The organism is Streptomyces tibetensis (assembly GCF_040647715.1).
GTDB classification, from domain to species: domain Bacteria; phylum Actinomycetota; class Actinomycetes; order Streptomycetales; family Streptomycetaceae; genus Streptomyces; species Streptomyces tibetensis_A.
In genome coordinates this window covers 223,867-279,486 of sequence record NZ_JBEZCR010000010.1, presented here as the reverse complement: position 1 = coordinate 279,486, position 55,620 = coordinate 223,867, and the positions used below count along the sequence as shown (strand labels likewise).

51 protein-coding genes and 1 pseudogene (2 of these 52 cut by a window edge) are annotated in these 55,620 nt (G+C 71.9%); 21 read left to right on the top strand and 31 right to left on the bottom strand.

Translation table 11 applies throughout. The features are described 5' to 3' along the window. A protein-coding gene (gene mgrA, locus AB0B29_RS26760) for an L-glyceraldehyde 3-phosphate reductase (RefSeq protein WP_362244011.1) crosses the window boundary here: on the bottom strand, positions 1-310 show its beginning. 683 nt of this gene lie to the left of the window's left edge; only the first 310 of its 993 coding nucleotides appear in the window; the start codon lies at positions 308-310; its stop codon lies beyond the left edge, outside the window. Between the two features lie 118 nt (positions 311-428). Between mgrA and AB0B29_RS26755 the strand changes: the two genes are divergently transcribed. The 3 genes from AB0B29_RS26755 to AB0B29_RS26745 all read left to right on the top strand — a co-directional run bounded on the left by AB0B29_RS26755 (position 429) and on the right by AB0B29_RS26745 (position 3,601). After that, positions 429-1,346 (top strand): LysR substrate-binding domain-containing protein, encoded by a 918-nt coding sequence (locus AB0B29_RS26755; RefSeq protein ID WP_362244010.1) that lies wholly within the window; start codon positions 429-431, stop codon positions 1,344-1,346. 67 nt (positions 1,347-1,413) lie between these two features. Next, complete coding sequence (locus AB0B29_RS26750) at positions 1,414-2,919, top strand: carotenoid oxygenase family protein (RefSeq protein ID WP_362244009.1); 1,506 nt, start codon at positions 1,414-1,416, stop codon at positions 2,917-2,919. Positions 2,920-3,085: 166 nt separating this feature from the next. Beyond that, the gene (locus tag AB0B29_RS26745) at positions 3,086-3,601 is read left to right on the top strand and encodes a mycothiol transferase (protein ID WP_362244008.1); all 516 of its coding nucleotides are present in this window, start codon (positions 3,086-3,088) and stop codon (positions 3,599-3,601) included. On the opposite strand, the gene AB0B29_RS26740 is transcribed toward AB0B29_RS26745, so the two are convergent. Beyond that, complete coding sequence (locus AB0B29_RS26740) at positions 3,583-4,662, bottom strand: adenosine deaminase (RefSeq protein ID WP_362244007.1); 1,080 nt, start codon at positions 4,660-4,662, stop codon at positions 3,583-3,585. The genes AB0B29_RS26745 and AB0B29_RS26740 overlap by 19 nt on opposite strands. 42 nt (positions 4,663-4,704) lie before the next feature. Next, positions 4,705-5,097 (bottom strand): VOC family protein, encoded by a 393-nt coding sequence (locus AB0B29_RS26735; RefSeq protein WP_362244006.1) that lies wholly within the window; start codon positions 5,095-5,097, stop codon positions 4,705-4,707. Between the two features lie 139 nt (positions 5,098-5,236). Here AB0B29_RS26735 and AB0B29_RS26730 point away from each other — a divergent pair, with 139 nt between their 5' ends. From AB0B29_RS26730 to AB0B29_RS26720, 3 genes and pseudogenes are all read left to right on the top strand, one after another. Continuing rightward, positions 5,237-5,638 (top strand): tautomerase family protein, encoded by a 402-nt coding sequence (locus tag AB0B29_RS26730; protein ID WP_362244005.1) that lies wholly within the window; start codon positions 5,237-5,239, stop codon positions 5,636-5,638. Between the two features lie 90 nt (positions 5,639-5,728). Then, positions 5,729-6,595 (top strand): GNAT family N-acetyltransferase, encoded by an 867-nt coding sequence (locus AB0B29_RS26725; protein ID WP_362244004.1) that lies wholly within the window; start codon positions 5,729-5,731, stop codon positions 6,593-6,595. A 121-nt stretch (positions 6,596-6,716) separates the two neighbouring features. After that, a pseudogene (locus tag AB0B29_RS26720) lies at positions 6,717-6,869 on the top strand (pyridoxamine 5'-phosphate oxidase family protein); the annotation flags it as partial. Positions 6,870-6,921: 52 nt separating this feature from the next. Here the strand turns inward: AB0B29_RS26720 and AB0B29_RS26715 are convergent. The 4 genes from AB0B29_RS26715 to AB0B29_RS26700 all read right to left on the bottom strand — a co-directional run bounded on the left by AB0B29_RS26715 (position 6,922) and on the right by AB0B29_RS26700 (position 10,913). Then, complete coding sequence (locus tag AB0B29_RS26715; RefSeq protein ID WP_362244003.1) at positions 6,922-7,830, bottom strand: oxidoreductase; 909 nt, start codon at positions 7,828-7,830, stop codon at positions 6,922-6,924. Between the two features lie 42 nt (positions 7,831-7,872). Further along, positions 7,873-9,240 (bottom strand): PI-PLC domain-containing protein, encoded by a 1,368-nt coding sequence (locus AB0B29_RS26710; RefSeq protein WP_362244002.1) that lies wholly within the window; start codon positions 9,238-9,240, stop codon positions 7,873-7,875. Positions 9,241-9,310: 70 nt separating this feature from the next. Next, complete coding sequence (locus AB0B29_RS26705; RefSeq protein ID WP_362244001.1) at positions 9,311-10,201, bottom strand: glycoside hydrolase family 19 protein; 891 nt, start codon at positions 10,199-10,201, stop codon at positions 9,311-9,313. A 274-nt stretch (positions 10,202-10,475) separates the two neighbouring features. Then, positions 10,476-10,913 (bottom strand): MarR family winged helix-turn-helix transcriptional regulator, encoded by a 438-nt coding sequence (locus tag AB0B29_RS26700; protein ID WP_362244000.1) that lies wholly within the window; start codon positions 10,911-10,913, stop codon positions 10,476-10,478. Between the two features lie 79 nt (positions 10,914-10,992). On the opposite strand from AB0B29_RS26700, the gene AB0B29_RS26695 reads away from it, so the two are divergent. Both AB0B29_RS26695 and AB0B29_RS26690 read left to right on the top strand, forming a co-directional pair. Next, a complete protein-coding gene (locus AB0B29_RS26695; protein WP_362243999.1) occupies positions 10,993-12,105 on the top strand; it encodes a substrate-binding domain-containing protein in 1,113 nt (370 codons plus the stop codon). An 81-nt stretch (positions 12,106-12,186) separates the two neighbouring features. Continuing rightward, positions 12,187-13,236, top strand: coding sequence for an acyl-CoA dehydrogenase family protein (locus AB0B29_RS26690; RefSeq protein ID WP_362243998.1), 1,050 nt, complete (start codon positions 12,187-12,189; stop codon positions 13,234-13,236). Between the two features lie 85 nt (positions 13,237-13,321). Here the strand turns inward: AB0B29_RS26690 and AB0B29_RS26685 are convergent, their stop codons facing one another. From AB0B29_RS26685 to AB0B29_RS26665, 5 genes are all read right to left on the bottom strand, one after another. Next, complete coding sequence (locus AB0B29_RS26685; protein ID WP_362243997.1) at positions 13,322-14,524, bottom strand: serine hydrolase domain-containing protein; 1,203 nt, start codon at positions 14,522-14,524, stop codon at positions 13,322-13,324. Between the two features lie 207 nt (positions 14,525-14,731). Further along, positions 14,732-15,883 (bottom strand): LLM class flavin-dependent oxidoreductase, encoded by a 1,152-nt coding sequence (locus AB0B29_RS26680; protein WP_362243996.1) that lies wholly within the window; start codon positions 15,881-15,883, stop codon positions 14,732-14,734. A 45-nt stretch (positions 15,884-15,928) separates the two neighbouring features. After that, a complete protein-coding gene (gene ssuE, locus AB0B29_RS26675) occupies positions 15,929-16,483 on the bottom strand; it encodes an NADPH-dependent FMN reductase (RefSeq protein ID WP_362243995.1) in 555 nt (184 codons plus the stop codon). A 185-nt stretch (positions 16,484-16,668) separates the two neighbouring features. Continuing rightward, positions 16,669-16,746, bottom strand: coding sequence for a putative leader peptide (locus tag AB0B29_RS26670; protein WP_351405193.1), 78 nt, complete (start codon positions 16,744-16,746; stop codon positions 16,669-16,671). A gap of 193 nt (positions 16,747-16,939) precedes the next feature. Next, positions 16,940-17,116: a hypothetical protein gene (locus AB0B29_RS26665; RefSeq protein WP_352099835.1), complete on the bottom strand. Its 177-nt coding sequence runs from the start codon at positions 17,114-17,116 to the stop codon at positions 16,940-16,942. A gap of 237 nt (positions 17,117-17,353) precedes the next feature. Between AB0B29_RS26665 and AB0B29_RS26660 the strand changes: the two genes are divergently transcribed. Further along, positions 17,354-17,794 (top strand): SPW repeat protein, encoded by a 441-nt coding sequence (locus AB0B29_RS26660; RefSeq protein ID WP_362243994.1) that lies wholly within the window; start codon positions 17,354-17,356, stop codon positions 17,792-17,794. A gap of 224 nt (positions 17,795-18,018) precedes the next feature. Here the strand turns inward: AB0B29_RS26660 and AB0B29_RS26655 are convergent, their stop codons facing one another. Then, entirely contained in the window at positions 18,019-18,801 is a 783-nt protein-coding gene (locus tag AB0B29_RS26655; protein WP_362243993.1) for a GNAT family N-acetyltransferase, read from the bottom strand. Positions 18,802-18,949: 148 nt separating this feature from the next. Between AB0B29_RS26655 and AB0B29_RS26650 the strand changes: the two genes are divergently transcribed. From AB0B29_RS26650 to AB0B29_RS26640, 3 genes are all read left to right on the top strand, one after another. Then, on the top strand, positions 18,950-19,435 hold the full coding sequence (locus AB0B29_RS26650; protein WP_362243992.1) for a nucleoside deaminase: 486 nt from the start codon (positions 18,950-18,952) through the stop codon (positions 19,433-19,435). 154 nt (positions 19,436-19,589) lie between these two features. Next, positions 19,590-19,808: a hypothetical protein gene (locus tag AB0B29_RS26645; RefSeq protein WP_362243991.1), complete on the top strand. Its 219-nt coding sequence runs from the start codon at positions 19,590-19,592 to the stop codon at positions 19,806-19,808. Between the two features lie 13 nt (positions 19,809-19,821). Further along, positions 19,822-20,556: a class I SAM-dependent methyltransferase gene (locus tag AB0B29_RS26640; RefSeq protein ID WP_362243990.1), complete on the top strand. Its 735-nt coding sequence runs from the start codon at positions 19,822-19,824 to the stop codon at positions 20,554-20,556. A 12-nt stretch (positions 20,557-20,568) separates the two neighbouring features. Here AB0B29_RS26640 and AB0B29_RS26635 read toward each other — a convergent pair whose 3' ends face one another. Further along, positions 20,569-21,234, bottom strand: a complete 666-nt coding sequence (locus AB0B29_RS26635; protein ID WP_362243989.1) for a chaplin — start codon at positions 21,232-21,234, stop codon at positions 20,569-20,571. A 298-nt stretch (positions 21,235-21,532) separates the two neighbouring features. On the opposite strand from AB0B29_RS26635, the gene AB0B29_RS26630 reads away from it, so the two are divergent. Beyond that, on the top strand, positions 21,533-23,104 hold the full coding sequence (locus AB0B29_RS26630; protein WP_362243988.1) for an alpha/beta hydrolase: 1,572 nt from the start codon (positions 21,533-21,535) through the stop codon (positions 23,102-23,104). Between the two features lie 50 nt (positions 23,105-23,154). Next, positions 23,155-24,249, top strand: coding sequence for a baeRF3 domain-containing protein (locus AB0B29_RS26625; protein WP_362243987.1), 1,095 nt, complete (start codon positions 23,155-23,157; stop codon positions 24,247-24,249). 38 nt (positions 24,250-24,287) lie between these two features. Here the strand turns inward: AB0B29_RS26625 and AB0B29_RS26620 are convergent, their stop codons facing one another. Next, positions 24,288-24,893 carry a dihydrofolate reductase family protein gene (locus tag AB0B29_RS26620; RefSeq protein WP_362243986.1) on the bottom strand — a complete coding sequence of 202 codons (606 nt, stop codon included), beginning with the start codon at positions 24,891-24,893 and terminating at the stop codon, positions 24,288-24,290. Between the two features lie 372 nt (positions 24,894-25,265). Here AB0B29_RS26620 and AB0B29_RS26615 point away from each other — a divergent pair, with 372 nt between their 5' ends. Then, a complete protein-coding gene (locus AB0B29_RS26615; RefSeq protein WP_362243985.1) occupies positions 25,266-26,675 on the top strand; it encodes a PP2C family protein-serine/threonine phosphatase in 1,410 nt (469 codons plus the stop codon). Positions 26,676-26,690: 15 nt separating this feature from the next. On the opposite strand, the gene AB0B29_RS26610 is transcribed toward AB0B29_RS26615, so the two are convergent. After that, positions 26,691-28,184 carry a DNA-binding protein NsdB gene (locus tag AB0B29_RS26610; protein WP_362243984.1) on the bottom strand — a complete coding sequence of 498 codons (1,494 nt, stop codon included), beginning with the start codon at positions 28,182-28,184 and terminating at the stop codon, positions 26,691-26,693. A gap of 232 nt (positions 28,185-28,416) precedes the next feature. On the opposite strand from AB0B29_RS26610, the gene AB0B29_RS26605 reads away from it, so the two are divergent. Then, on the top strand, positions 28,417-29,556 hold the full coding sequence (locus tag AB0B29_RS26605) for an aminoglycoside phosphotransferase family protein (protein ID WP_362243983.1): 1,140 nt from the start codon (positions 28,417-28,419) through the stop codon (positions 29,554-29,556). Between the two features lie 68 nt (positions 29,557-29,624). On the opposite strand, the gene AB0B29_RS26600 is transcribed toward AB0B29_RS26605, so the two are convergent. The 8 genes from AB0B29_RS26600 to AB0B29_RS26565 form a co-directional block, all read right to left on the bottom strand. Continuing rightward, entirely contained in the window at positions 29,625-30,122 is a 498-nt protein-coding gene (locus tag AB0B29_RS26600) for a hypothetical protein (protein ID WP_362243982.1), read from the bottom strand. 117 nt (positions 30,123-30,239) lie between these two features. Continuing rightward, complete coding sequence (locus AB0B29_RS26595) at positions 30,240-30,965, bottom strand: CGNR zinc finger domain-containing protein (RefSeq protein WP_362243981.1); 726 nt, start codon at positions 30,963-30,965, stop codon at positions 30,240-30,242. 102 nt (positions 30,966-31,067) lie between these two features. Beyond that, complete coding sequence (locus AB0B29_RS26590) at positions 31,068-31,325, bottom strand: universal stress protein (protein ID WP_436845884.1); 258 nt, start codon at positions 31,323-31,325, stop codon at positions 31,068-31,070. Between the two features lie 164 nt (positions 31,326-31,489). After that, positions 31,490-31,732, bottom strand: a complete 243-nt coding sequence (locus AB0B29_RS26585; protein ID WP_104786506.1) for a DUF397 domain-containing protein — start codon at positions 31,730-31,732, stop codon at positions 31,490-31,492. An 82-nt stretch (positions 31,733-31,814) separates the two neighbouring features. Then, positions 31,815-32,981, bottom strand: coding sequence for a thiolase domain-containing protein (locus AB0B29_RS26580; RefSeq protein ID WP_362243980.1), 1,167 nt, complete (start codon positions 32,979-32,981; stop codon positions 31,815-31,817). Further along, a complete protein-coding gene (locus tag AB0B29_RS26575; RefSeq protein WP_362243979.1) occupies positions 32,978-34,042 on the bottom strand; it encodes a thiolase domain-containing protein in 1,065 nt (354 codons plus the stop codon). The genes AB0B29_RS26580 and AB0B29_RS26575 overlap by 4 nt, the downstream gene beginning before the upstream one ends. After that, positions 34,039-34,980, bottom strand: coding sequence for a Zn-ribbon domain-containing OB-fold protein (locus AB0B29_RS26570; protein ID WP_362243978.1), 942 nt, complete (start codon positions 34,978-34,980; stop codon positions 34,039-34,041). Before AB0B29_RS26570 ends, AB0B29_RS26575 begins: the two co-directional genes overlap by 4 nt. 119 nt (positions 34,981-35,099) lie before the next feature. Beyond that, on the bottom strand, positions 35,100-35,900 hold the full coding sequence (locus tag AB0B29_RS26565) for a crotonase/enoyl-CoA hydratase family protein (protein WP_362243977.1): 801 nt from the start codon (positions 35,898-35,900) through the stop codon (positions 35,100-35,102). 175 nt (positions 35,901-36,075) lie between these two features. Here AB0B29_RS26565 and AB0B29_RS26560 point away from each other — a divergent pair, with 175 nt between their 5' ends. Further along, complete coding sequence (locus AB0B29_RS26560) at positions 36,076-37,695, top strand: acyl-CoA synthetase (protein ID WP_362243976.1); 1,620 nt, start codon at positions 36,076-36,078, stop codon at positions 37,693-37,695. A 116-nt stretch (positions 37,696-37,811) separates the two neighbouring features. Continuing rightward, on the top strand, positions 37,812-39,743 hold the full coding sequence (locus AB0B29_RS26555; RefSeq protein WP_362243975.1) for a sulfatase: 1,932 nt from the start codon (positions 37,812-37,814) through the stop codon (positions 39,741-39,743). Here the strand turns inward: AB0B29_RS26555 and AB0B29_RS26550 are convergent. Together AB0B29_RS26550 and AB0B29_RS26545 are read right to left on the bottom strand one after the other, a co-directional pair. After that, positions 39,715-40,437, bottom strand: coding sequence for an alpha/beta fold hydrolase (locus tag AB0B29_RS26550; protein WP_362243974.1), 723 nt, complete (start codon positions 40,435-40,437; stop codon positions 39,715-39,717). The genes AB0B29_RS26555 and AB0B29_RS26550 overlap by 29 nt on opposite strands. 91 nt (positions 40,438-40,528) lie before the next feature. Continuing rightward, on the bottom strand, positions 40,529-42,031 hold the full coding sequence (locus tag AB0B29_RS26545) for an acyl-CoA synthetase (RefSeq protein ID WP_362243973.1): 1,503 nt from the start codon (positions 42,029-42,031) through the stop codon (positions 40,529-40,531). Between the two features lie 188 nt (positions 42,032-42,219). Between AB0B29_RS26545 and AB0B29_RS26540 the strand changes: the two genes are divergently transcribed. Next, the gene (locus AB0B29_RS26540) at positions 42,220-44,658 is read left to right on the top strand and encodes a penicillin acylase family protein (RefSeq protein ID WP_362243972.1); all 2,439 of its coding nucleotides are present in this window, start codon (positions 42,220-42,222) and stop codon (positions 44,656-44,658) included. A 102-nt stretch (positions 44,659-44,760) separates the two neighbouring features. Here AB0B29_RS26540 and AB0B29_RS26535 read toward each other — a convergent pair whose 3' ends face one another. Continuing rightward, entirely contained in the window at positions 44,761-46,311 is a 1,551-nt protein-coding gene (locus tag AB0B29_RS26535; RefSeq protein ID WP_362243971.1) for an acyl-CoA synthetase, read from the bottom strand. Further along, on the bottom strand, positions 46,308-47,420 hold the full coding sequence (locus tag AB0B29_RS26530) for an NAD(P)H-dependent flavin oxidoreductase (protein WP_362243970.1): 1,113 nt from the start codon (positions 47,418-47,420) through the stop codon (positions 46,308-46,310). The genes AB0B29_RS26535 and AB0B29_RS26530 overlap by 4 nt, the downstream gene beginning before the upstream one ends. A gap of 159 nt (positions 47,421-47,579) precedes the next feature. Here AB0B29_RS26530 and AB0B29_RS26525 point away from each other — a divergent pair, with 159 nt between their 5' ends. Then, positions 47,580-49,361, top strand: coding sequence for a serine hydrolase (locus AB0B29_RS26525; RefSeq protein WP_362243969.1), 1,782 nt, complete (start codon positions 47,580-47,582; stop codon positions 49,359-49,361). A gap of 4 nt (positions 49,362-49,365) precedes the next feature. Here AB0B29_RS26525 and AB0B29_RS26520 read toward each other — a convergent pair whose 3' ends face one another. From AB0B29_RS26520 to AB0B29_RS26510, 3 genes are all read right to left on the bottom strand, one after another. Beyond that, positions 49,366-50,943, bottom strand: coding sequence for a phytoene desaturase family protein (locus tag AB0B29_RS26520; RefSeq protein ID WP_362243968.1), 1,578 nt, complete (start codon positions 50,941-50,943; stop codon positions 49,366-49,368). Between the two features lie 60 nt (positions 50,944-51,003). Next, a complete protein-coding gene (locus tag AB0B29_RS26515) occupies positions 51,004-53,235 on the bottom strand; it encodes a serine/threonine-protein kinase (protein WP_362243967.1) in 2,232 nt (743 codons plus the stop codon). A 61-nt stretch (positions 53,236-53,296) separates the two neighbouring features. After that, the gene (locus tag AB0B29_RS26510) at positions 53,297-54,145 is read right to left on the bottom strand and encodes an oxygenase MpaB family protein (RefSeq protein ID WP_362243966.1); all 849 of its coding nucleotides are present in this window, start codon (positions 54,143-54,145) and stop codon (positions 53,297-53,299) included. A gap of 171 nt (positions 54,146-54,316) precedes the next feature. On the opposite strand from AB0B29_RS26510, the gene AB0B29_RS26505 reads away from it, so the two are divergent. Beyond that, positions 54,317-55,620 carry the 5' portion of an ABC transporter substrate-binding protein gene (locus AB0B29_RS26505; RefSeq protein WP_362243965.1) on the top strand. The gene runs 208 nt beyond the window's last position, so the window shows 1,304 of its 1,512 coding nt (coding positions 1-1,304); its start codon is at positions 54,317-54,319; its stop codon lies off the right edge, out of view.

Below are 55,620 nucleotides of genomic sequence, written 5' to 3'. Positions count from 1 at the left end.
CCGGCCACATCAGGTAGCCGGCCTTGGTGGAGATCACCAGCTCGTCGCGGTACCGCGCGAAGTCCGTCTTCAGGAACTCGCCCAGCGCCGACTCGGCGGCGCCGGGCGGCGGTCCGTAGTTGTTGGCGAGGTCGAAGTGGGTGACGCCGAGGTCGAAGGCGCGGCGCAGGATGGCGCGCTGCGTCTCGACGGACCGGTCCGGACCGAAGTTGTGCCACAGGCCGAGCGACAGCGCGGGGAGCTTCAGACCACTGCGCCCGGTGCGCCGGTAGGGCATGTCCGCGTAGCGGTCGGGGTGTGCGGTGTACAACGCGACTCCAGAGGGGTTGGCACGGTAGGGGAGCAAACCGGTGTCCACTCTCGCGTGACCTGCGGCCATGCGTCCAACAGAAGAATCCGATGGAATTCAGCGGCTACGCTTCTCAGTCATGGAACTGCGTCACCTGCAGCACTTCGTCGCGGTCGCCGAGGACCAGCACTTCACCCGCGCGGCGGAACGCCTCCTGGTGTCCCAGTCGGGCCTGTCGGCGTCCATCCGGGCCCTGGAGCGGGAGCTGCAGACGCCGCTGTTCGTGCGCACCACCCGCCGGGTGACGCTCACCCCGGCCGGACGGGCGCTGCTCGGCGAGGCGGAGCGGATCCTCGCGCAGGTCCGCTCGGCACACGAGGCGGTGGCCGCGGTGCAGGGCGTGCTGCGCGGGATGCTCGCGCTCGGCTCCGAGCAGTGCATCGCCGGGGTGCACGTGGCGGGGCTGCTGGCGGCCTTCCGAAGACGCCACCCGGACGTGGAGATCTGTCTGCGGCAGGCGGGCTCGGGGGCTCTCGCCGAGGAGGTCGCGGCCGGGCGCCTGGACCTCGCGTTCGCCGTGCGCACCGCCGAGGAGGACACCGAACAGCTGCGGACCGTGCCGCTGACCGGCGAGCCGATGACCGTGCTGTGCCACCCGAGCCACCGGCTCGCGGCGGCCGGAGCCGCGGTGACGCCGGAGGATCTCGGCGGCGAGGTCTTCGTCGACTTCCATCCGGACTGGGGGCCGCGGCGCACCACCGACGCCGCGTTCGCCGCGGCGGGGGTCCGCCGGAACGTCGCCCTGGAGGTCAACGACGTGCACAGCCTCCTCGATCTCGTCGACGAGGACCTCGGCATCGCCGTCGTGCCACGTCACTTCCGGCACAAGCGCGCCTCGCTGACCGCCCTGCCGGTGAAGGGCGCCGAAGACACCGTCTACGAGACCGTGGCCCTGCTGCCGCCCGAGCAGGCGACCAGTCCTGCGGCCCGGGCGCTGATGGGCCTGCTGGAAACAGGGGGTCTGGCACCACCCCAGGAGGGTGTCCACCCCTCCTGACCCGATCCGCCCCGGGCAGCAGACTCGTGACCGTTCCCGAAGGCGACCACGGTCAGGAGCAGGGCAGATGACGGATCCCACACGACGCAACGTGCTGCGCGGCGCCGCGGCGATCACGGCGGCCGGTGCGCTCGGCGGCCCCGGCGCCGGGGCCGCCCCGGCCATGGCGGCGCCCACGGCGCCCGCGGCGCCGCGCCGCTTCCCCTTCCTCGAGGGCGCGTTCGAGCCGGTCACCGAGGAGCTGACGGCCTTCGACCTGCCGGTCACCGGCCGCGTTCCGCGTGAGCTGAACGGCCGCTACCTGCGCAACGGGCCCAACGTCCTGGGCCTGGAGGACCCGCGCGCCCACCACTGGATGCTCGGCGACGGCATGGTGCACGGCGTGCGGCTGCGCGAGGGCCGGGCCGAGTGGTACCGCAACCGCTGGGTGCGCTCCTCCCAGGTGGCGAAGAAGCTCGGGGAGCCCTACCCGGGTCCCGTGCCGCCGGACGACTTCCCGTGCAACACGCATGTGATCCCCCACCGGGGGCGGATCCTCACGCTCCAGGAGAGCGGCCCGCTGCCGTACGAACTCGACGACGAACTGAACACCGTCGGCACGTACGACTTCCGGGGCACCCTCCAGGGCCCGCTCACCGCGCACACCAAGTTCGACGTCCATGCCGACGAGCTGCACGCGATCGCCTACTACCCGACCTGGGACCACGTCCGGCACCTGGTCGTCGGCCCGGCGGGCCAGGTGGTGCGGACCACGAGGATCCCGGTGGCGGACGCGCCGATGATCCACGACTTCGCACTCACCGAGCACCACGTGGTGATCCTCGACATGCCGGTCACCTTCGACCCGGCGGGCGCCGAGCGCGGCGACCTCGTGCCGTACGTCTGGAACGACCGGCATCCGGCGCGGGTCGGTGTGATGCCCCGCAGGGGCGGCGCGGTCCGCTGGTTCGAGGTAGAGCCGGTCTACTACTCGCACACGCTCAACGCGTACGAGGAGGGGCCGCACATCGTCGTCGACATGACGAACTTCGACGCGCCGTTCCTCGTCGCCGGAAACGGCTCGGGCGGCCCCCACACGGCGGGCACCCCCCGGCTCGACCGCTGGACGATCGACCTGCGGCACGGACGGGTGCGGACCAGGACGCTCGACGACCGTCCGCAGGAGTTCCCACGGGTCAACGAGGCGCTGGTGTCCCGTCGGCACCGCTACGGCTACTCGGCCGCGGCCGCGGAGATGTCTCTCGCCTACCAGGCCGTCGACGGCATCCCGCCCGACAAGGCCTTCACCAACGCCCTCCTCAAGCACGACCTGCTGCGCGGCACCTGCGAAGTGCACCGGCTGCCCGCGGGGGCGGCGGCGAGCGAGGCCGTGTTCGTGCCGTCCGACCCGGGTGACCGGAGGACGGCGGAGGACGACGGGTACGCGATCGCGTATGTGCACAACCCCGACCGCGGGGCGTCGGACCTGGTGATCCTGGCCGCCCAGGACTTCACCGGGGAGCCGGTGGCCCGGATCCATCTTCCGGGCCGGGTGCCGCTGGGTTTCCATGGGAGCTGGATTCCCGACGCGTAGTTCCCCGGTGCGTGATGTCGTTTGATCCTCCGGTGCGTGAAGTCGTTTGATCACCCGATGCGTGATGCCGCTTGATCCCCCGGTGCGTGATGTAGCGATGCCCCGGCGCGTGATTGCGGGCGCGCCCCCCGGCGCATGATCCCCGGCGATGCGCGATGGTGGAGCTATGCATGCGAAGGACATCCTCATCGACGGCTTCAGCCGCATCCGCGAAGAAGTCCACGCCACTGTCGAGGGGCTCGGGCCCGACGAGCTGAGCGCCCGCCCCGCCCCCGACACCAACTCGATCGCCTGGTTGGTCTGGCACCTCACCCGCGTCCAGGACGACCACATGGCCGACGCCTTCGGCCTCGAACAGGTGTGGCTGTCCCAGGACTGGGAGAAACGCTTCGGGCTGGACCTGCCCCGCCGCGACACGGGCTACGGCCACAGCCCGGCCAAGGTCGCCCGGGTCCGTGTCGACTCGGGCGACCTGCTGACGGGCTACTACGACGCCGTGCACGTGCAGAGCCTGGACGCCCTGCGGGGTCTCGCGGCCAAGGACCTGGAGCGGGTCGTGGACGAGCGCTGGGACCCGCCGGTCACCCTGGGCGTCCGGCTGGTCAGCGTCCTGTCCGACGATCTCCAGCACGTCGGGCAGGCCGCCTACCTGCGGGGGCTGCTTCAGAGCGCGGCGGCGTAACCGGGCAGCACCACGTCGTGGATGAGCGCGTTGCGCTCGTCGAACGGGATGAACGCGCTCTTGAGGGCGTTGACGGTGACCGTGCGCAGATCCTCCACGCTCCAGCCCGCCTGCTCGACCAGGAGGGACATCTCGCGGGTCATCGTGGTGCCCGAGACCAGCCGGTTGTCGGTGTTGAGGGTGACGCGGAAGCCCAGGTCCTTGAGCGCGGTGATCGGGTGCTCGGCGATGGAGGTGGCGGCGCCCGTCTGGAGGTTGGACGTCGGGCACATCTCCAGGGCGATGCGCCGGTCGCGCACCCAGCCCGCGAGCCGGCCGAGCTTGCCGGCCGCGAGGTCCGGGATGTCGTCGGTGATCCGCACGCCGTGCCCGATGCGCTGGGCGCCGCACACCTGGAGGGCCTGGTGGATGCTGGGCAGCCCGTGCGCCTCCCCGGCGTGGATGGTGAAGGGCACGTTCTCGCGGCGCAGGTGCTCGAAGGCCGCGAGGTGGTCGGCGGGCGGGAAGCCGTCCTCGGCACCGGCGATGTCGAAGCCGACGACGCCGGCGTCGCGGAACGCCACGGCCAGGTCGGCCGCCTCGCGCACCCGGTCGAACATCCGCATGCCGCACAGCAGGGTGCCGACCCGCACGGGCGTCCCCGCGGCAGCGGCCTTCGCCATGCCCGCCGCGAGGCCCTCCTGGACGGTCTCCACGACCTCGGCCATGGTCAGCTCGCCGTTGGTGTTCAGCTCGGGGGCGTAGCGCACCTCGCCGTACACGACACCGTCGGCGGCCAGGTCCAGCACGTACTCCTCGGCCGTGCGCAGCAGGCCCTCACGGGTCTGCATCACGGCGAGGGTGTGCTCGAAGGTGGCTATGTAGCGCACCAGGTCGCCGGAGTTGGCGGCCTCGTAGTACCAGGCGGCGAGCTCGTCCGGGTCGGTGGTGGGCAGGGTGTGGCCGACCGCCTCGGCCAGCTCCACCACGGTGGCGGGGCGCAGACCGCCGTCGAGGTGGTCGTGCAGCACGGCCTTGGGGAGGCGGCGGATCAGGTCGGCGTCTACGCGCGTAGCAGTCATGGCGGTCTTTCCTCGGGCAGGTGGTTCGAAGGGGCGGGACGGTCAGCCGACGGGCTGCAGCAGGTCCCAGCGGTTGCCGTACAGGTCCTGGAAGACGGCGACGGTGCCGTACGGCTCGTGCCGCGGGTCCTCCAGGAAGGTCACGCCCGCCCCGGTCATACGGGCGTGGTCGCGGGTGAAGTCGTCGGTGTGCAGGAAGAAGCCGACCCGCCCGCCGGTCTGGTCGCCGACCCGGGCGGTCTGGGTCTCCCCCTTGGCGCGGGCCAGCAGCAGACCGGTGCCGGTTCCCGGGGTGCCGGGTTCGACGACGACCCAGCGGGACCCGTCGGGCCGGGGTGCGTCCTCGGCGAGCCGGAAGCCGAGGGCGTCGGTGTAGAAGCGGATCGCCTCGTCGTAGTCGTCGACGACGAGGGTGACCAGGGCGATACGTCTCATCGGGGCCTCTCGGAGCGGGCGGTTGACCGGAGAGGTTATACGTAAAACTGAACGGATGCCAACTACTCCGTCGACTTCTGCGGGCAGTGCTGTAACTACTAGTATGTACAGCTGCCGATCAGCTCTCTCCGGAGGTCCCATGCCTTTCGTCCGTATCGACACGCTCCGCGCCGGTCCCGAGCGCCTGGCCGCACTCGGCCGTGCCGTGCACGACGCCCTGACCGAGACCATCGGCATCCCGCCCGACGACCGGTTCCAGGTCCTCGTGGACCACGACGGCACGAGCGGCGCCCTGCGCTACGACGACTACCTCGGCGTACACCGCGACGAGGGCATCGCCTACATTGCGATCACCCTGCGCTCCGGTCGTACGCCCGCGCAGAAGCAGGCGCTGTACCGCCGGACCGCCGAGCTCGCCCACGCGTACGCGGGCACCGAGCCGCGGAACGTGTTCGTCGTGCTGACCGAGAACGAGTCGGCTGACTGGTCGTTGGGCGAGGGCGTGGCGCAGTATCTGGACGGCCCTGAGTCCTCTGCCTAGGGATGTCGCCGTGCCGGATGCGCCCCGGCCGGGAGGCGCACAGGATGGAAGCGTGGGGTGGGTCGCCGCGCGGGGCGTGCCGAGAAGGGGATGGCGATCGTGGATCTCATACTGCGCCCGGGCACTGCGGACGATGCCGCGCAGTGCGGAAGGATCTGCTACGAGGCCTTCGCCGGCATCGCCGGTCAGCACGCGTTCCCACCGGACATCCCGAGCCCGGAGGTGGGTGTCGCGCTGATCGAAGGTGCCCTGAAGCACCCGGGTTTCTACGGTGTCGTCGCCGAGCTCGACGGGCGGATCGTGGGCAGCAACTTCCTCGACGAACGCTCCGCCGTCGTCGGGGTCGGGCCCGTCACCGTCGACCCCGGCGTGCAGAACGCGGGTGTGGGCCGTGGCCTGATGCTGGACGTGATGCAGCGGGCCGACGAGCGGGGGGCTCCGGGCATCCGGCTGTTGCAGAGCGGGTACCACAACAGGTCGTTCTCCCTGTACGTGAGCCTGGGCTTCGCCCACCGGGCCACGGTGGCCTGCGTGCAGGGCCCGCCGATCCGGCGTGCGATGCCCGGGTACGAGGTGCGCAAGGCAACAGACGCGGACCTCGGCGCCTGCAACGACGTGTGCCGGCAGGTCCACGGCGTCGACCGCGGCGGCGAGGTGGCCGACGCGCTCGAACAGGGCACCGCCCGGGTCGTCGAGCGTGCCGGACGGGTCACGGGATATGCCACGGACCTGGCCTTCTTCGCCCACGCCGTGGGCGAGACCGCCCCGGACCTCCAGGCCCTGATCGCGGCCGCCCCGCAGTTCGGCGGTCCCGGCATCCTCGTCCCCGCGGGCGACAGCGCACTCCTCAGGTGGTGCCTGTCCAACGGCCTCAAGGTCGTGCAGCTGATGAGCCTGATGACCATCGGCCTGTACAACCGGCCCGACGGGGCTTACCTGCCGTCGATCCTCTACTAGTGCCGCAGCGGGCACGGGGACCTGCGGCCCCGGGGCGCCGGGGCGCCGGGCGGGGCCTTGCGACCGGGCCTGGGGCTGTGGCCCGATGTGCCGGGCGTCGCCGCTCGTTACCGTCGCGTTCATGACGATCACCGAGCCACCCCGCAACCCCGAGCAGCGCAAGGCCGACCTGCTGGGCCGCCTTGACCGGGAGATCGACATCTGGGTCGCGACGGCGGACGCCCAGGGGGTGCCGTGTCTGGTACCGCTGTGGTTCGTGTGGCACGACGACGCACGAGTTGCCCCGCAGGCACCTCATGCGCGCGGGCGTCTGGGCCGTGTAGAGCTCAACCGGCCTCCTGGCGCCGCGAGTCGAGCCGCTTCAGGTCCTCGTCGGTGAGGCGGATCGCGCCCGCTGCCACGTTCTCCGTGAGGTGGTCGGGGTTGCCGGTGCCGGGTATGGCGAGGACGTGGGGGCCCTGGTGGAGGGTCCAGGCGATGCGGATCTGGGCGGGGCTCGCGCCATGGGCCCGGGCCACGGCTCGCACGTCCTCGTCGTGGGCCGTCGTCGCGCCCTGCTCGGCGGCCTCGCCCGCGACGGCGTAGAACGGCACGAAGGCGATGCCCTGCTCGCCGCAGACGCGGAGCAGTTCGTCGCTGCCGGGGTCGGGGCGGTCGAGGGCGTACCGGTTCTGGACGCAGACCACGGGCGCGATGGCCCGGGCCTCGGCGAGATGGCGGGCGGTGACGTTGGAGATGCCGAGGTGGCGGATCAGGCCCGCCTCGCGCAGCTCCGCCAGGGCGCCGAAGTGCTCGGCGATGGAATCGTACTTGGGCATCCGGCGCAGGTTGACCACGTCGAGGTGGTCGCGGCCGAGCTGGCGCAGGTTCTCCTCGACGTGGCCGCGCAGGTCCTCGGGGCGGGCCGAGGTGCCCCACTCGCCGTCGTAGGTCCGGTACGGACCCACCTTGGTGACGATGACGAGGTCGTCGGGGTAGGGCGCGAGGGCGCTGTTGATGAGTTCGTTGGCGGAGCGCAGGGACGAGAAGTAGAAGGCGGCCGTGTCGATGTGGTTCACGCCGAGGTCGACCGCCCTGCGCAGGACGGCGATCGAGCGGTCTCGGTCGCTCGGTGTGCCGTGGTGGAAGGCGGCGCTGCCCGTCAGCCGCATCGCGCCGAAGCCGAGGCGGTGGACGGGCAGGTCGCCGAGTTTCCAGGTACCCGCGGCGGCCGCGGTGATCGTTTGTGAGTCCATGGCCGGAGTTTCACACACGGCGCCAAGGTCGGCGTAGCCGGTTCACGGATACGTGTAGGTGTTGAGCGTGGTGACGGCGGAGGCCGGGTTGCCCCGGTCGTAGTGGTCCACGGCGAGGAAGTTGGGCTTCTTGCGGGCGGCCGGCTGACAGAACCTCCGGGCGCGGTCGGCGAGTTTGGTGTTGTCCGTGCCTGCCGTGCCGGCGAGCGGGACGTCACGGAAGTGGTTCATGACGAACAGCGGGCGGAATCCGGGTTCGGTGCGGGTCAGCGGGATGTTGGTGTCCGGGCCGTACCAGCGGCTGTAGCAGGACCAGTCGGAGGTGCCGACGCCCGAGCCCATCGACCAGTAGTTCTCGACCGTCCATTCCCGCTGGTACATGACGCCGAAGCTGTCCCGGGTCAGCCCCACGGCCTGGTCGGCGGAGCGGCTGTGGTCGGTGAAGATCAGCAGCCGGTCGCCGGCGGCGGCCAGGTCCGTCATCGTCGGCCAGCCGCTGTGCCGTACGCCGGTGAGGTCGGGCCGGTAGAGCACGTCCGACAGGCCGTTGACACGGGCGAGTTCGGCGCGCAGCACGGCCGGGTCGACGTAGTCCTCCAGGAAGACGGTGACGAACTGGTCGGGGTGTGCCTTGAGGAAGTCGACCATGCGCTGGAGGTCGACCCACAGGGCGACGGGCCTGCTGACGAGGGTGCAGCTGTTGTGGCAGAGGATCGCACCGTCGGGAGTCTGGTGGATGTCCATCATGAACCCGCGGACGCCGTCGGCGAGTTGCTGCTGGATGCCGCGGGTCTGGTTGGGCACGAGGTTGACGAAGGGCGGGGCGAAGCCGCCGTCGACGCCGTTGGCGTATGCGTTGTGCGTGGTGAGGAACGTGACCTGGTCCAGGGTGCGACGGTCCGGGGACGGCATGGGAGCGGTGACGGGGGCCACCGGGGTGAGGTACCAGGCGGCGAGGTCGCCCGCGCCCCCGAGGGCCAGGCGCGCGGGGTAGTCGGCTCCGGAGGGCTTGGGCACCACCGTGAGGTGGCGGGCGGTTCCGGGAACCCTGAGCGTGTAGCGGTCGGCGTCGAGCGGGGTGATCTCCCAGGGGGCGTCGGCGCTCGCGCAGGCGACGGTCGCGGCCTGGTCATCGCTGCGGCCGAGGCAGGTGCCGGGCGCGTCGGTGCTCTCCAGGAGATACGCGGAGCCGTTGGGCTTCAGCTGCCACTGCTGCCGGTCCTCGTTGCCCCGGGGTCTGTGCTGCTCGACCGCGCCGCCGCTGTCGGCCGCGTTCAGCCCGGTCGTGACGCTCTGGACGAAGTAGGCACCCGCGGCAGGACCGGCGGCGGCAGCGGGCTGGGGGGCCACGACCGCGGCGGCGAGCGCCGCGGTCGTGGCGAGCAGGGCGTGGGGGGCGCGTAGGCGCATGAGGGATGCCCTCCGATCAATCGGTCAGGTTCATGACATCCCGCATGACACCACGCCGGCCGGTCCGGCGTCAGCAGTACAGGTTGCCGCCGGGCGACGTCCCGAGAATCTGAGTGAAGCGCTGGTAGTTGTTCACCCGGCTCTGCACCTGCGCCGGGTTCTTGCCGTCGCACTCCAGGGAGCCGTTGATGCTGCGGATCGTCTGGCCGAAACCGGCGCCGTTCACCATGGCGTTGTGCGGGGTCATGCTGCCCGGGCCGGTCTGGGTGTTCCAGTACCACAGGGCCGTCTTCCAGGCCACGGCCGAGTCGTTCTGCACCAGCCAGGGGTTGTTGAGGAGGTCGATGCCGAGGGCGTCGCCCGCGGCCTTGTAGTTGAAGTTCCAGCTCAGCTGGATCGGGCCGCGCCCGTAGTAGGCGGCCTGCCCGGCCGGACAGCCGTAGGGCCGGCTCCAGTCGCAGTAGTGCGGATAGTTGGCGGTGTTCTGCTCCACCACGTACACCAGACCGCCGGTCTCGTGACTGACGTTGGCGAGGAAGGCCGCGGCCTCCTGCTTCTTCACCGTGTCGCTGCCGGTGTTGGCGAAGCCGGGGTAGGCGCTGAGAGCGGCGGTGAGGCCGCCGTAGCTGTAGAACGCGTTCCGGTTCGGGAACATCTGGTTGAACTGCGCCTCGGTCACGACGAAGCGTGCGTTCGGCGTGCCGGGACCGCTGTCGCAGGCATACGGCTCCCAGTACCAGGTGCTGATGACCGGGTCGTAGCCCGGATTGGCGTGTTCGGCGATGTAGGCCTTGCCGTCGGTGTAGCGGACGATCTCACCGGCGGCGTACGACTTCCCCGCCGTCCAGTTCGGATAGCTGGAGCAGGCGGCGGCCGCGGCGGTCGGGGCGGACAGGAGCACCGGCGCGGTGCCGGCGAGGGCGAGGGTGGCCAGGACTGCGGAGATGCGGCGTCTCGACACGGGTTCAACTCCTTCGGGGGGCACGGCCGCACCCTGAAGTGGGCAGGGTGAGGCAGACCCTTGACCGCACGCGCCGGTGGTCCGGTCACGGTGTGGGGGCGGCCGTGGTGGGGGGCTGGGGAGGCACACTCAACCGCTTTGGTCTGTACCAGTCAAGGGTGTAGACCAGTCAGGTACAGACCTGTTCGCGTCCGTGCTGGTTGACGGCCCGTCATTCCCTGACCGGCTCGCGCGATCGGCGACCCGCGCGGGCCGTCCGGCGCCCCGGGAACGCTTACACCTGCGCCGGGTCCTCCAGCGTCTCCACCAGCCGGTCCAGCAGGGACCGCAGCAGATCGTCGTCGCCTTCGCCGAGCGAGGGCCGGGCGGCGCGGACCGCCTGGTCGACGCGCTGCCAGTACTCCTGACCGCGGGGGGTGAGATGGGCGAGGACACGGCGCCGGTCGAACGGATCGACCCTGCGATGCACCAGGTTCTGGTCGACGAGCTGGTCGACCAGCTTGGTCAGCGTCGGAGGCGGCAGGAAAGCGGCCTCGGCGAGCCCCGTCATGTGATGCCCCTCGCCGTCGGACAGCGCGGCCAGCACCCGCCACGCGTCGAGCGAGCAGCCCTCCGACTCCAGCACGGCCTGCAGCCGCCGCGCCGCCAGCCGTTCGGCCCGCGTCAGCAACTGCTCGAGGTCGTCGGGACGACGCGGGGTCGGGCTGTGCATCCCTGCTCCTAGGTCACGAGGGGTGTCCATCGTAGGAGACGCACTGGAGTTCGTCCGGTGGAGCCGGAATCATGACGCCATGTTCCGGCACGACCTCCCAGGACCCGAGTGGTTCACGGCCGACGACTCCGTGCTCGGCGTGGCCCTCGTGTTCCCCCTGCGGGGCCCGGCCGGGATCTTCGGGCCCACCTGCGAACTGTGCGCGCGGCTGGCCACCGAGGAGGTCAACCGGGACGGCGGCGTGCTCGGCAGGGAACTGCGGCTGGTGCCGGTCGACGGCTCGGGCCCGCCCGAGGAGATCGCGGACGAGGTCGAAGCGCTGGTGGACCTGGGTGCCGTGCAGGGCGTCACCGGCTGGCACATCTCCTCCGTACGGCAGGCGCTGGCGCCGAGGATCGCGCACCGCGTCCCGTACGTCTACACCGCGCTGTACGAGGGCGGGGAGGGTACGGCGGGGGTCTTCCTGACCAGCGAGACCCCCGGCGACCAGCTCCGGCCCGCGATGGATCTGCTGGCGCGCGAGCGCCGGGTCCGGCGTTGGTTCGTGGTGGGCAACGACTACGTGTGGCCGCGGCACACGGCCCGCTCGGCCCGCCGGTACGCCCGGGACGGCGGCGGGCGCGTCACCGGTGAGGCCTACCTCCCCCTCGGCACCCAGGACTTCGAGCCGGTGCTGCGCCGCATCGAGCACTCGGACGCCGACGCGGTGCTGATGCTGCTCGTCGGCAGTGACGCGGTGCGCTTCAACCGGGCGTTCGCGGCGTACGGCCTGCCCGCGCGCTGCCTGCGGCTGAGCACGCTGATGGACGAGAACATGCTGGTGGCGAGCGGCCCCGAGGCGACGGAGGACCTCTACAGCACCGCCGGGTTCTTCGCCTCGCTGGCCAATCGCGACACCCTCGACTTCCACGGGCAGTACGCGGCTCGGTACGGCGTCCAGGCACCCGCCCTCGGCAGCCTCGGCGAGTCCTGCTACGAGGGTGTGCTGCTGCTGGCCGCGCTGCTGAAGAGGGCCGGAACGCTGGACGTCTCGGCGATCGGCGCCACGGCGGGGGCCGGGGCGGTGTCGTACGAGGGCCCGCGCGGGCTGCTGCACCTGCGGGACGACGCCCATGTGCGCCAGCGGATCTACCTGGCACGGGCCGACGGGCTGGACTTCGACGTGCTCACGGAGCTGGACACGCGGCCGTGACGGGACGGTCAGGGGCCGACACGCCCTCGGATCGACGCACCCGCGCCGTGATCCCGGGCCGTCGACCGCGAGAATCGCCTCATGACCACCACACCCCATCCGCTCGTCACCCGCGCCCGGCACCTGGCACGTGATCTCCTCGTCCCGCAGGCCGAACGCGTCGACCAGGAGGGGGTGCCCGCCGGGCACGTCGAGGCGGTGAAGCGGGCCGGGCTGCTCGGGGTGGTCGCGCCACGGGAGTACGGCGGCGCCGACGCGCCCGTGGCCGTGGCGCGGGAGACGGCCGAGATCCTGGCCGGGGCGTGCTGCTCGACCTGGTTCGTGCAGACGCAGCACCACACACCGGTGAAGCTGCTCGCCACCTACGACTCACCGGTCCGGGAGAAACTCCTGCGTCCGCTGGCGACGGGCGAACTGATGGCCGGGATCGCCTTCGCCCATGTCCGCGCCTTCCCCCGGGTGCCGGTGCGAGCCGTTCGCCAGGAGGGAGGCTGGCGGTTCGAGGGGAGGGTGCCCTGGTACACGGGGTGGGGTCTGAACGACGTGATGCTGCTGGCCGGGGTGACGGACAGGGCCGAGGTGGTGTTCGGGTTCGCCGAGGCCCGCGAGCAGCCGGGACTGACGCCGTCGGCGCCCATGCGGCTCGCGGCCCTGGCCGCCGCCCGTACGGTGTCCCTGGAGCTGGACGGCCTGTGGCTGCCGGAGGAAGCCGTCGTGCTGCGCACCCCGCAGGAGGAGTTCGCCCAGGTCGACCTGCCCCGGGCCGCCAACACCAGTCCGGCCGTGTTCGGGGTGGCGTACGCGGCACTGGACCTGGTGGAGCAGACCCACGACGGCCAGGACACGGCCCGGTCGCTGCGCTCCCGGCTCGACGAGGTCCGCACGGAGGCCTATGCCCTGGCCGACCGGCCCGCCCCGCACGAGTGCGTCCCGGAACGCCTGGCCGTCAAGACCCGCGCCTACGACCTCCTGCGCGCGGCCACGACCGCCGCGATCGTGGCCGGGGGCGGTCGGTCCATGGACCTGGGCAGCCGGGCGCAACGGCTGGCGCGCGAGGGGATGTTCCTGCTGGTGCAGGGCCAGACGGCCGAGGCACGCAGGACGCACCTCGGCTCGTTGGCGTCCCGCTAGCCGAGGCGGAGTCGACGCACCTCGGCTCCCTGGCGTCCCGTAGCCGAGGCGGGCCCGACGCACCTCGACTCCCTGGCGTTTCCGGTCAGCCGAGGCGGGGCGCGGCCGGTGCCCGGTCCGTCCGGGACGGTGTCTTCCCACAGAACTCCGCTTCTATGACGTCCGTGTAGAGGGAGGAGTTCGGGAGCCAGTCGCCGTTGATGTTGAAGGTGAGCTGGTGTTCGCCGTCCAGGGTGCCGGCCATCGCGGACAGGGACCCGTTCGTACGGCCGCTCTTGCCCACCACCTTCACCCCGCAGGACAACCGCGCGAACTCGACCCCGAGTCCGTACCCGGTGCCGTGCCCGGCCGGGACCTCTTCGAACATCTCCTTCATCTGCCGCTGGGGCAGCAAGTGGCCCTTGACCAGGGCCCGTTGGAACCGGTTGAGGTCGCCGCTGGTGGTGATGACGTCACCCGCCGCGCCCAGCCAGGTCATGTTCTGTTCGGTGGCGTCGTGGATCTGGGCGTCGGGGCCGTCCTGGTGGAGCCGGGAGTAGCCGACGGGGTGGGGCTCCGGCATCCGGGGCGACGTGCCGGGGAACGACGTCCCGCGCAGCTTCAGCGGCCGGAGGATGCGGCGGGTGATCTCCTGGGCGTATCCGTGGCCCGTGGCCTTCTCGATGACCATGCCCGCGACGACGAAGTTGGTGTTCGAGTACGACGGTTCGCTCTCCTGGCCGGAGTGCGGTGGGCGCCGCAGAGCGATCGCCACGAGCTCCTCGGGCGTGTGGGTGTCGTACCGGTGCGCCGGGAAGCCGGGGCCCGCGCTGTCGTGGAGGAAGGCGGGGTCGTCGGTGTAGTTCGCGATGCCGCTGGTGTGGTTGAGGAGCCGGCGCAGGGTGAGCCTGCCGCCGTCGTAGCCGTTGCCGCGCAGCAGCCCGGGCAGCCATCGCTCGACCGTGTCGTCAAGGCTCAGTCTGCCTTCGGCCTCCAGCTGGAGCAGAACGGTCGCGACGAACGTCTTGGTGATGCTGGCTCCGCGGAAGTGCTCGCCGGCCGAGCGCTCGCGGCCGGTTGCGATGTCCGCGTAGCCCGACTCGCCGGACCAAATCCCCTTGCTGTCACGGACCTTGGCCGCCGCTCCGGGGAGCCCGCCCTTCTCGACCAGCGCGCGTAACGCGGTCCGGGTGGCCTCGTGGCCGTGCTGCCGATCCGCCGCCTGCGCGGCCGGGGCCAGTGCCGCCGTTCCGGCGGACAGCACCAAGGCCAGAGCGATCGAGACGGTGCGTGCGGCGCGCTGTTTCATGCGGGGGTGCCTCCTGGTCACCGAGGGGCGGTCGTGCCCACTCGGTGACCAGGACGCCCGGGCCGGGCCCCAGGGTTGATCTCGTGCCTCGTGCCTCGGGTCTCCGGTCTCCGTTTCGGGTCTCGTGCCTCCGTTCTCCGGTCTCCGGTCTCCGTCTCGGGCTTCGGGTCTCCGTCCCGGGTCTCCGGTGACGGAACCGTCGGGGTGTCAGCTCGCGACCGGCACGAAGGGGGGCGCGGCAGCGAGCGTGTCCCGACCGCCCGCGGGGTGGCGCCACAGTCCCTGCGCGGCGAGGCGCGGCAGGACTCCCTCGCCGAACCAGTACGCCTCCTCCAGATGCGGATAGCCGGAGAGGATGAACTCGTCAAGGCCCAGGGCGTGGTACTCCTTGATCCGGTCGGCGACCTCGTCGTGACTGCCGACCAGGGCGGTGCCCGCCCCGCCGCGCACCAGGCCGATTCCGGCCCACAGGTTGGGGTGGATCTCCAGGCGGTCGCGGCGGCCGCCGTGCAGGGCGAGCATGCGCTGCTGCCCCTCGGACTCGCTGCGGGAGAGACCGGCCTGCACCGACGCCACCGTCTCCGGATCGAAGCCGTCGAGCAGCCGGTCCGCCTCGGCCCAGGCCTGCTCGGCGGTGTCCCGGGTGATGACGTGCAGCCGGATGCCGAAGCGCAGGGTGCGGCCCTGGGCGGCGGCCAGCGACCTGAGCCGGGCGATCTTCTCGGCGACCTGGGCCGGGGGTTCACCCCAGGTGAGGTAGACGTCGGCGTGCCGGGCGGCGATCTCCCCCGCGATGGGCGAGGAACCGCCGAAGTACACCTCGGGCACGGGGTCGGGCACCCGGGCCAGTGCCGCCTCCTCCACCCGGACGTGCTCGCCCTGCAGGTCGACGGTGCCACCCCGCCACAATTCCCGCACGACCTGCAGGAACTCACCGGTACGGCGGTAGCGGCCGTCCTTGTCGAGGAAGTCCCCGAAGGCGCGCTGCTCCTTGTTCTCGCCGCCGGTGACGATGTTGAGCAGCAGCCGCCCGCCGGTCTGCCGCTGGAAGGTGGCCGCCATCTGCGCGGCGAGCGTGGGGGAGATCAGGCCGGGCCGAAAGGCGACGAGGAACTTCAGGCGTTCGGTGTGCTGGGCGACCATCGCGGTGGTGAGCCAGGCGTCCTCGCACCAGGCACCGGTGGGCGTGAGCGCTCCCGCGAACCCCACTTCCTCGGCGGCCCGGGCGATCTGGCTCAGGTAGGCGACCGTGGGCGGCCGGTCCCGCCCGGACGCGGTGGCCGGGGTGCCATGACCGCCGCCGACGACATGACGGCTGTCGCCGTTGGTGGGCAGGAACCAGTGGAACGTGAGGGACACGGGGAACTCCGATCGAGGGGGACGTGCGTGCGGCGGCGGGCGGCGTCAGCCCGCCACGGCGAGCAGCCGGGTGCGGCCGAGCGCCGCGGAGAACTGGTCGACCACCTGGTCCAGGGCCTCGGTGGCGTCCGGCGCGACGATCAGGGAGCCGTCGTCGTGAGCGGTGAGGTGCTTGTCGAGGGTGAACCAGCCCTGCACGATGTGGTCCGCACCCATGGAGTTGAGGACCGGGCGCAGGGCGTAGTCGATGGCCAGGACATGGGCCACGCTGCCGCCGGTGGCGAGCGGCAGCACGGTCTTGCCGGTCAGGGCGTACTGCGGGAGCAGGTCCAGCAGGGCCTTCAGGACACCGGAGTAGGACGCCTTGTAGACGGGTGTGCCGATGACGACGCCGTCGGCCCGGGCGAACAGTTCGGTGGCCTCGACGATGGCCGGGTGACGGAAGTCGGCGCCGAGCAGGGCCTCGGCGGGGATGGTGCGGACGTCGAGCGGGATCACGTCATGCCCCTGGGCCGCCAGCCGCTTGTCCAGGTGGCGCAGCAATCGGCTGGTGCGGGAGGAGGCGGAGGGACTGCCGGAGACGGACAGCACGGTGGCCATGGGCCCTCGATTCGGGGAGAAGGCGCGACTGCGCGGGGCATCGCCGGACTCGGGTACGCCACATTCGCAGGGCGTGGGAAAGTGCCGAGTTCGGGCGGGGGAAAGATCACCGCTCAGGGCGTGCCACCGGCACATGGCGGACGGCGGCGGATACGGCGGTGAGGAGAAGCGGCGAGCCGGGAGACTCAGGCTGCGGCGCGACAGGAAGCGCTGGAGACACGAGCGAGGTCGACGTGGCGTCGCCGCGTGAGGTCCAGTCGCATGGTCATGCCATGGATCGTGGCAGTGGAGGTCGAGGGCCGTCAAGGAAATCGCGGCTCATCTCGTATCCCGGACCGGCCCGTTCACGAACGGCACCCCGAACGGCCCGTTCACGAACGGCACCGCGAAAAGCCGTGCGCGCCCTCCCGGTTCGGTACGAGCCGAGGGGCGCGCTGTGTGCGGTCGGCGCGGGTCTCAGTCGCCGTCCGCCGGAACGACCACGAGGAAGGCGTCCGACTCCAGGTCCATCACGACGGTGGCCGGCTCTCCCTCGGCGCGGCGGCGTGCCGCGTACTCCTCCGCGGGCCACGATCCGCGCGGGGACCCCGCCGGGAACCGCTCCAACACCTTCGCGCCGATGGCCGTGGTCACGTCCGCTGCCCTCCCTGTCCCGCGCCGCCCGCCGGACGACGTCGCCGGTCACTGTCGTAGACATCCGGATGCCCCCGATCCGTCCGGACATGTACCGCCGGGCCTGTACCGCCGGGTGGATTCCGCCCCTCCCCCGATCTCTACACATAAAGGGAAAATAAGAGCAGAATGACGCTTACGCGGCGTTTACCGCACCCCTCCAGACGCGGTCGCCCTGCACCATGAAGGAGACGAGTCATGGCCAACGTCTCGCACACCAGAGGTGACATCACCACCCACCCCGACGCCTCCGAGATGCGGGACCGTTACGCCCGCATGCTCGGCGGCCGTGATGTGGCGCTCGTCGACGGACCGGTCTTCCTGCTCGGTCTGTACTGCGCCGCCTCCCCGTGGATAGTCCACTACACGACCAGTCAGCCGGCGCTCGTGACCCACAACCTGATCATGGGCATCGCGATCGGCCTGCTGGCGCTCGGGTTCACTCGCGCTCCGGAGCGCATGTACGGCCTGAGCTGGGCCATGTGTGCCCTCGGGGTGTGGATGATCATCTCGCCCTGGATCGTCGGCGACAGCCCGGACGCCGGTGTCGTGTGGAACAACATCGTCATCGGTGCACTGGCCGTGATCCTGGGGCTGGTGTGCGCCGGAACGGCGGCGAAGGCCTCGCCCAGGCCGTAATACGCCGGATGGGAACCGAGGGCCGGTCCGCACCCCGGACCGGCCCTTTCATACCCTGCCCACCGCTCCTCGTGACACGAGCCTCGACGGTGACCGACCGGCCACGTCGCGGCGAGCTTTCCACCGCTCGACGCGTGGCGCGGAGGGCTTGAGCAGGGCGGCTCGGTGAGCCCCTTCACCTCGAGCAGCGCCACGATGCGGGTCATCGACGGCGATCTGTGCGGCTACGGCGACGCCGTGTACTCGTACGGAGTCGTGGTCGTCAGCGCCGCGAAGCCGAGCCGTTCCAGGATCGGCCTGCTCTCGCTGGAGGCGTCGACCTGCAGGTAGCGGTAGCCGCGGGCCGCGGCGGCCCGGACGCGGTGGGCGACCAGGGAGCGGTAGATGCCCCGTCCGCGCCAGCCCCGGACCGTGCCGCCGCCCCACAGACCGGCGAAGGGGGTGCCGGGCACGAGTTCCATGCGGGCCGCGCTCACCGGCTGGTCACCGGCCATGGCCACGACGGCGACGACGGTGTCCGGGTCGGCCGACAGCCGGGCGAGGAGCTGGTGTCGCAGCCAGGAGCTGTCCGCGCCGAACGCCTTCTCGTGGACGTCGGCCACGTGATCGACGCCCGCCGGGTCGGTGACCGGCACGACGCTCACGCCCTCGGGCAGTTCGGTGTCGAGGGCGAGAGCACCGACCTCGCCGATCATCAGCGTCTCCTCGGGCCCGGGCGTGAACCCGGCCGCGCGCAGCCGCCGCTCGAGGCCGGCCGGCCGGTCGTGCCCGTACAGCTTCCACTCGAAGTCGAGGCCGAGCCGGGTGTAGTGGTCGATCTGTCCGGCGATCGCCGCGTCGGCCCCGGCCTCGTCGAGGGCGGACCACACGATGCCGTTCCAGCCCCCCGAGGAGGCGACCTGGCGCACGACACCGCCGGTCCGCTCGACCCGGGCACCGGGACCGTCCGGCCGGGCCCCCACCCGCAGGTCACGGTCGAACAGGGCAAGCAACTCGGCATGATCCATGGGCAGACTTCAGCAGCCACCGGGCCGGAAGGCAAAGGATTTACGGCGCATCAGACGCCCCTCCCGTCACGCCACCCCGTTCCTTTCCCCTGATGCGCAGGTGCCATAAGGTCCTGGCGATCACATCGTCTCGCGAGGGGTCGGTCCCATGGTCGTGAAGGACACGGAGCTGCCGTATCTGCGCCGCTGCGTGGAACTCGCGGCCCAAGCCCTGGAGGCCGGGGACGAACCGTTCGGTTCGGTACTGGTGAGCGGCGACGGCACCGTCCTCGGCGAGGACCACAACCGGGTGGCCTCGGGCGACCGCACCCGGCACCCCGAGTTCGAGCTGGCCCGCTGGTCGGCTTCGCACCTCACACCCGAGGAACGGGCGGCCGCCACGGTCTACACCTCCGGTGAACACTGCCCGATGTGTGCGGCCGCCCACGCCTGGGTCGGCCTCGGCCGGATCGTCTACGTCGCATCGTCCCGACAACTCGGCTCCTGGCTGCGGGAGTTGGGTGCCCCCGAGCCGGCGGTCCGGACACTGCCCGTGCACGAGGTGGCACCTCATGTAGCCGTGGACGGCCCTGTACCCGAACTGATCGACCAGGTCAGGGACTTGCACGTCAGGTTCCACCTCGGACGCGACTGAGGGCCCGGACGCGCCCGCCCGGGGGCCACGGGCCCGAGGGGTGGGGCGGCTGCCCGAGATGCAGAGCCCCTCGGGCGAACCTATGATCGATTTCAGTCAGAACCAGACGCAAGACGAGGCGTACGCCCCGCTCTCCCCGACGGGGGGAGGCATCATGTCTTCGCTGTCGGCCCGTCGGCTCATGGCCGTCCACCTCGCACTGGTTGCGAGGGTCATCGTCGTGCACATGACCGTGCGCGACAGGACCGGCGCAACGGCGCCGCAGGACCGGGTGGGCTTCCGGGAGCAGCTCACGGCGATCGACTCCGAAGCGGACGGCAGCCGGTTGATCACGACCCCGGCCCGGCCGCCCGCACCTTCCCCGTGCCGCTGAAGGACCACCGGTCATGACGACGCACAACGACGACGTGGACTGGGACCGCTGGCCGGTTGCCGACTACCTCGCGGAGAACTACCGCGAGGTGCACCCCTGGGACGCGGCGGTGATCGCGCACCACAGCGCCTACTACCGGCGCCTTCCGCCCGGCGGCATCGATCGCTCGGTGGAGTTCGGGGCGGGCCCCAACCTCTACCCTCTGATGCTCGCGTCCGCCGCGAGCCGCGGGATCGACGCCGTCGAGGCGGGAGCGGGCAACGTCGCCTACCTCACGGACCAGATCTGTCACCGTCCCGACGCGAGCTGGCTGCCGTTCCACGCGCTGTGCCGGGAACTCAACCCCGAGGTGCCGGCGACCCTGGCCGGTGCGCTGGCGCCGGTCAACGTCGTCCACGCCGACGTCCGGTCCCTGCCACGGGGCACGTACGAACTCGCCTCCATGCACTTCGTCGCCGAGGGCGCGACGGAGGACTTCGCCGAGTTCGCCGACTTCTGCCGCACCTTCGTCCGCACGGTCCGGCCGGGCGGCCGACTGGTCGCCGCCTTCATGGAGAACATGCCGACGTACCGCATCGGGCCGGCCTCCCGCTGGCCGGGGTGTCCGGTGAACCCGGCCGCCGTCACGGAGGTCTTCGCGCCTCTGACCCGGGAGCTGGAGGTGACCCGTCTCGACATGAACCCGGCCCTGCCGGACCACGGCGATGCGGGAATGGTGCTGCTCACGGCGGTGGCGGAGGCGGTGTAGCCCCCGTACGGGTCAGTCGTCCGCTCCCGGACGGAACCTGCGGCGCAGCACCACTCCCCCGGCGACCAGTGCCGCGCTCGCCGCCACGGCCTGGAGGGTGTGGTCCGTGCCCGTGTGGGCCAGGGCGCCCCTGGCGTGCGGGACGGTGCGCGGAGCCGGTTCGGGGGCCGGGTTCGGCCGGGGAGGCGGTGTCGGCCTCGGGACCGGCTTCGGCGGATGCTGGGGGCGGACCGGGCGGTGGTCGCCGGGGGTGTTCGAGGACTCGTTGCCGGTCGAGGCGTTGCCGATGCCGACCACGTCGACCGAGTTGCCCGTGACGTTGACGGGGACGTCGACCGGCAGCTGCACGACGTTGCCCGAGATCACTCCCGGTGAACCCTTTCCGCTGCCCTCGGCGACCGCGCCGCCGGACCCGCCCGGCCGACCGCCCCGCCCCTCGTCCCGGTTCGCGCAGCTGTTGCCGGCGGCGGGGTTCAGCAGCCCCACCACGTTCACGGTGTTCCCGCACACGTTCACCGGGACGTGCACCGGCAGCTGGACGGTGTTGCCCGAGACCACCCCCGGTGAACCGGCCGCCGAGCCGTCCGCGCCGGAACCGGCGTACGCGGGGACGGTCACGGCCATCGCGCCCGAGGCGGCGGCGACGGCGATCACTCCGTTTCGGGTCATCCTTCGCATGGACCCCTGCCTTCCAGACATCGTCGCGGGCACTCACCCGCACCCGGGAGAACGCCGCCCGCCCGGTCCGAGTTATGGCTTATCGGCCTTTCACTCCATCGAGCGGGCCGGTTGTCGAACTAGCGGTAAAACCCTTCGTCTACCGGCTCCGCGTGTGGGCTCGAACGGGGGCGGGCCTCGCGGGACACGGTTCGCCGCGCGGCCCCGCCCGCCCGGAGGCGAGGCCTTCGGGGCGCGCATATGGTGAGCGAGGGCGTCCCGGTCCACTGCGGGTCGCCCCGCGTCCCTGGAGGCATCGATGCTGGCCAAGCTGTCCACGCGCCCCTCGGTACGGCGCTGCGCGGTCACCGGCACGGCCGGGCTCGCCCTGCTGGGCACGGCACTGCCGGCCGCCGACGGCCCCCCGCCCGGCCTGGCGCGCTTCTACGATCAGAAGGTCACCTGGTCGAGGTGCGAGGGCATGGACATGCCGAAGGACCTCCAGTGCGGGAAGGTCACCGTCCCGCTCGACTACGCCAGGCCCGGCAAGGGCAGCCTCGACCTCGCCGTCGCCCGCTACCGGGCCACGGGCAGGTCCCGGGGCTCGGTGCTGCTGAACTTCGGCGGCCCCGGCGGTCAGGGCGTGGCCCAACTCGCCATGGGCGGCAAGGACTTCATGGGCCTGACGAACGGCTACGACGTGGTCTCCTTCGACCCTCGCGGCGTCGGCCGCTCCTCGCCGGTCAGCTGCGGAAACGCTTCGGACAACGCACTGGACGCGACGGACGGCAACGCCGACGTGGCCGATCCCGGGGCCGTGCTCGAAGACCTGCGCGCGGCGGCGGCCGAGTGCACCGAGCACTCGGGCCCTGTCCTGCCCCACATCGGCACGGTCAACGCCGCCCGCGACCTGGACGTCATGCGCGACGCGCTCGGCGACGACAAGCTCAACTACCTGGGCTTCTCCTACGGGAGCCGGCTCGGCGCGGTGTACGCGGCCCAGTACCCCGAGAAGGTCGGCAGGATGGTGCTGGACGGTGTCGACACACTGACCGAACCGCTGGCCGACCAGGGCGTGGCGAGCGCCCAGGGACAGCAGACCGCGCTGGAGAGTTTCCTGACCTGGTGCACCGAGGACATCGCCTGCCCGTTCGGACGGGATCCCCGAGAGGCCCGGGAGCACGTCGTACAGGTGGTCGAGTCGCTCGACAAGGACCCGCTGCCGACCGACTTCGGCGAGGCGTTCACCGGCCAGGACTTCGCGGGCGCCCTCGGGCAGGGCCTCTACAGCAGGGAGCTGTGGCCGTCGTTGCAGCGGGCCGTCGGCCAGTTGCTGGAGGACGGCGACACCCGCGGCCTGGAGGCGTTCCTGTCCGGGGGCTTCACCCTGCCTCTGCGGCGCGCCCCGCACGCCGGACTCACCGACCCGGCGGACATCCCCCTCGACAACCTGCCGGCGGCACTGATGGCGGTCAACTGCGCCGACGATCCCGACCGCCCCGCCGCCAAGCAGGTCACCGAGGACCTCGGCCGGTTGCGCGCCCGCTACGAGCAGGCGTCACCGGTGTTCGGACGGTACCGGCTCACCCAGGTACTGATGTGCTACGGCCGCCCCAAGGGCACCGACTACATCCGCGACGACGTCAAGGACGTCGAGACGCCGAGGATGCTGCTCGTCGGCACCCGGGGCGACCCGGCCACGCCGTACCGCTGGACGGTGGAGACGGCGAGGCGGCTCGGATCGTCGGCGGTGGTGCTCGACAACCGGGGCGAGGGCCACACCGGCTACGGCTCGTCGAAGTGTGTGCACAGCAAGGTCGACGCCTTCCTGCTGTACGGAACGCTGCCGCCGGACGGCAGTTCCTGCGGCTCCGACCACGACGACGAATGAGATCGACTGCCCCAAATGCCCTCTTCGTGAATTCGCTCTATCGTTCTGTCATGGAGAGCGTTCTGAGTCCCGCGACCCTTGCCGAGCTGCGGCGCCCGCGCCCCTATCCCGCGGTCTCCGTGCTGACGCCGACCCATCGGCGCGATCCCTACAACACCCAGGACCAGGTCCGGCTGCGCAACGTGGTGGCCGAGGCCAAGCGGCAGCTGGAGGCCGATCCGGCCGTCACCCGCGAACGGCGCACCGAGGTCGCCGGGCACCTCGACCGGGCCCTGACCGAGGTCGACCTGACACACACCGAGGACGGCCTGGCGATCTTCGCCGCTCCGGGCGAGCACCAGGTGTGGTCGCTGGCCAGGTCCGTACCCGAACGCGTGGTGCTCTCGGACACCTTCCTCACCCGCAACCTCGTCTCCGCCCAGACAGCCGGGCGGCCCTACTGGGTCCTGTCGCTCGCCGCGGACCGGGTCACGCTGTGGAACGGCGGCGTCGACCGGGTCGCCGCGGCCCGTCTCGGCGGCTTCCCGCTGACCCGGCGCGTGGAGAACTTCGACCCGGAGCGGCAGCAGCGAACCGGAGACACCCCGAGCGCCTTCCGGGAAGAACGCACCCGCCAGTTCCTCCGCGAGGCCGCCACCGCGATGAGCACCGTGCTGCGCGATCATCCCAGGCAGCTGTACGTCACCGGCGAGCCGGCCGCCCTCTCCCTGCTGGACGAGGTCGGCACCGCCGCCCGGAGCGCGGTGCGCATCCCGCACGGCGGGCTCGCCCACGGGACCCCCGAGGTGGTGTGGCAGGCCGTGCGGCCGGTGGTCGAGGCGGAGGCCCGCAGGAACACGGACGCCGTGACCCGCGCCCTCGAAACGGCCCGCGGGCGCCGGGAGTTCGCCGCCGGTGTCGACGAGCTGTGGCAGAGCGCCCGGGACGGCCGCGTCCGGCTGCTGGCCGTCGAGGAGAACTACCGGGTGACGGTCCGCGACGCCGGGGACCATCTGATCCTCGCCGAATCCGGCGACCTCGACTCCCGCGAGGACATCGTGGACGAGATCGTCGAACAGTGCCTGGAGACCGGTGCCGACGTCCGCTTCGTACCGGACGGCACACTCGGCGAGGCGGACGGCATGGCCGGGGTACTGCGGTACTGAGTTGAGGCGGCAGGGGACGGCAGTTCCGCCGGCAGACCCTAATAGCTGTCGTAGCCGGGCTTGCCGGTCGGCCGGTAGACGCCGACGACCGTGCCGCTCTTCGTCGTCGAGACGCTGACCGGCTCGAGAGAAGTGGGGACCGCTCCGTCGGCGAACAGCCGCTTGCCGGTGCCGATGATCACTGGATGGATGGTGAGCCGGTACTCGTCGACCAGGTCGTGTCGCATGAGCGTCTGGGCGAGGTCGCCGCTGCCGACGACGTTGATGTCGCCGCCGTCGGACGCCTTCAATTCGCGAACGGCGTCGGCGACGTCGCCTTCCAGCAGCGTGGAGTTCTCCCACTCCAGGGACGTCAGGGTCCGGGACGCCACGTACTTGCGCATGCTGTTCATACGCTCGGTGAACGGGTTGCCCGGATCGGCGGTCGGCCAGTACGCCGCGAAGATGTCGTACGTCTTACGGCCGAGCAGCATCGCGTCGCAGGGCTCGTACCAACCGGCGATGGCCGCACCGACCTCGTCGTCGGACACCGGCTTCTGCCAGCCACCGTGCTCGAAGCCGCTCTCGGCGTCCTCGTCCGGACCGCCCGGCGCCTGCATGACGCCGTCCAGCGACAGGAACGTGCAAATGATGATCTTACGCATGGTGCGCTCCCTTCATGTCGAGGGGTGGACTGCGCGATCACCGAAAACTCATCGGTGGGCGAAACGGCTCCATTCGTCAGGGGTACCAGGCGGCCGCCCGCCTCGCTCGAACACAGGACCGTCGAACAGTCGAAGCAGAACCGCACCGGCGCCCCGACCGGGCCTCAACTGCCGTGTGTAGTCTACGACTTGGATCTCCGGGTGGCGCACTCCGCGCCTACCTCGGAGTAACTCAGTGAGACTGTGGCATATGCCAGAAGCACCACCGTATCGTGTGTCGTCGAATCCCTTACAGGGCGTCGCGGGCTGTGCAACAGTCGTAACGGTCCCTCCGTCCGCCTTGGTCGTACCGTCCCCGCATCGGAGTGCGTCATGCCGTCCCACCTCTCCGCGGACCGCCCAGCCGCCCAGCCGCCCCGCCGCGGCTCGGTCGACGCGCTCATATCGCAGACGCGGCGGCTCAAGGGCGACGTGGACGCGGTGCGCCGCGACGCCGAGGGGGAAGGCGCGGATCACCCGCGCGAGCGCTGGCAGCGCGCCCTGTACGACCTGGCCCTGCACCAGCTCAACGACCTCGACGAGCACCTGGCTCAGTTAAGGGACGGCCCCCCGCCCACGGCGGCGGACCCGAACCCCACCGCATCCGCACCGGGCTCACTGCTCAGCCGGGTCGGCAGCGCCGAGTGGAACCTCCTGACGGACGAGGCCAGTTGGTCCGGGGAGCTTTACCAGATCCTGGGCCGCGACCCGGCCGCTCCTCCCCTCACCCTCGACGAGCTGCCGTCCCTCGTGGTGGACGAGGACCGGTCGAAACTGACGGCGATGGTCACCGACTGCCTCGTCGACGCGCGGCCCATCGACGGCGAGTTCCGCATCACCCGCCGGGGCGACGACGTACGGACCGTCCACATGATGGGCGAACCGGTGCTCGACACCGACGGCAGCACCGCCTCGATGTGGGCCGTACTGCGCGACGTCAGCGAACTGCGCCGCAGCCAGCGGGCGGTGAGCGAGACCCGTGACTCGCTCCACCACCACCAGGAGGCCGCGCGGAGCGAGCAGCGGCTCGCGGTCGAACTGCAGGAGGCCGTGCTGCCGCAGTGGCGCGGCTCCCTGCGGCTCCCGCACCGCGGCCCCAGGACCCTCGACCTCGCCTCCCACCACCTGCCGGCCGCGACGAACACACTCATCGGCAGCGACTGGTACGACGCACTCGAACTGACCGACGGCGAAACGCTCCTCAGCGTCGGCGATCTCACCGGCCAGGGCGTCGGCGTCACATCGAACATGACCATGCTGCTCGGTGCCGTACGCGGCATGGCCATGGCCGGTGCGCAACCGGGGCAGTTGATGGCCTGGCTGAACCAGTTACTCGACGCCACCGTGCAGCCCGCCCTGGGCAGCGCCGTCTGCTGCCGTTACCGGCCCGCCACCCGGACCCTGGTCTGGGCGCAGGCCGGACACCCCGCCCCGCTGCTGTTCCGCAACGGGACGGGCAGGGTACTGAACGCACCCGACGGCGTCCTGCTCGGCGCCACCTCGGGCGCCGTCTACGGGCAGGCCGAAGAGACGCTCGAGGTGGGCGACCTGCTGCTCCTGCACACCGACGGGCTGGTGCCCGGGCACACGGGATCGGCGGCCGCACAGCTGCTCCTCGGCCTGGCACCCCGCCTGGCCGTGAACCGCACCGCGGAGGACTGCGTGCGGACCGTGGTCCAGGAGTTCGGCGAGGGCCCGCGCGAGGACAACGCCTGTGTGCTCATGGCCAAAGTGACGTCCTGAGGAACCCCGCCCGGCTCAGGCCTGTGCGTGGTTGGCACCTCTGCCCTTCGTCCTCGGCAGGGCCAGTTTGATCTCCTCCCGCAACTCCTGGATCTTCGGGTAGCCGGAGTACTCGGCCGTGAGCCGGTACATCTGACGCAGCCGGTCCCAGGTGCGATGGGAGGAGTTGGACCCCATCGACACCAGGGCCAGTCGCGCGTACCGGTCGGCCTGTTCGGGGTCGTCCCCGATGAAGCAGGCCGAGGCCATCGACAGGTAGTCGAAGATCTTCGACCGCTGCCGGCCGTCGACCCGCAGGGCCAGGGCCTTCTCCGCGTAGTGCTGGGCATGCACCGCCGCGCCCGGCTCGAACTCGGCGAGCGTGCGGTAGGCCAGTGCCTGCATGCCGTACAGGTCCTCCTCCTTGAAGGTCTGCATCCAGTCCGGCGGTGGGACATCGGCCTTGTCGGAGACGAACAGGTCCTCCGCCCGCCCCAGAGTGCGGCGCATCGCCTGGCCCTTGCCCATGGAGGCCTGTGCCCAGGCCTCGACGGTGAAGAGCATCGCCCGGGTGCGGGGCAGCACCTCGTCACCGGAACCGGACGTGGCGAGCTTCATCAGGTGCAGGGCGTCGTCCGGTCTGCCCAGGTGCACCATCTGGCGGGCCGCGCGGGACAGTGCCTCGCCCGCGCGGGGACGGTCCCCGCCCTCCCGGGCCGCGTGCGCGGCGATGACGAAGTACTTCTGGGCCGTGGGCTCCAGACCGACGTCGTGCGACATCCAGCCCGCGAGGACGGCGAGGTTGGCGGCGACGCCCCACAGGCGCCGCTGGAGGTGGGGTGGGTGACGGTAGGCGAGCATGCCGCCCACCTCGTTGAGCTGGCCCACCACGGCCTTGCGCTGGAGCCCGCCGCCGCGGGCCGCGTCCCAGGCGCGGAACACCTCGACCGAGCGCTCCAGTTCCTCGATCTCCTGCGACCCGATGGGGGCGGCCTCGTAGCGGTCGAACCCAGCGGGGTCGGCGTGCAGGGGATGGTCGAGGTCGGGGGCGTCGCCAGCCAGGGAAGGGTCGGTGTGCAGCCAGTCGTGCATGGCGCTGCTGAGTGCGGATCCCGCGGCGAGCGCGGCGCCCGCGCCCACCAAGCCGCGTCGGTTGAGCATGAGGTCCATTCCCGTGAATTCGGTGAGGACCGCAGCCGTCCGCTCGGGCGCCCACGGCACGCCGTCGGGAGCATCCGCGCTCCCGCCGCCCTGCCGTTTCCCCGCACGCCCGTGCCGGACCAGACCGAGGTCCTCGATGGTCACGACACGGCCGAGACGCTCGGTGAACAGAGCCGCCAGCACCCGCGGCACCGGATCGCGCGGGATCTCTCCCGTGTCGATCCACCGCCGCACCCGGGAGGTGTCGGTCGACAGCTGGGGATGGCCCATGGCCGCCGCCTGCCGGTTGACCAGCCTCGCGAGTTCGCCCTTGGACCAGCCGGCCAGGCCGAACAGGTCCGCGAGCCGGGTGTTGGGTTGTCCGCTCACGTCAAGCCCCCAGGTTCTCGGCTGAGTTGACAGTAGCCCGGGGAGACATGCCGGGCGACTATTCGCCAGGGTTCGCCAGGGTGCGCCAGATGGTGTGCCACCGGCCATCCGGTGTCAGGTAGGAACGCGCCACCCCGACCCGGTCGCCAGGGACACTCCCCAGGGTTTCCCCGGGCATCCGGGCCGGGTGGTGCGCTGTCGTCGCAGGCACACGAAGGGATCTGTTTCGCCCATGTACGCAGCATCGTCCTCCGTGTCCGCACCGCCCCGGTCGCTGCACCCGCGTCCCACGGACAGCGGCCCCTACCTCGCCCCCGCGCGGTCGGCGGCCCCCGTGCTCGGTGCGGGCCGGGCTCGGCGCGGCGCGGTCCTCGGTAACCAACCGCTCAGCGGGAGACTCGACTTGTCCGGCCCTCAGGGCGCGCAGCTGCGCACGGCGATCGCGTCCGTGCACCGCATCTGCCCGGAGTTCGCCCCGGTGCAGGTGCTGCGCCGCAACGGACGGTCCGTGCTCCTGGTCGGCACGACCGGTCGCAGCACGGCTGTCGCCAAGTGTTTACTGGACCACTCCCCCGCCTGGTCGGAGCGGATCCGCCACGAGATAGCGGCATACCGCTCGTTCGTCCGGCACCGCCCACCCGTGCGGGCGCCGAGACTGATCGCGGCGGACCCGGACCATTGCACGCTGGTGATCGAGCGGATGCCGGGCCGGGTGGCGGCGCTCCAGCGGCACCCGGCGGAGGCGCCGCCCCGGTCCGACATCAGAGCGGCACTCGGCGCGATCTGCCGGCTGAACGCCTGGCGGCCGCCCGCGGGTACGTTCGACGCCCCGCTCGACTACGCGGCCCGGATCTCCCGGTACCACGAGCTGGGCCTGCTCACCGACCGGGACCTGGGCGACCTGCAGAAGCTGCTGCACGGGATCGCGCAGGCCTCCGGACGGCAGGGCATGGGCCAGTTCTGCCACGGCGACGCACTGCTGTCGAACATTCTCCTGTCACCGGCCGGTCCAGTGCTGGTGGACTGGGAGCACGCGGGCTGGTACTTGCCGGGATACGACCTGGCGACCCTGTGGTCGGTGCTCGGGGACGCACCGGTCGCCCGTCGTCAGATCAGCCAGATCGCACAGTCGGCGGGGCCCGCGTCCAGGGACGCCTTCCTGGTGAACCTGATGCTGGTGCTGACCCGTGAGATCCGGACCTACGAGACGGCCGTGCAACGCTCGATGCACGATCCGGCCCCGGCGGCACCGGGCACGGCCCATCCGGGTGCCGCGCCGACCGGCGAGGAGCAGAGGCTGCTGCTGCGGCGGCTGCACGACGACTGCCAGTTGGCCCGGCGCGCCGTGCGCGCGGCGGTCGGCACCCGCTGACGGGGACGAAGGGGCCGTCGTACACCTGGCCAGGTGTACGACGGCCCCTTCGTGTGCGGCGGTTCGGCTCAGTCCTGCTGGAAGAGTTCCGCGGGCAGCGGTTTGAGGAGGGCGTAGAGGTCGTCCGTGATGGGGCGGTCCCATGCGGCGATGGTCACGAGGACGTTGTCGCTGCGGTCGAACTGCACGCAGGAGATCCGGCTCTCGGAGAGCTTGACGCGGCGCACGATCAGGAGGTTGTCGCCCTGCATGACCGGTACGTCCTCGGTGCTGACGACGGTGACCTCCTCGTCGTTCTCCAGGGCCAGCAGCAGCTGGGCCACCTCGAAGGGGACCTCGCCCTCGGGGACGTCACGGGCCGGGGAGCCCTCCGGCAGATTGCCGATGATCATCGCGGGGCCGCGGCCGCCGAACAGGTCATAGCGCAGGAAGACGCCCTGGCAGGTGCCGTCGGGCGCGGGCAGCAGTCCCGCACCGAGATTGCCGGGCCAGTCGCCCGGGTCCATGGCCAGTACGTCGAAGTCGGGCCCGGCGGGAGTGGCGCTGCGGCGGCGGAGGAACGACATGTCGCCCATGGTACGTGCCACGGCCTGCGAAGTGCGGGGCGGGCGGCGGACCGGGGGGGCCGGGTTGACGCCCTGTGCCGGGAGTGGTGCCGGACCACCCGGTGGGGCCCGGCCGGTCTAGGCCGTCGTCCTGTGCCGCTGGTGGTGGCGTGCCACGCGGGCGCGGTTGCCGCAGGAGGGCTTGCACCACTCCTGGCGCGGATGTTCCTTGAGGAAGTACCGGACGCAGCGCGGTGCGTGGCAGGCCCGCAGCCGGTCGCGGTCGGGACTCGCGAGGAACGCGATCACGGCGTGGGCGAGGGACGCGGTCAGGTCGTCGCCGGCGTCGGCGGGCCTTCGGTGGACGACCGGGGTCACGCCCTCGGGCCAGTCGAGGACCGGCACGGTGGGGGTGCGGGCGGCCGCCTCGTTCAGGTGCCGCACCGCATCCGGCACGGGCATGAGGCGTGCCGCATCCGCGGGGCTCGGCTCGCCGGGGCGTACGGCCCGGGCGAAGAGTGCGCGGACGGCGGCCCGCAAGGCGCGGACGGCGGCGAGCTGCGCGGCGTCGGCGGTGAATCCGGCGGCTTGGCGGCCGCTGTCGCCGTCACCGGGCTGCGGCGCCATCCCCTGGGCGTCCGCACCGGCCGTGTGCCGGTCACCGTCGGACGGCTGCGGCGTCGCGCCCCGGTCGTCGGCTCGGCTGCGGGCACCGGCCGGCAGGGCTTCGGGGTGGGCCCGGACCCACGCGGTCAGGTCTGCCGGGTCGGTCAGGTCGTCGGCGACGCCGCCGTTGCCGTCGTGGCGGACGGTGAGGGCCAGGTCCAGGGCGAGCCGGGCGTCCCTGCTGATCGTTTCCCGCATGTGGCTAATGATAGGCCCGACCGTATCCATTACCACGGGTCGGTCCCCCGGGGCGACGGCTGCACCACGGCGGGTGGCCTCGACCGCATCCGGTACGGCGGGTCAGTCCTCCGAGGGGGACGGCGGCACCACGGCGACCGGGCTCACGGCGTGCAGCAGGACGGCGTGGCTGACCGAGCCCATCATGCCGGACGGGTGAGAGCAGGCACCGCCGGTGGGGCCCACGACGACGAGGTCGGCGTCCCGTGAGGCCGCGACGAGGTGGCCCCGGGACCTCCCGGCGCCTCGGCCTCGCGTCCGGACCGGGGCACCACGACGACAGGGCACTCGGCGTCGCGGGCGGCGGCCATCACTGCTCATGGGTTCCTCACCTCCGGGATCCGGCCGTCCCCTCCCGGGGCCAGCCTGACTCAGGCGGTGGCTCCGGGAGGACGCCTCCGGTGGCGTGTCCGGAAATGCGGACGGAACGAACGCCCCCGGATCGGCCGTCGCCTCCCGACAGCCCGGAACGCCGCACCCCGTCCTCAGGTGAGGTCGAACTCCCCCTCCCGCGCTCCCGAGACGAAGGCGCCCCACTCGGCGGGCGTGAAGATCAGCGAGGGGCTCTCCGGGCGGGCACTGTTGCGCATGGCGATGAAGCCCTCCACGAAGGCGATCTGGACATCCCCCCGCCCTCGGCTGCTGGACTGCCACTGTGCGTCTGTGAGGTCAAGCTCCGGCTTGTCCCAGCCTGTGAGCGGGCGCTGCTGGGTGGTGGTCTCGGCCACGTCGGTGCTCCTCCCGGTTCGTCGTCCGCGGCCAGCCTAGCCATCGTGTCCCACGGCCGACAGGGCACGTGAGGGGGACCTTTCAGGAGTCCGGGGGACGGTCGCCCACGAGCCACATCGAGAAGAACTGCGAGCCGCCGCCGTAGGCGTGACCGAGGACCCTGCGAGCCCCGTCCACCTGGTGTTCCCCGGCCTGCCCCCGCACCTGGAGTGCCGCCTCCGCGAAGCGGATCATGCCGGAGGCGCCGATGGGGTTGGTGGACAGCACACCGCCCGACATGTTGACGGGCAGGTCCCCGTCCAGTTCGGTCACGCCCGCCTCGGTGAGCTTCCAGCCCTCGCCCTCGCCGGCGAAGCCCAGGTTCTCCAGCCACATGGGTTCGTACCAGGAGAACGGCACGTAGATCTCGGCTCCGTCGATCTCGCGGCGGGGGTCGGTGATGCCGGCCTGCCGGTAGACGTCGGCGGCGCAGTCCTGCCCGGCCTGCGGGGAGACGAAGTCCTTGCCGGCGAAGAGGGTCGGTTCGCTGCGCATCGCACCGCCCAGCATCCAGGCGGGCGGCCGTGGCGACCGGGCGGCGCCGGCGCGGTCGGTGAGGATCATGGCGCAGGCGCCGTCGGAGGAGGGGCAGGTCTCCGAGTAGCGGACCGGGTCCCACAGCATGGGCGAGGCCATCACCCTGTCGAGGGTGATGTCGTGTTCGTGCAGGTGGGCGTAGGGGTTCTTGAGCGCGTTGCGGCGGTCCTTGTAGGCGACCAGGGCCCCGATGGTCTCGGGCGCGCCGCTGCGGCGCATGTAGGCGCGGATGTGCGGTGCGAAGAACCCGCCTGCCCCGGCCAGCAGGGGTTGCTGGAAGGGGATGGGCAGCGACAGGCCCCACATGGCGTTCGACTCGGACTGCTTCTCGAAGGCGAGGGTGAGGACCGTGCCGTGGACGCGGGCCGCGACGAGGTTCGCCGCGACGAGCGCGGTGGAGCCGCCGACGGAACCGGCGGTGTGCACGCGGAGCATGGGCTTGCCGACGGCGCCGAGGGCGTCGGCGAGATAGAGCTCCGGCATCATGACGCCCTCGAAGAAGTCGGGCGCCTTGCCGATGACGACGCCGTCGATGTCGGCCCAGGTCAACTCCGCATCCTGGAGGGCGCGTTGCGCCGCCTCGCGGACCAGTCCCGCGAGGGACACGTCCCGGCGTGCCGCTACGTGCCTGGTCTGGCCGATGCCGACGACGGCCACGGGCTCCTTGCTCATCGGGCTTCCCCTTCGAGTACGGCGACCAGGTTCTGCTGGAGGCAGGGGCCGGAGGTGGCGTGGGCGAGGGCGCGGTCGGACTCGCCGCGGTGGATGCGGGCGGCCGCCTCGCCGATGCGGATGAGGCCGGCGGCCATGACCGGGTGGGCGGCGAGCGCCCCGCCGGAGGGATTCACGTCCACGTCGTCGCCCAGCCGGAGGGCCTTGCGCAGGACGATCTCCTGCGCGGTGAAGGGCGCGTGCAGTTCGGCGGTGTCGACGGGCCGTTCGAAGGCTCCGGCCCGCTCGGCGGCCAGGCGGGTCGACGGCGAGTCGGTCAGGTCGCGCACGCCCAGGGCGTGGGCCTCGATGCGGTGGTCGATGCCGCGGATCCAGGCGGGGCGTGCGCACAGTTCCCGGGCCCGCTCCCCCGCCGCGAGGATCACGGCCGCGGCGCCGTCGCCGATGGGCGCGCAGTCGCCGGTGCGCAGGGGCTGGACGAGGTAGTCGCCCTGCGGCACGGGGCCGCGCAGCTGCGCGTGCGGGTTGGCGTGCGCCGCCTCACGGTTGCGCGAGGCCACGCCGGCGAAGATGTGCTCGTCGGCGTCACCCGCGTCGATGAGGGCCTGCGCCTGGAGGGCGGCGAGGGCCACGGAGTCGGGCCACAGGGGGGCCAGGTAGTACGGGTCGAGCTGGCGGGTCAGGACGTCGCGGACCGAGCCGGGCGAGGACTTGCCGTAGGCGTAGACGAGGGCGGTGTCGGCGTCGCCGGTGAGGAGCTTCGTCCAGGCCTCGTACAGGGCGAAGGCGCCGTCCATCTCGACGTGCGACTCGGAGATCGGCGGCCAGGCGCCGACACCGTCGAGGGCGAGGGTGAAGGAGAAGGCGCGGCCTGCGAGGTAGTCGCTGGAGCCGGAGCAGGTGAAGTCGATGTCGGCGGTCTTCAGGCGGGTGGCGTCGAGGACCTCGTGCAGCACCGGCATCAGCATCTCCACCTCGGAGAGCTCGTCGCTGGTGCGCCGGTGGTCGGTCTGGGCGAAGGCGACGACGGCGATCTCGCGGTCCCGCGGTGCGCTCGTCACAGCAGCTCCTTGTAGGTGTCGTAGTCCGCGTCGGGTTCGCCGGTGGGCCGGTAGTGGTCGGGGTAGCGAGCGCCCTCGGTCCACACGGGTTCGACGCGCAGGCCCATGCGGACCTGGTCGTAGGGGATGCCGCCGATGCGGCCGTGCAGCGCGAGGCCGGCGCCGTCGAGGGCGATGTGGGCGTAGACGTACGGCACCTCGATGTCGAGGTTCTTCGCTTTGATGTTGACGATGCAGAACGTGGTCACGGTGCCGCGCGGGCCCACCTCGACCTGCTCGGACGTGGCGACCCCGCAGGTGGGGCACACCCCCCTCGGGGGGACGTACACCTTGCGGCAGGAGGGGCAACGTTCGCCGACGGTCCGCCGGCCGGAGAGGGCGTTGATATGGGCGGTCTGGGCGCGGCCGGGCGAGTAGGTGTAGTCGAGGCGGGCCTCGGCGACGATGCCGGTGACGGGGTCCTCGAACTCGCCCGCGTGGACGGTGACGGTGGAGGCCTCTCCGTCGTACGGCTCGAAGCAGGCGATGTCCGTGATGGCGCCGGTGCGTTCCTCGGCCCAGCGGACGCGAACGCGCATGCCGGTGCGGACTGCGTCGGGGCCGGGTGCGTCGAGGGCGTGCAGGAGGGCGGTGTCGGCGCCGTCGAGGCGCACCAGGACCCAGGCGAAGGGCGTGTCCAGGGGCTGGCCGCGGCGGGGATCGTGGTTCCAGGCCCAGGTGGTGACGGTGCCCGTGATACCGACGTGGACGAGGTCGCTGATCTCCTCGGCGGTGACGGGGTCGTACTCGACGGGCGGGACCAGGGTGCGGCCGTCGCGGGTCTTCACCCCGAGGACCACGCGTTCCCGCAGGCCGGTCAGGAAGGCGCTCTGGACGGGCCCGAGGGAGCGGGTGAAGGGGAATTCGACGACGAGCGGCGCCTTGAGAACTGCGGACATCGAGGGCCTGCCTCCTTCGAGATCGGCGTGCACGGGGCGTGCCCCTCCGGGGCGCGGGGAAGTCGCGCGCTCAGCCTCCGACGGCCCGCGGCTCTGCACCGGCCGGAGCGGGCGCAGTGCTACGCGCGCTTGTAGACGGGTGGTCGTTTCTCGGCGAAGGCGCGGGCGCCTTCCCTGGCGTCGGCGGTGTCGAAGACGGGCCAGCCGCAGGTGAGTTCGGCGGCCAGGCCGTCGGTCTCGGTCATCTCGGCGGTCTCGTAGACGGACGCCTTGACGGCCTCGACGGCCAGCGGGCCGCAGGAGTTGATCTGTTCGGCGATCTCCAGCGCCCTGCTCAGTGCCGTGCCGTCGGGGACGACGTGACCGACCAGGCCGATGGCGGCGGCCTCCCGGGCGCTGTAGGGGCGGCCGGTGAGGAGCATCTCCAGGGCGTGGGTGCGCGGGATCTGGCGTTGCAGCCGGACCGTGGAGCCGCCGATGGGGAACAGGCCGCGCTTCACCTCGAACAGGCCGAAGGTGGCGGACTCGGCGGCGACGCGGATGTCGGTGCCCTGGAGCACTTCGGTGCCGCCTGCGACGCAGTACCCCTCGACGGCGGCGATCACCGGCTTGCGCGGACGGTGATGGCGCAGCATCGCCTTCCAGTGCAGGTCGGGGTCGGCCTTGAGCCGGTCCCGGTACTCCTCGCCGGCCATGCCGTTCCCGGCGAGGGCCTTGAGGTCCATGCCGGAGCAGAACGAGCCGCCCGCGCCGGTGAGGACGATCGAGCGGACCGAGTCGTCCGCGTCGGCCTCCAGCCACCCGTCGTGGAGGCCGACGAGCATCGGCAGCGAGAGCGCGTTCCTGGCCTGCGGCCTGTTGAGCGTGAGCACCAGTGTGGCGCCTTCGCGCTGCACGGTGAGGTGTTCCGTCCCACCCATGGCGAACTCCCCTCTCGTGGAACGAGAACAGGTTGCAGTAGGGCGGGAAGCACTTCAAGGGTTTTCTGACAGGCAGTCAGATTCTTTCGCGCTGACCCTTCACACTTGGACCGCCCTTTGCTCTGATGACCGCGAACCGTCCGATGGCAGGCACGCCCGGGGGTCAGGAGGAGCGGTGGAGTACAACCTTGCCGACCTGTTCGAGTCGGTCGTCGACGTCGTCCCCGGCCGTGAGGCGCTGGTGTACGCCGACCATCCCGGCACGGGTGCCGAGCGCCGCCTGACGTACGCCGAGCTGGACGCCGCGGCCAACCGCGTCGGCCACCATCTGCTCGACAGCGGGATACGCCCCGGTGAACACCTCGGGCTCCACCTCTACAACGGCGTGGAGTACCTGCAGACGGTGCTGGGGTGCCTGAAGGCACGGATCGTGCCGGTCAACGTCAACTACCGCTATGTGGAAGAGGAGTTGGTCTACCTCTATCGGGACGCGGACCTGGTGGCGCTGGTCTTCGACGCCGAGTTCACGGACCGGGTGGCGGCGGCACGACCGCGGGCGGAGAAGCTGCGGCATCTGATCCGGGTGGGTGCTCCGGGGCCGGGGGCCGCACAGGTGCCCTGCGTGGAGTTCGCACAGGCGCAGGCGGCCGGGTCGCCCGAGCGCGGCTTCCCGGCCCGTTCCGCCGATGACCAGTTCATCATCTACACCGGTGGCACGACCGGGATGCCCAAGGGCGTGATGTGGCGGCAGGAGGACCTGTTCTTCGCGGGCCTCGGCGGGGGCGCCCCGACCGGGGAGCCGGTGAAGAAGCCGGAGGAGCTCGCCGAGCGGGTCGCGGCCGGCGGTGCGGGTATCACGTTCTTCCCGACGCCTCCGCTGATGCACGGCACCTCCACCCTCACGGCGTTCATCGGCTTCAACTTCGGGCAACGGGTGGTGATCCACCGCAAGTTCGTACCCGAGGAGGTGCTGCGGACCGTGGAGAAGGAGCGGGTCAGCAGCATCTCGCTGGTGGGGGACGCCATGCTGCGGCCGCTGATCGACGCGCTGAACGGGCCGCTGCGGCACATCGACCGCTCGTCCCTGTTCAGTGTGTCGTCGTCCGGCGCGATCATGTCGGACACGGTGCGCCGGCAGTTCCGGGAGCTGGTGCCCAACGCCATGCTGCTGAACAACTTCGGTTCGTCGGAGTCGGGCTTCAACGGGACGGCGACCGAGGACTCCGGCCCGGAGCGGGGCTTCCGGGTGCGGGTCAACGCCCGCACCCAGGTGGTCGACCCGGGCACCCACACGCCGGTGGCTCCCGGCGAGGTGGGCCGGATCGCCCAGTGCGGACATGTGCCGCTCGGCTACTACAACGACCCGGTCAAGACCGCCGCGACGTTCTTCACCAGGGACGGTGAGCGGTGGGTGCTGCTCGGTGACATGGCCACCGTCGACGAGGAGGGCGTGGTCACCGTCCTGGGCCGGGGCTCGCAGTGCATCAACACCGGCGGCGAGAAGGTGTACCCGGAGGAGGTCGAGCAGGCCCTCAAGTCCCATCCGGACGTCTACGACGCGCTGGTGGCCGGGGTGCCGGATCCCCAGTGGGGCCACCATGTGGCGGCGGTGGTGCAACTGCGCGCAGGCGCCGCGCGGCCGTCCCTGGAGGACATCCGGGTCCATTGCCGCGACCGGCTCGCCGGGTACAAGATCCCTCGCCAGCTGGTGATCACCGAGTCGATACGGCGGTCGCCGAGCGGCAAGGCGGACTACCGGTGGGCGCGGGAGGTGGCGGTGACGGCCGACGGGTGATTCTCCGGCCGGGACATTGAACCTATGGTGACGTGCGGACGTACTGGTGGTGGCAGACAGGCCCATGCGGGCTCTGTTCGGCATGCCATCGCAAGACCGCACGGAAGGACCACCGGGTGTCGCTCTTCACTCGCTCCCGTCAGCTTTCGGACGACCCGGCCGAGGGCGGGACGAAACCCGCTGAAGAGACCGGCACGGCGGATGCCGTGGAGGCCGAGGGCGGGGCGGAACGGGACGAAGACACCGGCACGGCGGATGCCGTGGAGGCCGAGGGCGGGGCGGAACGGGACGAAGACACCGGCACGGCGGATCCGGTGGACGGCACCGCCACCGACGACGCCCCCGGGGACGCCGCCCCGGCGCAGGAGCCCCCTTCCGGGCGGCCCCCGGCGACGAAGCCCGGCTGGTTCGGCTGGCGGCACCGATACCCCCGTACGGCACGAGGCGTCTCCATCGGCACGACGGTGCTGGCCGGCGCCCTGGTGCTGTTCGCCCTGCTGGTGCCGAACCGTGTCGAGCGCATCGAGTTCGCCTCGTTCGTGCGCATCCCCGCCGAGGGCGTGCTGCTCGCCGGCCTGCTGCTCGCACTGCCGCCGAAGCCCCGGCGGATCACGGCGGTCGTCACGGGCGTGTTCCTGGGCCTGCTCACGGTCCTGAAATTCGTCGACATGGGCTTCTACCAGATCCTGGCCCGGCCGTTCGACCTGGTGCTGGACTGGATCCTGATCCAAAACGGCACGGACTTCCTGAGGGAGACGTTCGGGCGCACCGGTCAGGTGCTCGCCGTGGCAGGGGTGATCGTCCTGCTCGTCGCGCTGCTGGTGTTCATCACCCTCGCGGTGGTGCGGCTGACGAACCTGATGGTCCGGCACCGGCCCGCGGCCGGCCGCACCATCCTGATCCTCGGCACGGCGTGGATCACCTGCATGACCCTGGGCGTACAGCTCGGCACCGTGCCGATCGCCACCAAGGGCAGCGCCGAGCTCGTGGGGAACCGGGTGGACCAGGTGCGCGCGGGGCTCGCGGACGCCCGGGTCTTCGAGAAGCAGGCCGCGGTGGACGCCTTCGCGAAGACGCCGCCCGACCAGCTGCTGACCGGACTGCGCGGCAAGGACGTCCTGTTCACGTTCATCGAGAGCTATGGCAGGGTCGCGATCGACGACCCGGCGATGGCGCAGCAGACCGACGCCGTGCTCAAGGAGGGCACCGGAAAGCTGAAGGCGGCCGGGTTCGAGTCGCGCAGCGGCTGGCTGCAGTCGCCGGTGACGGGCGCGGGCAGCTGGCTCGCCCACTCGACCTTCCTGTCCGGGCTGTGGATCAAGAACCAGCAGCGGTACCGCAGTCTCACCACGAGCGACCGCATGACGCTGACGAAGTACTTCGGGAAGACGGGAGCCTGGCGGACCGTCGGCATCGTGCCGGGTGTGCGGCGGGCCTGGCCGGAGGGCAAGTACTTCGGCCTGGACCACATCTACGACTCCGAGCACCTCGGCTACCACGGCCCGTACTTCAGCTGGACGCCCGTGCCCGACCAGTTCAGCATGGAGGCCTTCCAGCGGCTGGAGCACGGCAAGAAGGACCGCGAGCCGATCATGGCGGAGATCATCCTGGCGTCCAGCCACAACCCCTGGTCCCCCATCGCCCACATGATCGACTGGGAGGACCTCGGCGACGGCTCGGTGTTCCACCGGATCAAGAAGGAGGGCACCGACCCCGCGGAGGTCTGGAAGGACCCGGAGAAGGTGCGCGCCGAGTACCGCAAGGCCATCGAGTACTCGATCCGCAGCCTGACGGAGTGGGTCGAGCGTTACGGCGACGACGACACGGTGCTGGTCTTCCTCGGCGACCACCAGCCGGTGCCGACGGTCCTCGCCGGAGACACCGGCAAGGACGTGCCGGTGACGATCGTCGCCCACGACAAGAAGGTCCTGGACCGGGTCGCCGACTGGGGCTGGACGGACGGCCTCAAACCGGCCCCGGACGCCCCCCGGTGGGGCATGGACACCTTCCGCGACCGCTTCATGACGGCGTACGGCCCGCAGGGCTGAGGAACTCCGCCACGGCCGCGAGGAACTCCTCCGGTCGGGTCTCGTGCACGAGATGACCCGAGTCGAGGGTGATGTGCCGGGAGTCGGGGAGCAGTTCGGCGAACGCGGCGATCTGCTCCTGCGGGATCGGGCTGCTCGGCCCACCACCGATCAACAGCGTGGGCATGGTGATCCGACCCATGTGGTCCCACCACACGGGATGCGGTGCGTTGCGCTGCTCGTCGGTGGCGAGGATCATCGCCCAGTCGTACGGCAGGTCCCCACGGGGCCGTTCGGCGGGTGGGCGCGGCGGGTCCAGCGGGAAGGGCGCGGGCACGTCCTCCAGAACGAGCCGCCGCACGAGCCCCGGACTGCGCTGGGCGAGCAGGTAGGCGACGGCGCCGCCCAGCGAGTGGCCCACGACGTCGGCCCGGTCTATGCCGAGCGCGCCGAGGAGAGCGTGGATGTCGTCGCGCATGGTCTCGTACGCGTATCCACCGGGCCAGTCGCTCCGGCCGTGTCCGCGCAGGTCGGGGGCGTACACACGGCGAGGTACGGCGGTCCCGACGGCCAGCGCAGGGGCGATCGACGCCCAGTCGGCACCGTCGGCCCCGCGGGCGTGCAGCAGGACGAGAGGCTCCGCGTCCCGCGGTCCCCAGACACGGTAGGCCTGCGTGATGCCGTTCGCCTGCACGGTGTGCGCTGCGGTGTCCATGCCAGGCAGGGTAGGCGAAGAGTGCCCGGAAGCCGGTCCCGCTCTGCCGACAGCGAAGACGCGCATCCGTGGTCAGAGCGCCCGGGGCGCGCTATCCGTTTCCAAGGTGGCTCCGCAACTCGCGTTTGAGGATCTTCCCGCTGGCGTTGCGTGGGAGTTCGGCCACGAACAGCACCCGTTTCGGGGCCTTGAAGGGGGTCAGTTTCTCCCGGACGTGGGCGATCAGTTCCGCTTCCGAGACCTCGCCGCGCGGCACGACGACGGCCGTCACCGCCTCGATCCAGCGCTCGTCCGGCAGGCCCACGACCGCCGCCTCGGCGACGCCGGGGTGGGTGTACAGCGCGTCCTCGACCTGCCGTGAGGCGACGACGACCCCGCCGGAGTTGATGACGTCCTTCACCCGGTCGACGATCGTGAAGTAGCCGTGCGCGTCGCGTACCGCGAGGTCGCCGGAGCGGAACCAGCCGTCGCGGAAGGCCTCGGCCGTCTCCTCGGGCTTGTCCCAGTAGCCTTCGCACAGTTGCGGGGAGCGGTAGACGATCTCGCCGGGGGTGCCGTCGGGTACGTCCTCGCCGTTCTCGTCGACCACCCGCGCGTCGACGAACAGGACGGGCCTGCCGCAGGAATCCATACGGCCCTTGTGCTCGCCGGGCGCGAGGACCGTCGCCAGCGGGCCGATCTCGCTCTGGCCGAAGCAGTTGTAGAAGGCCAGGTCCGGCAGGCGCTCCCGCAGCCGTTCCAGTACCGGGACGGGCATGATCGACGCCCCGTAGTAGGCCTTGCGCAGGCCGCTCAGGTCGCGGGTGGCGAAGTCGGGGCGGCCGGACAGGGCGATCCAGACGGTGGGCGGTGCGAACAGGCTGTCGACGCGGCCCGCTTCGATCAGGTCGAGGAGCCGGTCGCCGTCGGGTGCGTCGAGGATGATGTTCGTCGCCCCGACGGCGAGGTAGGGCAGCAGGAAGACGTGCATCTGCGCCGAGTGGTAGAGCGGCAGGGAGTGCGCGGGGCGGTCCCCCGCGCTGAGGTCGAGGGCGGTGATCGCGCTCAGGTACTCGTGCACCAGGGCCCGGTGCGTCATCATCGCGCCCTTGGGCAGGGCGGTCGTCCCCGAGGTGTAGAGCAGTTGCACGAGGTCCTCTGCGCGCGGCTCCGGGCCGTCGTGGGCGGGTGCCCCGGGCAACCGTGCGAGTAGCGAGTCGTCGGCGTCACGCAGCGGCAACGTCCGTACGCCGCCGGGCAATTGGGCTTCCAGGTCCGGGTCGGTGAGGACCAGGGTGCTGCCGGACTGGCGGACGATGTAGGCGAGGTCGTCGCCGGTCAGGTTCTGGTTGACGGGTACGTGCACCAGACCCGCCCGGGCGCAGGCCAGGAAGGCGATCAGATAGGCGTCGGAGTTGTGGCCGTAGGCGCCGACCCGGTCCCCGGGGTTCAGCCCCTCGCCGAGCAGGACGCTCGCCGCGCGGGAGACGGCGGTGTCGAGTTCGTCGTACGTCCAGCTCCGCTCGGCGTACTCCACCGCGACGCGCGCCGGTGTGCGCCGGGCGCTGCGCCGCAGGACCGAGTCGACCGTGCTGCCCTGTCCTGCCGTCGTCATGACACATGATCCTCGGCCGACCGCACGGGGAGGTCAAGGACCCCGGCGGGCCAGGAGCCGGGGGCCGCTGATCGGCCCCGAGCAACCCCGCCGCCGCCGACGGCGTCCGCTGTCATGAAAACCGACTGACGTTCGATGCAGTTTCGTACACACGACACTCCTTTCCCTCGACGATGTTGGAGGGCACGATGCGCAGCCGTCTGAGACGACTCGTTCTCGGGGCCACGGCCCTGTTCACCGCCGCGTCCGCGTTACCCGCGGCGGCGGCCACGACCCAGCAGCGAGCAGAGCAACACCCCTCCCGCGACGGCCACTCCGCCGTCATCCGCTACACCGAGTACGGCATTCCGCACATCCTCGCGAAGAACTACACCGACCTGGGCTTCGGTACGGGCTGGGCGCAGGCCGCCGACGAGGTGTGCACGCTGGCCGACGGGTTCGTGACGCTGCGGGGCGAGCGGTCCCGGTACTTCGGCTCCGACGCGCCCGCCGGCGGCGACCTCTCGGCGGCCAGGACGAACCTCTCGAGTGACCTGTACTTCGGCGGGGTCCGCGAGAGCCGCACCGTGGAGAAGCTGCTGGCCGAGCCCGCGCCCGTGGGCCCCGGCCGGCAGGTCCGGGACATGATGCGCGGCTGGGCCGCCGGTTACAACGCCTGGCTGAAACAGCGGAAGATCACGGACCCCTCCTGCGCGGGCGCGTCCTGGGTCCGGCCGGTCTCGGAGCTGGACGTGGCGGCCCGGGGGCTGGCGATCGCCTCGATCTCCGGCGAGGGACGGTTCGTGGAGACGATCACGAGCGCGCAGCCGCCGGCCGGAGCCTCCACCGCCCCCGGTACCCCGTCCGCCCGCACGCCGGGCGGGAAGGCGGCGGCGAAGGCCGCCGCGGACGCGGCGGACGAGCTGTGGGGCGACCCCGGAATGGGCTCCAACGCGGTCGCCTTCCGCGGTGACACCACGGCGAACGGCCGTGGCCTGCTGCTGGGCAACCCGCACTACCCGTGGGACGGCGGGCGGCGGTTCTGGCAGTCGCAACAGACGATCCCGGGAGAGCTGAACGTGTCCGGCGGCTCCCTGCTCGGCACCCCGGCGATCTCCATCGGGTTCAACGCACACGTGGCGTGGAGCCACACCGTCTCCACCGGCATTCCGGCCAACTTCCACCAGCTGACGCTCGATCCGGCCGATCCCACGACCTACCTGGTGGACGGCAGGCCGGAGCGCATGGAGAAGCGGACCGTGACGGTCGCCGTGAAGGACGGCGCGCCGGTCACCCGCACCCAGTGGTGGACCCGTTACGGCCCCGTCGTCACCTCCCTCAGTCCCCAGGTCCCACTGCCGTGGACCGGGAAGACGGCGTACGCCCTCAACGACCCGAACGCCGCGAACCTGCGGTTCTCCGACACCTCGCTCGGCTTCGCCAAGGCGCGGAGCACGGCCGACGTCCTCGCCTCCCTGGACCGGCACCAGGGCATTCCCTGGGTGAACACGCTGGCCGCCGACCGCGCGGGACACTCCCTGTTCACCCAGTCCCAGGTGCTCCCCCGCATCACCGACGAGCTGGCGCAGCGCTGCTCGACGGATCTGGGCAGGGCCACGTACACGGCGTCCGGGATCGCGATCCTCGACGGCTCGCGCGGCGACTGCGCGCTCGGCAGCGACCCGGGCGCCGTCGCGCCGGGGATCTTCGGACCGTCGAGGATGCCGACGCTGAAGGACGCCCCGTACGCGGAGAACTCCAACGGCACCGCGTGGATGACCAACGCCGACCGGCCGCTCACCGGGTACGAGCGGATCTTCGGCACGGTGGGCACACAGCTCGGCCTGCGCACCCGTGGCGCGGTCGAGGACGTCGCGGCGATGGCGGAGCGCGGCGGGCTGACCGTACGCGACCTGCAGAAGCAGCAGTTCGCCAACCGGGTGCCCGCGGGCGACCTCGCCGCCGGGGACGTGGCAGGCGCCTGCGCCGCGCTGCCGGGCGGTACGGCGACGGGCAGCGACGGCAGGGCGGTCGACGTGTCGGCTGCCTGTGGGGTGCTGAAGACGTGGGACCGCACCATGGACACCGGCAGCCGCGGAGCGCTGCTCTTCGACCGGTTCTGGCGCAGGCTCGAACAGACGGTTCCGGCGGACCGGTTGTGGAAGGTGGCGTTCTCGGCGACGGACCCGGTGCGCACGCCCAACACCCTGAACACGGAGGCGGCGGGCTTCCAGGCCGCGCTGGCCGACGCGGTGGCCGAGCTGCGGGGCGCGGGCATCGCGCTCGACGCGCCGCTCGGGGCACACCAGTTCGTCGTCCGCGGCGGCGAGCGCCTGCCCGTGCCGGGCGGCGCGGGGCGGCTCGGCGTGTGGAACGTCATCGAGCCGACCTGGGACGCGGCCGGCGGGGGCTACACGGAGGTGCCGTTCGGGTCCAGTCATCTGCAGGCGGTCGGCTGGGACGGCAGCCGCTGTCCAGTGGCCCGCACGCTGCTGACGTACTCCCAGTCGTCGAACCCGAAGTCGCCGCACTTCGCCGACCAGACCCGGCTTTTCTCCGGCGAGAGGTGGGTCGCGTCGCGCTTCTGCGAGAAGGACATCTTGTCCTCGCCGAAGCTGAAGGTCGTGCGGGTGCACGAGCGCCGCTGACCCGCGTGCGGGGTGCCCTTCCCTGTGGGGCGGCACCCCGCCCCGCGCGGTGCCGTTCCCATGGGGCAGCACCCCGCGCACGGCAGGCTCGGCGGAGGTGGCTCACACCGGTCGCGTCCGGCCCTCCCAGTAGGGCTCCCGCAGCCGCCGCTTGTACAGCTTGCCGTTGGGGTCGCGGGGCATCTCGGTGATGAAGTCGATGCTCCTGGGCCGCTTGTACCCGGCGAGCCGGTGGGCGCAGTGGTCGAGGAGGTCGGCCGCGAGGGCGGGCCCGGGCCGGTGTCCGGGGGCCGGTTCCACGACCGCCTTGACCTCCTCGCCCCAGTCGTCGTGGGGGATGCCGAAGACGGCGGCATCCGCGACGGCGGGGTGGGCGAGCAGGGCCGACTCGATCTCGGCCGGGTAGATGTTGACCCCGCCGGAGATGATCAGGTCGATCTTGCGGTCGCGCAGGAAGAGGTAGCCGTCCTCGTCCAGGTGGCCCAGGTCGCCGACGGTGAAGAAGTCGCCGATGCGGTTCTTGCGGGTCTTGGCCTCGTCCTTGTGGTACGAGAAGCCGCCGGTGGTCATCTTCATGTAGACGGTGCCGAGTTCACCGGGTGGCAGCCGGTTGCCGTCGTCGTCGAAGATCGCGAGCTCGCTGATGGGCCAGGCCTTGCCGACGGTGCCGGGCTTCTTCAGCCAGTCCTCGGCGGTGGCGAAGGCGCCGCCGCCCTCACTGGCCGCGTAGTACTCCTCCACACAGGGGCCCCACCAGTCGAGCATGGCCCGCTTCACGTGGTCCGGGCAGGGGGCGGCCCCGTGGATGGCGTGCCGCATGGAGGAGACGTCGTAACGGCCCTTCACCTCGCCGGGCAGGGCCAGCAGGCGGTGGAACTGGGTCGGCACCATGTGGGTGTGGGTGCAGCGGTGGGCGTGGATGAGCCGGAGCATCTCCTGGGGTGTCCACTTGTCCATGAGGACCAGCCGGTGGCCGATGTGCAGGGACGCTCCGGCGAACTGCAGGACCGCCGTGTGGTAGAGCGGTGAGCACACCAGGTGCACGTTGTCGTCGAACGGCCGGATGCCGAAGATGCCGAGGAAACCGCCGAGGTAGGCCTCCTCCGGGGGTTTGCCGGGCAGCGGGCGGCGGATGCCCCGGGGACGGCCGGTGGTGCCCGAGGTGTAGTTCATGACCCAGCCGAGCGTGCGGTCGGCGGGCGCCGAATCGGGTTGTCCGTCGAGGAGTTCGGCGTACGGGCGGAAGCCCTCGACCGTGCCCGCGGCGTACCGGTGGGTGTCCGGCAGGCCGGCCTCGTCGGCGGCGTGGCGGGCCGCCTCGGCGAAGCGCTCGTGGGCGAGGAGCACCTTGGCGCCGGAGTCGGAGATGATCCAGGCGATCTCCGGTCCGACGAGGTGGTGGTTGACGGGGACGAGGTAGAACCCGGCCTGGCTGGCGGCGAGATAGGCGGTGAGGAACTCGACGCCGTTGGGCAGGACCACCGCGAAGGTGTCACCGCGTTCCAGTCCGGCCGCGCGCAGGCCGTGCACGAGCCGGTTCGCGGCGGCGTGCAGGCGTCCGGCCGTCCACTCCTCGCCGTCGGGCGCGACGAGTACCGTGCGGCCGGGATTCTCGGTGGCCTGGGCCCAGAAGCCCACGGGGGGTGTGCTCACGACTGTCCGCTCCTTCCGGCGATGCGGTTGACGCGGTCCACGGCCTGCTCGAAGCCGCGGGTGAGGTCGTCGAAGACCGCCTGCACGCTGCGTTCGCTGTTCATCCGGCCGACGATCTGGCCGACCGGGGTGCCGAGCAGCGGGTCGACCTCGTACTTCTGGATGCGTGAGACGGCCTCGGCGACCAGCAGTCCCTGCAGTGGCATGGGCAGGGTGCCGGGTCCGGCCGGGTCGTCCCAGGCGTCGGTCCACTCGGTGCGCAGCTGGCGGGCGGGCTTGCCGGTCAGCGCACGGGAGCGGACGGTGTCGCCGGAGCCGGCCGCGAGGAGCTTGCGGGTCAGGGCGGGCGAGTGCAGGTCCGCTTCGGTGGTGGTCAGCCACAGGGAGCCCAGCCACACGCCCTGGGCCCCGAGGGCGAGGGCGGCGGCGACCTGCCGTCCGCTGCCGATGCCACCGGCGGCCAGGACGGGCAGCGGGGCGACGGCGTCGACGACCTCCGGGGTGAGCACCATGGAGGCGATCTCGCCGGTGTGCCCGCCCGCCTCGTAGCCCTGCGCCACGACGATGTCGATCCCGGCGTCCCGGTGCTTCTCGGCGTGCCGGGCGCTGCCGGCGAGTGCGGCGACGAGCACGCCCTGGTCGCGGGCGCGGGCGATGACGTCGGGGGGCGGGGAGCCGAGGGCGTTGGCGAGGAGCCGGATCGGGTAGTCGAAGGCGACGTCCAGCTGGCTGCGGGCGACCTGCTCCATCCAGCCGGTGATGCGCCAGCCGGACGCCTCGCCCTCGGCGAGTTCGGGCACGCCGTGCTTGGCGAGGGTGTCCCGGACGAACTGCCGGTGGCCTTCGGGGATCATCGCCTCGACATCGGCTTCCGTCACGCCCTCGACCTTCTTCGCCGGCATCACGACGTCCAGCCCGTACGGCCTGCCGTCGACGTGCGCCTCGATCCAGTCCAGGTCGCGTTGGAGTTCGTCGGGGGCGGTGTAGCGGACCGCGCCGAGCACGCCGAAGCCGCCGGCCCGGCTGATGGCCGCGGCGACGGCGGGGAACGGCGTGAAGCCGAAGACGGCGTGCTCGATTCCCAGGGTCTGGCTCAGCTCCGTCTGCATGGGCGCAGGATGCCGGAGTCCTCCGGAGGACGGAAGGGCTTTTCTGATGCTCCGTCAGATTCGAAACCCGGTTGGCCCCTGCGTGCGGTCTATGGGCAGAGGTGGGCGGCGGACATACTGCATGGGACATGCGAGTCGGCAGAGGCGAAGGGGTACGCGGTGACCGACGAAGCGGCGAACGGCGAACCGACCCGGCGTCAACTGGCCAGAGCTGGTCTGGCCCTGGGTGGTGCGCTCGCCCTCGCCCCGCTGCCCGCGGGACCCGCCGAGGCCGCCCCGGCGGGCGCCGGCCGCCGTCCCACCCTGCGGCACGGCTCCGCCGTCCGCGCCGGGCTGCTCCCCTCCCATCTGCGCCGGCTCGTCACCGACGCGGAGGCGTTCCTCGGCCCCTCCCCCGAGCACCCCTGGTACGCGGGCGCCGTCCTGCTCGCCGGACGCGGCGGCACCGTCGCACTGCACCGGCCCATCGGCATGGCGGTCCGCTACCGCGCCTACGACGAGAAGACCGACACGGGCGTCGAGTTCCCGCCCGGCGAGCAGATCCCCATGGCCGAGGACACCGTCTTCGACCTGGCGTCGGTGTCGAAGCTGTTCACCTCGATCCTCGCCGTGCAGCAGATCGAGCGGGGCACACTGGAGCTGGAGGCGACGGTCGCCTCGTACCTGCCCGACTTCGCGCGCGCGGGCAAACAGGACATCACCATCCGTCAGCTCCTCACGCACACCTCGGGGTTTCGCGCCTGGATCCCCCTGTACAGCGCGCCGACCCACGAGGAGAAGCTCCAGCTCATCTGGAACGAGAAGCCGGTCAGCGCGCCGGGCACGGCGTACCTGTACTCGGACCTGAACCTCATCTCGCTGCAGCTCGTGCTGGAACGGATCACGGGCCGCACCCTGGACACCCTCCTGCGCGACGAGATCACCGGGCCGCTCGGCATGCGCCGCACCCGCTACAACCCGCCCGCGTCGTGGCGGCCGAAGATCGCGGCCACGGAGGACGCGCGCGCACCGTGGTCCGGACTCGACCGGGGCCTGGTGTGGGGCGAGGTGCACGACGAGAACGCCTTCGGTCTCGGCGGCGTCGCCGGCCATGCGGGCGTGTTCTCCGACGCCTGGGACCTCGCGGTCCTCGGCCGCACGCTGCTCAACGGCGGTGTCTACGGGCGGGCCCGGATCCTGCGGCCGGAGTCGGTGGAGCTGATGTTCACCGACTTCAACACCGCCTTCCCCGGGGACGAGCACGGCCTCGGCTTCGAGCTCTACCAGCACTGGTACATGGGCGCGATGGCCACACCGCGCACCGCCGGCCACACCGGTTTCACGGGCACCTCGCTGGTACTGGACCCGACGACCGACTCGTTCCTGATCGTCCTCGGCAACTCGGTCCATCCGGTGCGCAGTTGGCGTTCCGGGTCGGCGCCCAGGGTCGCGGCGGCGAACCACATGGCGCGGGCCGTGCCGGTCCGGCCGGCCCGGGGCCGCACGGCCTGGTTCTCCGGGATGGCCCTCTCCACGACGGCGACGCTCGCGCTGCCCGCGCTCGACACGTCCGCCGGCCGGGCGCGGCTGCGCTGCGCGCTGTGGTGGGACACCGAGCCGGCAGCCGACGTGCTGGTCCTGGAGGCCTCCGCCGACGGCGGCACGAGCTGGCAGCCCGTGCCCTTCACCACGTCCCGCCGCGGTCAGAGTCCCGAGCGGCACCCGTCGGGCTCGGTCGCCGGCTGGTCCGGCCGTGTCTGGCACCGGCTCACCGCCGACCTCCCGGCCGCGCGGGAGCTCACCCTGCGCTGGCGGTACGCGACGGACCGGCTGTACGTGGGGCGCGGCTGTTACGTGGACGGGCTGCGTGCGGAGGCCGCCGGGGACGTCCTGTTCGACGAGCGGCACCCGGCGGACGCGGCGCGCCTGACGGCGGTGGGGTGGACGCGCGAGGCCGACTGAGGCGTCACTGGGGGGTGTTCTCCAGCACCGCCATGGCGGCGTTGTGCCCCGGCACCCCGCTGACCCCGCCCCCGCGCACCGCTCCCGCCCCGCAGAGCAGCACGTTCGCGTGGCCGGTCTCCACGCCCCAGCGGCCGGTGCCGTCCTGGGCGTAGGGCCAGCTCAGCTCGCGGTGGAAGATGTTGCCGCCGGGCAGCCCGAGGTCCCGCTCCAGGTCGAGCGGGGTCCTGGCCTCGATGCACGGGCGTCCGTCCGCGTCGGTGGCCAGGCAGTCGGCGAGAGGTTCTGCCAGGTGGGCGTCGAGCTGGGCGAGGGTGGACTTCAGCAGGTCCTCGCGGACGGCGTCGTTGTCCCGCCCGAACAGGCGGGCCGGGGTGTGCAGGCCGAAGAGGGTGAGCGTCTGGTAGCCCTGCTCGGCCAGGCCGGGGCCGAGGATGGTCGGGTCGGTGAGCGAGTGGCAGTAGATCTCGGAGGGCGGAGCGGCTGGCAGGTGTCCGGCGGCGGCCTGGGCGTGGGCGGTGGCCAGTTGTTCGTAGCCCTCGGCGATGTGGAAGGTGCCGGCGAAGGCCTCGCGCGGGTCGACGGCGTTGTCGCGCAGCCGCGGCAGCCGCTTCAGCAGCATGTTCACCTTCAGCTGTGCGCCTTCGGCGGGGCCCGGGGGCGTGTCGCCGGTCAGTTCGGCGAGGGCGCGTGGTGAGGCGTTCACCAGGACGTGCCGGGCTGCGACGGTGCCTTCGCCGTCGGCCGTGCGGTACGTGACCTCGGCGGTTCGGCCGTCCGTGGCGATGCGCAGTGCCTCGTGGCCGGTGGCGAGGACGGCTCCGGCCGCGCGGGCCGCGTCGGCGAGGGCGTCGGTGAGCGCCCCCATGCCGCCGACCGGTACGTCCCAGTCTCCGGTGCCGCCGCCGATCACGTGGTAGAGGAAGCAGCGGTTCTGCTTCAGGGAGGGGTCGTGGGCGTCGGCGAAGGTGCCGATGAGGGCGTCGGTGAGGACCACACCGCGCACCAGGTCGTCGTGGAAGTGCTCCTCCACGGCGGCCCCGATCGGCTCCTCGAACAACATCCGCCAGGTCCCCTCGTCGTCGAGGCGGCGGCGCAGCTCGTCGCGTGCGGGCAGCGGCTCCGTGAGGGTCGGGAAGATCCGCTGGGCGGCGCGGCCGGTCCTGCCGTAGAACTCCTGCCAGGCCCGGTACTCGCGGTCGGAGCCGGTGAGCCGGGCGAACGCCTCCCGGGTGCGCCGCTCGCCGCCGCCGACGAGGAGTCCGGTGGGCCGGCCGTCGCGTTCGGCGGGTGTGTAGGAGGAGACGGTGCGGGTGCGGACCCGGAAGTCCAGTCCGAGGTCCCGGACGATCTTCTTCGGCAGCAGGCTGACCAGGTAGGAGTAGCGGGACAGCCGGGCGTCGACCCCTGCGAAGGGGCGGGTGGACACCGCCGCGCCGCCCGTGTGGTCCAGCCGCTCCAGGACCAGCACCGAGCGCCCGGCCCGGGCCAGGTAGGCGGCGGCGACCAGGCCGTTGTGGCCGCCGCCGACGATGACGGCGTCGTAGGTCCGGTGTGCGCGGGGTCCCTCGGGTGCGGTCATGGTTCTTGGTAACACGGGGTGATCCTGGTCGGCCAGACGGCGCCTGCCCGCTCTGCCGGGTCAGCGTCCGGCCGCGGCCCGCTGTTCGCGCAGGGCCGCCACTCTTCGGTACAGGGCCATGGCCTCGGCGCTGCGGCCGAGCTGTTCGAGGCAGTGGGCCTCGTCGTTGCGGCTGGCGAGGGTGTCGGGGTGGTCGGCGCCGAGGACGCGCTCACGGGCGCCGGCCACGCGCCGGTACTCGGTGAGCGCGTCGGCCCAGCGGCCCAGCCAGCCGAGGCCGACGGCGACCTCGCGGCGACTGACCAGGGTGTCCGGGTGGTCCGGGCCCAGGACCTGTTCGCGCAGGACGGCCACGTCACGGGATTCGGTGAGGGCCTCCTCCCAGCGGCCGAGCCGGCCGAGGTTGACGCAGCGGCCGTGGCGGGCGCGCAGCGTCTCGGGGTGAGTAGGGCCCTGGCTGCGGGTGCGGTCCGCGACCAGGCCGCGGTAGAGGTCCAGGGCTTCCGCGCCGCGGCCGAGGCGGCCCAGGCTGATGCCGATCTCGTGCCGGGCGGCGAGCGTGTCGGGATGGTCGGGGCCGAGGGCCCGGCCACGGGCCTCGGCGACGTCGCGGTAGGTCTCCAGGGCCTCGGTCCAGCGGCCCAGCTGGCCCAGTGTGTAGGCGACTTCGTAGCGGGTGACGAGGGTGTCGGGGTGGTCCGGGCCGAGCACGCGGGCGCGGGCGGCGGCCACCTCGCGGGCCATGCGGTACGCGTCCTCCAGGCGGCCGAGACGGCTGAGGTTGAAGGCGAGGTTGTGGCGGCAGCGCAGGGTGTCGGGGTGGTCGGGGCCCATGAGCTGCTCGCGGGCGGTGAGCACCGAGGTGTAGACACGGTGGGCGTCGAAGGGGCGGCCGAGCTGGCCGAGGACGTAGGCCATCTCCTGGCGGGCGGCCAGGGTGTCGGGGTGATCGGCGCCGAGGGTGCGGATCCTGGCCCCGGCGACGTGCTTGTACTCGCGCAGGGCGTCCGCGGCACGGCCGGTGCGGCTGAGGGTGAAGGCGACCTCGTACCGGCTGGAGAGGGTGTCGGGATGGTCGGGGCCGAGGAGGTGCTCGCGTTCGGCGGCGACGGCCCGGTGCACCTCGCCCGCCTCCGTCCAGCGGCCGAGCCGGCCGAGGCTCAGTCCCGCGTTGTGCCGGCCGGCCAGGGCGGTCAGGACCTCCGTGGACGGGGTGGGTCGCTGCGCGGCGACGGGTTCGGCGACGACGGGTCCGGTGGCCGGCCGTGCGATCCACTCGCCGGACAGTCCGGCCGCCGGGTCCGGTGGGGTGGTGCGCAGTCCCGTGCCGGTCGCCTTGTGGCCGGTGGTCATGCCGCGCGTCCAGGACGGCAGCCGGGGCGCGCCCGCCGCCCCGCCCGGAGCCGGGCGGGCCACCGCGCCGGCGGGTGCGTACACCGGCGCGGCCCGGTGGGCGCTGATCCGGCGGGCCAGCTCGCGGGCGTCGTCGGGACGCTGGGCGGGTTCCTTGGCGAGCAGCTCGAGGATGATCTGCTCCAGGTACTCGGGCAGCTCGGGCCGGTGCTCGCGCGGCGGGCGGGGCGGGGTGTCGCGGTGGCCGACGAGGATCGCCCAGGCGTCGCCGAGGTCGAACGGAGGAACGCCGGTGGCGATCTCGTACAGCACGCACCCGAACGAGTACAGGTCGCTGCGCTGGTCGACCTCGGTGCCGCCGATCTGCTCCGGGGACATGTAGTGCGGGGTGCCCATGGCGATGCCGGTGCCGGTCAGCCGGGAGGTGAAGCCGATGTCGTGGCCGAGGCGGGCTATGCCGAAGTCGCAGATCTTCACGGTGCCGTCGCCGAGCCGCACGATGTTCGCGGGCTTCAGGTCCCGGTGGACGATGCCCTGTTCGTGGCAGTAGGCGAGGGCGGCGGCGACCTGCTCGGCGATCTCCTCGACGTCCGCGACGGGCAGCGGGTGCTGCTTGTTGTCCTCCAGGAGCTGGCTGAGGTTGCGGCCTTCCAGCAGCTCCATCACGAGGTGGAGGACACCGTCGGACTCGCCGAAGTCGTGCACGACGGTGATGCCCCGGTGCTGCAGTGCGGCGGCCACCCGGGCCTCGCGGCGGAACCGCTCCCGCAGGACGCGGGTGAACGCGTGGTCGTGGTTCGGGCCCAGCGGTTTGAGGCACTTGACGGCGACGTGCCGGCCCAGGGACTCGTCCCGGGCCCGCCACACCTCGCCCATGCCGCCGCGCCCGATCAGATCGAGCAGCCGGTACCGGCCCTGGATGAGCCTGTTGTCCCCCATCTCGCGCGACGCTCCCCCCGGTAGCTGTCCGCCCGCCCCTCTTCCCACCCAGTATGGCGGCCTATCGTCCGAGTTTGTACGGTGCCGGACGCGCGTCGGGACCGAGCCTCGCCACGGCCCGAAGAATGTGTTTGGGCGGGAGTTGCCACCGCACACGTGCGGGAACGCGGCGCAGCAGGAGGCCGGCGAGGCGCAGTTGACGGGTGGCGGTTGCCGGGTCGGGGCCCGGCCTGCCGTACAACTCGTGGGCGTACGGCGGCAGGGAGGCGTACGCCAGGTGTGCCACGCGCCGCCACAGCACCTCGCGCGCCGGTACGAGGAGCGGGTGGGTCGGTGGGCGGAGCAGGAAGTCGTCCACCTCGCGTGCCTCGGGTCCCGCGGCGAGGTCCGGGCGCACCTTCTCGAAGTACGCGGCCAGCTCGGCCCGGTCCCCCGGTACGGCGTCGGGGTCGAGGCCCACCAGACGTGCGCTCTGCCGGTGTTCGGCGATGTAGCGGTCGGCCTCGGTGTCCGTGAGCCGGAAGCCGGACCGGCGTGCGACGTGCAGATACGAGTCGATCTCCGCACAGTGCACCCACCTCAGCAGGGCGGGTTCGTCGACGCCGTAGCGCTCGCCGGTGTCCGGATCGGTGGCGCTCAGCATGCGGTGGATCTTCCGGACCCGGGCGCCGGCGCGCTCGGCGGCCTCGGTGGTGCCGTACGTGGTCGTGCCGACGAAGGCGGCGGTGCGCATCAGGCGGCCCCAGGCATCCTGCCGGAAGTCGGAGTTCTGCATGACCCCGCGGACCGCGCGTGGATGCAGGGCCTGGAGGTAGAGCGCCCGGACGCCCGCGATCCACATCACGGGGTCGCTGTGGAGCTGCCAGGTCACCGATTCCGGACCGAACAGCCCCGGGTCCGCGCCGGTCATGCGCCTCACCTCCGCCCGGCGGACACGATGACACAGGTCGAACAGCGGGTCGAGAGGCTTTCGTTCACACCACGGCAGTCCGGTCGTTTACCTTTCACCTACCCGGTAGGAGTTTGGTAAGCCTCCCCTTATAAGCTGACGCCGCCGATCTCCCGCACGACAGGATCCGACATGCGCACCACCTCCCGCGGCTTCATAGCGGCGCTCGCTCTGACTCCCCTGCTGGCCGGCTGCTTCGCGCCCGGCGAGAGCGGCACCGGCGCGGGTCCGGGAGGGCGGCTGCGGGTCGCGCTGGCCGTGCCGCCGGTGCAGGCGCTGTCCCCCTACAGCAACGACGCCACCGTGCTGAGCAAGCTGTCCGTCGCCGAGGGTCTCACCGCACTCGACAAGAACGGCACGGCCAAGCCCGCACTGGCGACCTCCTGGAAGCAGGACGACGACACCACCTGGACCTTCACGCTGCGCAAGGCCCGGTTCCAGGACGGCACCGCGCTCACCGCACAGGCCGTCGTCAACGCACTCGACCACGCCGGCGCGGCCAAGCCCAAGCCCCGTGTCCTGAGCGACGTGTCTCTGACCGCCAAGGCCGATGACCCCGGCACCGTCACCCTCACCACCACGTCGCCCGACCCGGTGCTGCCGCTGCGGCTGGCCAGTCCCGCGCTGGCGATCCTGTCGGCGAAGGCGTACGCGAAGGACGGCGCCGTCAGTCCCGTCGGCACCGGCACCGGTCCGTTCGAGATCACCCGGCTGAACGGCAAGACCAGGGCCACGCTCGACCGCTTCGACGGTTACTGGGGCGGCAAGGCAAAGGCGCCCGGCATCGACGTCAGCTGGATCGCGGACGGGACCGCCCGTGCCAACGCCCTGCGCGGCGGCGAGACCGACATCGCCGAGTGGATCCCCACCGCCCAGGCGAAACTGCTCGACAAGCAGACCCGGCACGAGGTCCCCTCGGTGCGCACCGACAGCCTGATCCTCAACACCCGCAGCGGCCTGTTCGCCGACAGCGGTCTGCGAGCGGCCGCCCGAAAGGCCGTCGACGGCTCCGCGCTGGTCGACTCCGTCTTCGGCGGCTACGCCGACCCCGCACAGGGCCTGTTCGGGCCGGCCGTCCCCTGGGCGGCCGGCAAGCGCGTCGAGGTGACGGGCCGTACCGAGGCCGCGACCGCCGCCGAGGTGAGGACCGGCACCAAGGGCAGGACGCTGCGGCTGGCCACCTACACCAACCGGGCCGAGCTGCCCGAGGCGGCGACCGTGCTCCAGCAGCAGCTGGAGAAGGCCGGGTTCACCGTGAAGCAGGACGTGCGCGAGTACACGCAGATGGAGGGCGACCTCCTCGCGGGGAAGTACGACGCCCTGGTCTTCTCGCGGGTGACCCTCCTCGACACCGGTGACGCGGTCGACTACCTCGCCAGCGACTTCACCAGCGAGGGCGTCTACAACATCGCCGGTCTGAAGAACGCAGCGGTGGA

What these genes read in the sequence shown, in the direction of transcription:
- AB0B29_RS26620 (WP_362243986.1), bottom strand. Translation starts at nt 24,893, where the DNA reads ATGCGTAAGATCATCATTTGCACGTTCCTGTCGCTGGACGGCGTCATG.
- AB0B29_RS26745 (WP_362244008.1), top strand. Translation starts at nt 3,086, where the DNA reads ATGCATGCGAAGGACATCCTCATCGACGGCTTCAGCCGCATCCGCGAA.
- AB0B29_RS26550 (WP_362243974.1), bottom strand. Translation starts at nt 40,437, where the DNA reads ATGGACACCGCAGCGCACACCGTGCAGGCGAACGGCATCACGCAGGCC.
- AB0B29_RS26660 (WP_362243994.1), top strand. Translation starts at nt 17,354, where the DNA reads ATGGCCAACGTCTCGCACACCAGAGGTGACATCACCACCCACCCCGAC.
- AB0B29_RS26685 (WP_362243997.1), bottom strand. Translation starts at nt 14,524, where the DNA reads ATGAAACAGCGCGCCGCACGCACCGTCTCGATCGCTCTGGCCTTGGTG.
- AB0B29_RS26520 (WP_362243968.1), bottom strand. Translation starts at nt 50,943, where the DNA reads ATGACCGCACCCGAGGGACCCCGCGCACACCGGACCTACGACGCCGTC.
- AB0B29_RS26640 (WP_362243990.1), top strand. Translation starts at nt 19,822, where the DNA reads ATGACGACGCACAACGACGACGTGGACTGGGACCGCTGGCCGGTTGCC.
- AB0B29_RS26540 (WP_362243972.1), top strand. Translation starts at nt 42,220, where the DNA reads ATGCGCAGCCGTCTGAGACGACTCGTTCTCGGGGCCACGGCCCTGTTC.
- AB0B29_RS26590 (WP_436845884.1), bottom strand. Translation starts at nt 31,325, where the DNA reads ATGAGCAGTGATGGCCGCCGCCCGCGACGCCGAGTGCCCTGTCGTCGT.
- AB0B29_RS26755 (WP_362244010.1), top strand. Translation starts at nt 429, where the DNA reads ATGGAACTGCGTCACCTGCAGCACTTCGTCGCGGTCGCCGAGGACCAG.
- AB0B29_RS26750 (WP_362244009.1), top strand. Translation starts at nt 1,414, where the DNA reads ATGACGGATCCCACACGACGCAACGTGCTGCGCGGCGCCGCGGCGATC.
- AB0B29_RS26710 (WP_362244002.1), bottom strand. Translation starts at nt 9,240, where the DNA reads ATGCGCCTACGCGCCCCCCACGCCCTGCTCGCCACGACCGCGGCGCTC.
- AB0B29_RS26670 (WP_351405193.1), bottom strand. Translation starts at nt 16,746, where the DNA reads ATGCGACTGGACCTCACGCGGCGACGCCACGTCGACCTCGCTCGTGTC.
- AB0B29_RS26615 (WP_362243985.1), top strand. Translation starts at nt 25,266, where the DNA reads ATGCCGTCCCACCTCTCCGCGGACCGCCCAGCCGCCCAGCCGCCCCGC.
- AB0B29_RS26630 (WP_362243988.1), top strand. Translation starts at nt 21,533, where the DNA reads ATGCTGGCCAAGCTGTCCACGCGCCCCTCGGTACGGCGCTGCGCGGTC.
- AB0B29_RS26635 (WP_362243989.1), bottom strand. Translation starts at nt 21,234, where the DNA reads ATGCGAAGGATGACCCGAAACGGAGTGATCGCCGTCGCCGCCGCCTCG.
- AB0B29_RS26600 (WP_362243982.1), bottom strand. Translation starts at nt 30,122, where the DNA reads ATGTCGTTCCTCCGCCGCCGCAGCGCCACTCCCGCCGGGCCCGACTTC.
- AB0B29_RS26605 (WP_362243983.1), top strand. Translation starts at nt 28,417, where the DNA reads ATGTACGCAGCATCGTCCTCCGTGTCCGCACCGCCCCGGTCGCTGCAC.
- AB0B29_RS26510 (WP_362243966.1), bottom strand. Translation starts at nt 54,145, where the DNA reads ATGACCGGCGCGGACCCGGGGCTGTTCGGTCCGGAATCGGTGACCTGG.
- AB0B29_RS26715 (WP_362244003.1), bottom strand. Translation starts at nt 7,830, where the DNA reads ATGGACTCACAAACGATCACCGCGGCCGCCGCGGGTACCTGGAAACTC.
- AB0B29_RS26725 (WP_362244004.1), top strand. Translation starts at nt 5,729, where the DNA reads ATGGCGATCGTGGATCTCATACTGCGCCCGGGCACTGCGGACGATGCC.
- AB0B29_RS26655 (WP_362243993.1), bottom strand. Translation starts at nt 18,801, where the DNA reads ATGGATCATGCCGAGTTGCTTGCCCTGTTCGACCGTGACCTGCGGGTG.
- AB0B29_RS26690 (WP_362243998.1), top strand. Translation starts at nt 12,187, where the DNA reads ATGACCACCACACCCCATCCGCTCGTCACCCGCGCCCGGCACCTGGCA.
- AB0B29_RS26545 (WP_362243973.1), bottom strand. Translation starts at nt 42,031, where the DNA reads ATGACGACGGCAGGACAGGGCAGCACGGTCGACTCGGTCCTGCGGCGC.
- AB0B29_RS26650 (WP_362243992.1), top strand. Translation starts at nt 18,950, where the DNA reads ATGGTCGTGAAGGACACGGAGCTGCCGTATCTGCGCCGCTGCGTGGAA.
- AB0B29_RS26730 (WP_362244005.1), top strand. Translation starts at nt 5,237, where the DNA reads ATGCCTTTCGTCCGTATCGACACGCTCCGCGCCGGTCCCGAGCGCCTG.
- AB0B29_RS26695 (WP_362243999.1), top strand. Translation starts at nt 10,993, where the DNA reads ATGTTCCGGCACGACCTCCCAGGACCCGAGTGGTTCACGGCCGACGAC.
- AB0B29_RS26530 (WP_362243970.1), bottom strand. Translation starts at nt 47,420, where the DNA reads ATGCAGACGGAGCTGAGCCAGACCCTGGGAATCGAGCACGCCGTCTTC.
- AB0B29_RS26625 (WP_362243987.1), top strand. Translation starts at nt 23,155, where the DNA reads ATGGAGAGCGTTCTGAGTCCCGCGACCCTTGCCGAGCTGCGGCGCCCG.
- AB0B29_RS26735 (WP_362244006.1), bottom strand. Translation starts at nt 5,097, where the DNA reads ATGAGACGTATCGCCCTGGTCACCCTCGTCGTCGACGACTACGACGAG.
- AB0B29_RS26700 (WP_362244000.1), bottom strand. Translation starts at nt 10,913, where the DNA reads ATGCACAGCCCGACCCCGCGTCGTCCCGACGACCTCGAGCAGTTGCTG.
- AB0B29_RS26570 (WP_362243978.1), bottom strand. Translation starts at nt 34,980, where the DNA reads ATGTCCGCAGTTCTCAAGGCGCCGCTCGTCGTCGAATTCCCCTTCACC.
- ssuE (WP_362243995.1), bottom strand. Translation starts at nt 16,483, where the DNA reads ATGGCCACCGTGCTGTCCGTCTCCGGCAGTCCCTCCGCCTCCTCCCGC.
- AB0B29_RS26740 (WP_362244007.1), bottom strand. Translation starts at nt 4,662, where the DNA reads ATGACTGCTACGCGCGTAGACGCCGACCTGATCCGCCGCCTCCCCAAG.
- AB0B29_RS26595 (WP_362243981.1), bottom strand. Translation starts at nt 30,965, where the DNA reads ATGCGGGAAACGATCAGCAGGGACGCCCGGCTCGCCCTGGACCTGGCC.
- AB0B29_RS26515 (WP_362243967.1), bottom strand. Translation starts at nt 53,235, where the DNA reads ATGGGGGACAACAGGCTCATCCAGGGCCGGTACCGGCTGCTCGATCTG.
- AB0B29_RS26565 (WP_362243977.1), bottom strand. Translation starts at nt 35,900, where the DNA reads ATGGGTGGGACGGAACACCTCACCGTGCAGCGCGAAGGCGCCACACTG.
- AB0B29_RS26580 (WP_362243980.1), bottom strand. Translation starts at nt 32,981, where the DNA reads ATGAGCAAGGAGCCCGTGGCCGTCGTCGGCATCGGCCAGACCAGGCAC.
- AB0B29_RS26645 (WP_362243991.1), top strand. Translation starts at nt 19,590, where the DNA reads ATGTCTTCGCTGTCGGCCCGTCGGCTCATGGCCGTCCACCTCGCACTG.